Below are 43,391 nucleotides of genomic sequence, written 5' to 3'. Positions count from 1 at the left end.
TCGCCGCCGTAGCGCGCGGCAAAGCCCATTGTGTCGGCGGCGATGCCGGACAGCGATTCGCCGAGCCGGGTCAGGCAGGAATCGCCTTCGAGATGGCCATAGGTGTCGTTGAACAGCTTGAAATGGTCGACGTCGATCATCAGCAGCGCGAGCTCGCTGCCATATTGCTGCGCACGCATCCATTCGAAGTCGAGCCGGCTCTGGAAGCCGCGGCGGTTGGCGAGGCCCGACAGCATGTCGATCGAGGCCATCACCGTGAGGCGATCATTGCTTGCGATCAGCTCGCGTTCGCGCTGAGAGAGCTGCGCCGCCATCGCGTTGAAGGCGCGCGCCAGTGGCACGAATTCGGAAGGCAGGCGGTTGCGCGCAGCGCGCGCCGACAAATCGCCCTCGCCGAGACGCTTGGCCATGTCGGCGAGCATCTCGATCGGCTTGATCACGAGCTTCTCGGCGGCGATCAGCGCGCCGAGCAGCACGAACAGGACGACGAAAGCGAGCTGGAGATAGGCGGTGCGGATGTCGCGGCTGACCGCGGCGGAGACCTTGTCCTCGTCGATGCTGGCGATCAGGCGGGCATTGGTGCCGGCGATGCGGCTGAAGCTGACCGCGCGCCGCGATCCGTCGGCGGCGAGGAATGAGAGGGAACCTTCGTCCTGGTCCGAGCGCAAGGCCATGTCGGCGATCGCCGACATCAGCGGCATGTTGTCGAGGGGACGACCGACCGCGCTGTGCTGGTCGGCGGGTGCGGCCAGCACGGTGCCGGCGCTGTCGACCAGCACCGCCGTGATGCCGGGGCGGCCGCCGAGATTGTTCATCACCTTCGACATCCAGTCGAGATTGACGGTCGCGAGCACGACGGCATCGGCAACGCCGCTGAAGGCGGAGACCGGATAGACCGCCATGACCGTCGGCGACTGCACTGGCCGCGACAGGATGAAGTCGGACAGCACGAAGCGGCCGGTCTCCTGCGCCTGCTGGAAATAGGGGCGGTCGGAGAGGTCGAGGCCGACATACATGTTGTTGGTGGCGCACTGGATCCGGCCGTCCTGGCCGGCGATCAGCAGCGTGCGGATCCAGGGCAGGCTAGTCGGCAGGCTCGCGCGCAACACGTCGCAGCTCCTGCTGACGCCGCCGGCGGATGCGCGGATGAAGGCTTCCGATTTCAGGATGGTCTCGACCGACGAGATCACCTCGCGCTGCGCGTCGGCACTGTGCCGTGCCACGGTGGTGAATTCGGCGGTGGCCTGTGCGATCTGCTTGGCACGGGCGTCCTCGAGCGAGCGGATGCGCTCGAGCATCAAAGGCGCCACCAGAATCACCGCGAGCAATGCAAGCCGTGCCCTGATGCCGAGCACCTGCTTGAGTTTTGCTCGTTTGCGGTTGAAACTGACGTTTGCCATCTTCGTTACCCACCCCGAGGCCAAGGTAAAGCGAAGGGTTCAAAAACCCTTTCTTGAACTCGGTAAAATTGGAATGACCTCCGGTATAACCACGGCCCAATCGACATCATGACAGACGCCAATGCCGCGCCGGTAACCGGCGGTTCACCACATGCGCTCGCCGCCGTCGAAGCGGAAATCGCCCGTGCCTGCAGGGACGCGCGGCGCGATCGCGCTTCGGTAACGTTGATCGCCGTGTCGAAAACGTTTGACGCGGATGCAATTATTCCGGTTATCGGCGCCGGACAGCGCGTATTCGGCGAGAATCGCGTGCAGGAGGCCAAGGGCAAGTGGCCGGCGTTAACCTCTGTCTATCCGGACATTGCGCTGCATCTGATCGGGCCGCTGCAATCCAACAAGGCGAAAGAGGCGGTGGCGCTGTTCGATGCCATCCACTCGGTCGACCGTCCGAGCATTTGCCAGGCGTTAGCCAAAGAAATCGAATCCCAGAACAAGCACCCGCAGCTCTTCGTCCAGATCAATGTCGGCGAGGAGCCGCAGAAGGCCGGCGTCGCACCCGGCGAGGCTGACGCGTTCATCAAGAGCTGCCGCGACAGCTATGGCCTGACCATCTCGGGCCTGATGTGCATCCCGCCGGTAGACGAGCCGCCGGCGGCGCATTTCGCGCTGACCGCCAAGATCGCCGCGCGCAACGGCCTCAAGAACCTGTCGATGGGCATGAGCGCCGATTATGCGACCGCCATCATGCTGGGCGCCACCCATGTGCGGGTGGGAAGCGCGATCTTCGGGCATAGGTAGTTATTTCGGGTCGTCCTGGCTTTCGCCGGGACGACGACGTTGAGAGTTATTCGAACCTCACCGACACGTTCCCCAGCACGCCGAAATCAGCCGCGAAATGATCGCCGGCCTCGATCGGCAGCGGTGGATGGCAAGTGCCTGTGGTCACCACCTGCCCTGCCCGCAAGGTGAGGCCGAGGCCCGAGAGCTCATTGGCAAGCCAGGTCAATGCCAGCAGCGGATCGCCCAGCACGTTCTTGCCGTGACCGAGATAGCGCCCGCCGCGCAGCGTGATCTGCGGCCGCTCCTCGACGAGATCCATCGCGCGCCAATTTGCTGACGTGGCCGTGCCCAGCACGAACAGATGTGCGCAGGCATTGTCGGCGATCAGCTGCGCCTCGCCGGCGCTGGTGAAATCGGCGAAGCGCGAGTCGGGAATCTCGATCGCGGGATGCAAGGTGTCGACCGCGGCGACAACCTCGTCGACCGTGTACGGCGCCGCGCGCGGCGGCAGATCGCGCCCCATGCGGAAGGCGAATTCCGGCTCGCCGACGCGCATCGCGTTGCCCTTCATCGATGCGGTGCCGCCGTCGGCAATCACGGTGTCGCTCATGATCCGGCCGGCGAGCGGTCCTGAGACATTGATGTGCTTCTGCCCTGATACGCTGGTGGCCGCGATCTTCCAGCCGAACAATGTCCCGCGCGACAGTGCTTCGATCCCCGCCTGCACGGCGTAGCCCTCGGCGCGGCTCTGCGGTCGCAGGCGCGGCTCGAGCGCGTCAAGCTTGCTGCCGTCGCGCCAATGTTGGACGAGGACGCGTGAAGCGCCCGCAATCTGATCCTTGTCGAGCATTGATCCTCACCCGATGATGATTCTTGTTCTTGGTCCTATCCGCCGCAGCAGCTGTAGCATCGCAGACTTCGTCATGGAGACGCATCCCGCGGTCGGGCCGAAATTGTCCCGCGCCAGGTGCAGGAACACCGCGCTGCCGCGGCCGGCAATGCGCGGGCGCGTGTTGTGATCGATCTCGATGATGAAGTCATAGAGATGGTCGGCGCGCTTGAGCCGATCGCCGCCGTCATCCTCCCCGCGCCGGGTCCACTGGTTGTAATGGCGATCGTCGGGATCCTCGCACCAGGCGTCGGTATCGCCGATGGTCCGCGCCGGCAGGAATGTCCTGGGACGGCTGTGCCGGTCGCCTCGCCACCACACTTGCCTGGGACGAAAATGGCCCCTCGGGGTGCCCCCGTCGCCCTCGCGCTTGTTTGCCAGAATACCGCCGCGCCCGAGCGCCACCGGAATTGTCAGCGTGCCGGCGGTCAGCCAGCCCCGGCGGGGATTCCCGGCGGCAGCCTTAACGCGGATCGCAGACAGCGGTCCGGAGGCCCGATTCGCCAGGTAACTGACTGACACAGCTTTATTTTTCATGTGAATCCGCGATGTCGAATTCATTACAGGACATTCATCAACCGGCCCTGCTATTCTGGGTTAGAGTAATTCCGGCTTGTGAATCGGTAACAGCCCACTACTTCAACACGAACAACAATAAGAACAGCGACCCCTTAAACTTCCCATCACGGCTGGGTGCGGCATGCATGCGCGCCCGTCCGACCCAAAAGGATGATCCCCCATGGCCAATGCCCGCAAGATCCTGATCGTGGATGACGATACCGATCTGCGCGATACGTTGGTGGAGCAATTATCGCTACACGAAGAATTCGAAGCCTCCGCCGTCGATACCGGCGCCAAGGGCGCCAGCGCCGCCAAGGCCAACGCCCCCGATCTCGTCCTGATGGATGTCGGCCTCCCCGACACCGATGGCCGCGAGGTGGTCCGCTCCTTGCGCAAGGGCGGCTTCAAGGCGCCGATCATCATGCTGACGGGCCACGATACCGATTCCGACACGATTCTGGGCCTGGAATCCGGGGCCAACGACTATGTGGCAAAGCCCTTCCGCTTCGCGGTGCTGCTGGCCCGCATCCGCGCCCAGCTCCGCCAGCACGAGGCCAGCGAGGACGCGGTATTCTCGGTCGGCCCCTACTCCTTCCGTCCCGGCTCCAAGATGCTGACGGCGGCGAATGCCCGCAAGGTCCGCCTCACCGAGAAGGAAACCGCCATCCTGCGCTTCCTCTACCGGGCCGGCCAGATGCCGGTGTCGCGCGAGACCCTGCTCCAGGAGGTCTGGGGCTATAATTCCGGCGTCACCACCCACACGCTGGAAACCCACATCTACCGCCTTCGCCAGAAGATCGAGAAGGACGCCGCCAACCCGGAAATCCTGGTAACGGAAGCCGGTGGCTACAAGCTGGTGCCGTGATACGTTCGGGATGCGCGCGATTCGACGTAAATTGGCGCGTTTCTCGAGCCTCGGACCGGAATGTCGATCGACGATGACGTAGCGCTGCTTGAACGTGTCCCGACATTGCGCCTGTTGGGAGACGCCTCGCTGCGCATGCTGGCGATCGGCTCCGAGCAGCGCGACTTCGTCCGCGGCGACATCCTGTTCAATCTCGGGGATGATGCCGACGCCGGCTTCGTGGTTCAGCGCGGCGCCTTTCGCGTCGACGACGGTGCCGGCGCCGAGATGATCGCCGGCCCCGGCACGCTGATCGGCGAGCTCGCGCTGGTCGTGCCGATGAAGCGGCCGTCGGGCGCGGTTGCGCTGGAGCATTCCTCCGTCATCCGCGTCGCGCGCAGCCTGTTCCAGCGCGTGCTCGAAAGCGATCCCGCGGCCGCGGTTCGCCTGCGCGACGAATTCGCCATCCGCTCCAGCCAGATCGCCAGCGATATCCTGATGGCGGGTTCGAAGCTGAGCACGTAACCGAAATCACACCTCCAGCGTCACCGTGACAGGGACATGGTCCGACGGCCGCTCCCAGCTGCGGGCATCGCGCAAGATCTTGAAATCCTGCACCGCGTCCTTCAGCGCGCGCGACACCCAGATGTGGTCGAGCCGCCGGCCGCGGTCGCCGACGGTCCAGTCGGCGGAGCGGTAGCTCCACCACGTATAGACCTTTTCCGACATCGGGATGCGGTCGCGCGCGACGTCGACCCATTCGCCGGCCTCGAGCGCGGCCTTGAGCTTTTCGGTTTCGACAGGCGTGTGCGAGACGACTTTCAGAAGCTGCTTGTGCGACCACACGTCGTTCTCGTGCGGTGCGACGTTGAGATCGCCGACCAGGATGTGACGGTCCTCACCGCGTGGATGCAGCGGCTCGCAGGCCTTCATCTCGTCGAGGAAGCGCAGCTTGTGGTCGAACTTCTCGTTCAGCGCGGGATCGGGAATGTCGCCGCCGGCAGGCACGTAGAAATTATGCAGCACCAGCGGCTTTGCGATTGCAGCCTTTGCGCCGAACGACACCGAGATGTGGCGCGAATCCACCTTGTCGCAGAAGGTGCGGATGTCGGTGGATTCGAACGGAATCTTCGAGACGATGGCGACGCCGTGATAGCCCTTCTGCCCGTTCAGCGCGACGTGCTCGTAGCCGAGCCGCTTGAAGCGCTTCAGCGGAAAGGCGTCGTCGATGCATTTGGTTTCCTGCAGACACAGCACGTCGGGCCGCGCGCTCTTGAGGAATTTCGCGACCAGGTCGATGCGCAGCCGCACCGAATTGATGTTCCAGGTTGTCAGGGAAAGACGCATGGGAGATGCGTCTTAGCATGGATTGGTGCGGGCGAAATGCTTGTCCACAGCGGCAGTAGAGCACCTATCCCGGCGCCGGGCCGTAATTGGTGAAGTCGATCTTGAACATGTTCGGATCGAGCTTCTTGCCCGCATCGAGATTGTAGACCGCAATCGTGGTGTCGTAGCCCTGCGGGTCGGTGACGGTCCATTGCTTGAGCTGGCCGTCCTTGGCGCCGATCATCAGCAGCAGGCGACTGGTGCCGACCAGCGCCTGCTTCTCCTCGATGGTGACGCTGATGAAGAGATCGTCCGCGGTCACGTTGACGACGTTGGTGTCCTTCATCAGGTCGATGCGGTCCGACAGCAGGAAGCGCAGCGGCGTCTGCGACAGCGGATAGACGTCCTGGGTCGCGAGCTTGCGATCGCGCACCACCACCGACGATCCATCGGCGATGATGTCGATCGGGCTCGGCGGATCGTATTCGAAGCGGACCTTGCCCGGCTTCTGGATGTAGAAATCGCCCTGCGTCTTGCTGCCGTCGGGGCCGACCTGGACGAAATTTCCGGCCAGCGTCGACAGCGAGGACAGATAGGCGCTGACCTTGGCCGCCTGCGCCTTCTGCTTGTCGTCGAAGGTCTGGAAGATGCTGCTCGGCACGTTGCGGCGCGGATCGGGAATGATCGGATTCGGCGGCGTCTGCGTTGCCCCCGTCACCGCAGGTCCCCCGCCTCCGGCTTGCGCACCGTCACGTCCCTTCGGCGCCGGCTTCGGCACGGGCACATTCTGCGCGAACGACGCCGCGGTCACCATCACGGCGGTGACCAGAACCACGCCCGCCACGCGCGCACTGCGCGCAGCAAAGGAGGCTGCGAATCGAATGTCCGGGTGTCTGGTCAACGCGGCGTCCTGTTTGGCTGGGCGTCGTTTTAGCGTGATTTCGGGCAAAAGCAGAGATCGATTTTGCGTGAGAATATCATTTCGAGGCGGCGTGCCTCACATGTGGCTGTTTTCGTCTTCGACCAGAATTTCGCGCTTGCCGGCATGGTTGGCGGGGCCGACGATGCCCTCCAGTTCCATGCGCTCCATCAGCGAGGCGGCGCGGTTATAGCCGATTTGCAGGCGGCGCTGGATGTAGCTGGTCGACGCCTTGCGGTCGCGTTTGACGATGGCGACGGCCTGCTGGAAGAGGTCGCCGCCGCCATCCGCGCCCATGCCGCTGGCGTCGAACACGGCGCCGCCGTCCTCGTCCTCGCCCGGCTCTTCGGCGGTGACGGCTTCCAGATATTCGGGCTGGCCCTGCGTCTTGAGGTGGCGCACCACCTTCTCGACTTCCTCGTCGGAGGCAAAAGGTCCGTGCACGCGGCTGATCCGGCCACCGCCGGCCATGTAGAGCATGTCGCCCTGGCCGAGCAGCTGCTCGGCGCCCATCTCGCCGAGGATGGTGCGGCTGTCGATCTTGGAGGTGACCTGGAAGGCGATGCGGGTCGGGAAGTTCGCCTTGATGGTGCCGGTGATGACGTCCACGGACGGACGCTGTGTCGCCAGGATCACATGCAGGCCGGCGGCGCGCGCCATCTGCGCGAGGCGCTGCACCGCGCCTTCGATGTCCTTGCCGGCGACCATCATCAGGTCGGCCATCTCGTCGACGATGATGACGATGTAGGGCAGCGGATCGAGCGAGAGCTTCTCTTCCTCATAGATCGCCTTGCCGGTCTCCTTGTCGAAGCCGGTGTGGACCGTGCGCGTCGGCTCTTCACCCTTGGCCTTCAATTCGAGCAGGCGCGTGTTGTAGCCGTCGATGTTGCGCACACCGAGCTTGGCCATGTTCTTGTAGCGCTCTTCCATCTCGCGCACGGCCCATTTCAGCGCGACCACCGCCTTCTTCGGATCGGTCACGACGGGGGTGAGCAGATGGGGAATGCCGTCATAGACGGAGAGTTCGAGCATCTTCGGATCGACCATGATCAGCCGGCACTGGTCCGGACGCAGCCTATAGACGAGGCTCAGGATCATGGTGTTGATCGCGACCGACTTGCCGGAGCCGGTGGTACCGGCGATCAGCATGTGCGGCGTGCGCGCGAGGTCGATGATGACGGGATCGCCGCCGATGGTCTTGCCGAGGCAGAGCGGCAGCTTTGCCACCGTGTCGGTGGCCTCCTTCGCCACCAGCAATTCGCGCAAGTAGACTTTTTCGCGATGCGCGTTCGGCAGCTCGATGCCGATCGCATTGCGACCGGGAACGACGGCAACGCGCGCCGACAGCGCGCTCATCGAGCGCGCAATGTCGTCGGCAAGACCGATCACGCGGGAGGATTTGATGCCAGGCGCCGGCTCCAATTCGTACAGCGTGACGACGGGACCGGGATTGGCCTTCACGATCTCGCCGCGCACGCCGAAGTCCTGCAGCACGCCTTCGAGCGAGCGCGAATTGGTTTCCAGCTCGGCCTTGCTGAGCGGCTGGCGATCGCCGGCCTTCGGTGCGGCCAGCATGGAGACGGAGGGAAGATCGAACTTGTCGGAGCCCTTCTTGGCCGCCACCTTCGGGGCAGCCTTCTTGCGCGAGGCGCGCGCCGGCGCCTCCTCCTCTTCTTCCTCCTCGTCTTCTTCTTCCGCTTCCTCGTGCTCGTCCTCCTCGTCGTGGGACTGCGGCGAGATCGAGGGCGCGGCGCGGCCGCCGCCGAGATTGGGCTCCTGCCGGCTGAAGGCGACAGCCTTGGCCTTCGGTCCGCTCGAGACCAGCGAACGATAGGCCGCCCCACACAGCCAGATCAGCCGCGCCTTGGTGCTCATCAGCGCGTGGAACAGCCAGCCCAGCGACACCGAACCGCGATCGCTCTCCTCGTCGTCGTCGAGCGACTTGTCGTCGTCCTCGATCTCCGCGAGCTCTTCGTCGTGCTCGCGCGCGCCAAGGCCGCAGGCGATCAGGAAGGTCGCGGCCAGCGCGACGAACAGGATGGCGCCGAGCACGATGCGATAGATCGCGCCTGGCGGTCCGAAGATCACCGCGGGCGCGCGCACCAGCGCATCGCCGACCACGCCGCCGAGCCCGGTCGGCAGCGGCCAGGCACCGCCATGCGGCCAGCAGCTGACAAAGCCGGCCGCGATCACCGTGCAGAGGATCCAGGCGCCGAGCCGCAACGGCTCGCGGTCGAACGGGCGATGGGTCATCATGCGCCAGCCCCACACCGCGACCGTCAGGATCAGCATGATCGCACCGAGCCCGAGAATCTGCATCGCGAGGTCGGCACCGATGGCGCCGGCATAGCCGAGGATGTTGTGGATCGGGCGCGAGGTTGCGTGGCTGAGGCTCGGGTCCTGCACCGACCAGGTCATCAGCGCCGCCGAGGCGAGCCCCGACAGCGCGACGAGGCCGAGGCCGGTGAGTTCGCGCATGCGCCGCGCCAGACCCTCGCGGATCGAGGGCGGCAGGTGGCCGACCAGGGGAATCACACGTTCGATCGCCGACATGCTCATGGGCCCCGCCTAACCCAGAGTTTCGACCAGCCGGTGCAGCGCCTGCGCCGTGGTCTCGCTATCCTGCACCAGCGCCAGGCGGATATAGCCGGCACCGGGATTGAATCCGTCGGGCTGTTGCCGCGCCAGATAGGAGCCGGGCACCACGCGCACGCCGGCTTCCTTGAACAGTTTCAGGCACACCGACACGTCGTCGCCGATCGCGGACGTGTCGAGCCAGACGCAGAAGCCGGCATCGGGCCGGCGATAGCCGTAACGATTGCCGATGATCTGGTCGGCGAGGTCGAACTTGATCCGGTAGAGCCGGCGGTTCTCTTCGACATGCGCTTCGTCGCCATAAGCGACGGTCGCGACATGCTGCAGCGGCACCGGCACCTGCGGCGCGGCGATGTTGCGCAGTTCGAGGAACAGGCCGATGAATCTCTTGTCGCCGGCGGCGAAGCCGACGCGCAGGCCCGGCAGGTTGGAGCGCTTCGACAGCGATTGGAACGCAGCCACACGGGTGAAATCGGCACCCGCACATTCGAGCGCGCTGCCCGGTGCCTTTCTTGTGTAGATCTCCGAATAGCACTCGTCGCTGAGGATCATGAAATTGTAGCGGTCGGCGAGCTGCTTCAGCCGCTTGAAATAGTCGGGCGAGGCGACCGAGCCCTGCGGATTGGCGGGCGAAGCCAGATAGAACGCCACGGTGCGCGCCAGCGTCGCCTCGTCGATGGCCTCGAGATCGGGCAGGAAGCCGTTTTCGACCGTGGTCGGCAGGTAGACCGGCTCGCAGGCGGCCGCGCCGGCGCCGGCGCCATAGACCGGGTAGAACGGGTTCGGCATCAGGATCGCCGGCTTGCCGGGCTTCGGCCCGACATAGCGCGACGCCGCGATCGCGGCGAGGAACAGCCCTTCCCGGCTGCCATTGAGGACGAGAATCTCGGACTTGGGATCGAGCGCACGCGGCAGCTTGAAGCGCGACGACAGCCAGGCGCTCGCGGCCTGGCGGAACGGCTCGGTGCCCTGGTTCATCGGGTAACGGCCGAAATCGGCGATGTGCTTGGCCAGCACCGGCCCGACGAAATCGGGCACTGGATGCTGCGGCTCGCCGACAGCCAGCGAAATCAACGGCTTGCCGGGTTGATGCGGCGCCAGCAGCTCGTTCAGCCGGACGAAGGGCGAGCGTTGGTTGTCGGAGCTTCCACTGGCCTGCGGCGCACGGGATGAAGCTATCAATGCCATTCTGGGCGCCAGTACTCTTGGAACGGCCGGTCGCGCGCGGGCGCCGGCAGGAAACGGTTCAGTTCACCATAGATAGGGCGAGGTTAAGACGCGATTAACCATCGGCGGGCCGGCCCGTCCAGAGCCGGAATAATGGGGTGGAAAACAACGGGATGCGGACGGTTCTAACCTCTCCCGCTTGCGGGGGGCACGCGGGGAGGGAGCGCACCGTCGCCGCGTCTAATGCCCGGGCAGCTTCTCGAACGTCATCATCCCCGCGGGAATCGCGTGGAACTCCTGCATGTCGCAGGTGTAGATCGCCATTTGCGGCCGGAACTGCGCCGGCTCGTCCAGCGTGCCGACCTTCAGGACCGTGGCTGGCAGGCCTGGAATCTTGGTCGTCAGGTGGGTGCCGCATTCGGCGCAGAACTCGCGCGTCACGGCGCGTTCGAGGTCCTTGCGGGTGAATTGCCTGGGTTGTCCGGTGATGTAGGTGAAGCCGTTCGCCGGCATCGCGATGAAGGTGTTGGGTGCGCCGCCCGAGATGTACTGGCACTCGCGGCAGTGACATTGGCCCTGCATCATCGGGTCGCCCTCGGCCACGTAGCGCACTTCACCGCAATAGCATCCGCCTTCCAAACGCATGACGACCTCCCGGCTTGTTGTTCTTGAAGTCGATATTTCTGCGCCGGCCGGGCGGAATGGCAATGTTTTTCTTCGCAGCGGGGGAATCAAAAAGAAAGGGAAGCAAAAAGAAAGGGAAGCAAAAAGAAAGGGGCTCCAGCTTGCACTGGAGCCCCTCAACGGTCGGGGCATTGCCGGGTATGTGCCCAAACCGTAGGAGTGGACGCGATCTCCGGGAGAAGATCGCGTCCGGGAGGAGGGCTTACATATTGTAGGCGCGCTCGGTGTGCTCGGTGATGTCGAGGCCTTCACGCTCGCTCTCGACATTGGCGCGGAGGCCAACGATCACATCGACGACCTTGTAGAGGATCGCCGAACCGATGCCTGACCACACCAGCGTGGTGCAGACGGCTTCGATCTGCGAGATCATCTGCGCCGCGAAGTCGTAATCGGCGACCTTGGGCGGGATCGCGGTGTAGTCGATGATGCCAGCACCACCGAGAGCCGGATTGACCAGGATGCCGGTGCCGAGAGCGCCGACGATGCCGCCGATGCAGTGCACGCCGAACACGTCGAGCGAGTCGTCGTAGCCGAGCGCGTTCTTCACGACGGTGCAGAAGAACAGGCAGACCACGCCGACCACGAGACCGAGGACGATCGCACCCATCACGCCGGAGAAGCCGGCGGCAGGCGTGACGGCCACGAGGCCCGCGACAGCGCCGGAGATGACGCCGAGCACCGACGGATGACCCTTCACGATCCACTCCGCGAACATCCACGACAGCGCGGCGGCTGCGGTGGCGACGAAGGAGTTGGTCATGGCGAGCGCAGCGCCGCCGTTGGCTTCGAGGTTGGAGCCGGCGTTGAAGCCGAACCAGCCGACCCAGAGCAGCGAGGCGCCGATCATCGACATGGTCAGCGAGTGCGGAGCCATCAGCTCCTTGCCGTAACCGACGCGCTTGCCGATCAGGAGAGCGCCGACGAGACCGGCGATGCCGGCGTTGATGTGCACCACGGTGCCGCCAGCGAAGTCGATCGCGCCCTTCTTGAAGATCCAGCCGGCGTCGGCGTTGATCTCGTCGAGCTTGGCCTGAGCCGCGGTCTTCGCAGCGCCGTCAGCCGCGGCAGCCAGCGCCTTGGCAGCGTCCTGGATCGCGTCCGGGCCCGGCCAGTACCAGACCATGTGCGCGATCGGGAAGTAGATCAGCGTGACCCAGAGCGGGATGAAGAGAGCGATCGCCGAGAACTTCATGCGCTCGGCGAAGGCGCCGACGATGAGGGCGGGCGTGATCGCCGCGAAGGTCATCTGGAAGCACATATAGACGAGCTCCGAGATGTTGGCGTCGACCGAGAAGGTCGCAGCCTTCGAGTCGGTGGTGACACCCATCATGAAGGCCTTGGAGAAGCCGCCGATGAAGTCGGAACCGCCGGTGAAAGCGAGGCTGTAGCCGTACACGGCCCAGATCACGGTGACGACGCAGACGGTGTAGAACACCTGCATCAGGACCGAGAGCATGTTCTTGGAGCGGACGAGGCCGCCGTAGAACAGCGCGAGACCCGGGATCGTCATCAACAGCACGAGGACTGTCGATGTCAGCATCCAGGCGTTATCCCCCTTGTTGACCGTTGGCTCGGCGTAGGCTGCGGTCGCAGCGAACAGGCCGACTGCGAGAGCCGCCAGTCCCGCGCCATAGGGACGCTTAAACGTCATTGCATTTACTCCTGATTGAATTTTTGGTTGAGCGCGAAATCAAAGGGCCGCGGCGTCGGCCTCGCCGGTGCGGATGCGAACCGCATGGTCGAGGTTGATGACGAAGATCTTGCCGTCGCCGATCTGTCCGGTTTTCGCAGCCGACGTGATGGCGTCGATGGTCTTGTCGACTTGCTCGGAGGCGACAGCGACTTCGATCTTGATCTTGGGCAGGAAGCTCACGGCGTATTCGGCGCCGCGATAGATTTCCGTATGGCCTTTCTGACGGCCATATCCCTTGACTTCCGTCACCGTGAGACCGTGAACGCCAATGGCGGTCAGGGCGTCACGGACTTCTTCCAGCTTGAATGGCTTGATAATCGCCATAACAATTTTCATGGGTCCTATCCCCGCTTGGGCCCGGTCCGGACGTGGCCGGGCGTTTCTCGACTGGTTCGCCACGAGGGAGACGTTTCACTACGCGGGCACAGCCGGGCCCCTAGAATCAAATGCCGTGCCAGATCGGGCGCTTTGCCTAACGGACTATGAAAACGGGTGTTTTCGCGTTTGGCGCGTATTGCAGTGCAGTGCGCTATTACGTCGCGCTCAATACATGGTCAGCCCTGATTAAAAAGAAGGCAAGACAGGCTGCCGACACAATGTTGCTCACGCGTCGGGCAGCGGAAAGGTATTTTATTAGGGATGGCTTCGCCATTTCGCACCCTCCTGCTCACGGGATGCGCGAGCACGGCGACCCATCCGACCGTGAAGGTTGCCAAGAGGTATCAGGCTGAGGTCCGCTATCAGCCGTCAGGCGACGTCGCGCTCGGCGAACACCCGATCGACCAGGCCCCACTCGACCCCCTGTTGTGCGGTCATGAAGTGGTCGCGGTCGAGCGTCCGCTCCACCTCCTCCTCGGTGCGCCCGCAATGCTGGGCATAGAGGCGGATGATGCGCCGCTTGGTTTCCTGCATTTCATTGGCATGGATCAGGATGTCGGACGCCTGTCCCTGAAAGCCGCCGAGCGGCTGATGCACGTGGAGGCTCGCATTGGGCAAAGCGGCGCGGTGGCCGGGTTCGCCGGCCATCAGCAGGAACGAGCCCATCGAGCGCGCGGTGCCCATGCACAGCGTATGAACCGGCGCCTTGATGAACTGCATGGTGTCGTACATGGCGAGCCCGCTCGTGACCACGCCGCCATAGGAATTGATGTAGAGATTGATCGGCCGGCTCGGATTCTCCGCTTCCAGAAACAGCAGCTGCGCGCAGACGAGGCCCGACATCGCGTCATTGACCTCGCCGTTGAGGAAGATGATGCGCTCGCGCAGGAGGCGCGAGTAGATGTCGAAGGATCGTTCGCCGCGCGCCGATTGTTCGACGACCATAGGGACGAGCTGAAGCATGTCGCGCATCGGCGACCTCCATGTCTTTAAGGTGATGTCTTTGGGTGATGAAGTCTGGTGGCGTCAGGCCGCCGCGCGCATCACGCAGCAATTGCTGTTGGCCGGCTGCGGCAGCGTCACGCAGGCCTGCTGGATGATGCGAAAGCGCGTGCCGCCTGATACGTTCGGCTCGATCTTGAAGATGACCTCGCTCTCGCGGAACGGCGGTTCTGACTCGCGCATCCGGTAGCGCACCTCTTCGCCGGGAATCGATGTTTCAGGTTCGGTGCCGGCAAGGTCGCAACCCGGCAGCCAGCGCTCGCGCAATTCAGGAATGGTCACGGCGCGCCAGACTTTTGCCGGCGGCGCATCGAATTCAAACTCGAGCACCAAGGCCTCTTCGCGTGTCAAGCATTCATCGGAGGGATCGGGCTTCACGGCGTCGCTCATTGATCCATGTCCTTCAGGAGGTCAGCGAGTGCTTCCATGCGCTTCGGCCAATAGGCACGGTAGCGCGCAAGCCAGGCCCCGATGGCGAGGAGTCCGTCGGGATCGACTTCGTAATTGACAAAGCGGCCCTGCCGCTGCTCGCGCACGAGGCCAGCGGCGCGCAGCACCGACAGATGCTGCGACATCGCCGGCTGGCTGATCTCCAAACCGTCGCGCAAGGCGCTGGCGTTGAGACTGCCGCCGGCGAGTTTTTCAAACACCTTGCGCCGCGTCGGGTCGGCCAGCGCCTTGAAGATGTCGGCTTCGATCATGGCAACACATAAGCATGTACTTATGTGTTGCGCAAGCCCTTTGCTGACACGCCCTTACTGAAGCGCCTCACCGTGCTGCGAGATGTCGAGCCCTTCGAGCTCGTGCTCGCGCGAGACCCGCAGCGGCACGAACAGGCCGACCAGCTTGAGCAGCATGTAGCTCACGCCGGCCGACCAGACGAAGGTGACGGCGACGCCGTAGAGCTGGATCAGCAATTGCTGCGGATGGCCTTCGAGCAGGCCGGCGGTGCCGCCGATCGCGCTGGTTGCGAACACGCCGGCGAGCAGCGTGCCGGTCAGTCCGCCGATGCCATGGACGCCGAACACGTCGAGCGAGTCGTCATAGTCGAAGCGGTGCTTCAGCCAGGTGCAGGCCCAGTAGCAGATTCCGCCCGCGGCGATACCGATGACGATGCCGTGCCACGGCGCGACGAAGCCCGAGGCCGGCGTGATGGTGCCGAGCCCGGCGACCGCGCCCGAGATCATGCCGAGCACGGACGGCTTGCGCCGCGTCGACCATTCGATCGCGCCCCAGGTCAGCGCGCCGGAGCAGGCGGCCAGATGCGTCGCGATGATCGCCATCACCGCGCGCGCGTTGGCCGCGCCCGCCGAGCCGCCGTTGAAGCCGAACCAGCCGACCCACAACAGGCCGGTGCCCATCACCGCAAGCGACAGATCGAACGGCGACAGGTTTTCGGTGCCGTAGCCATGACGCCGTCCCATCACCTTCGCGGCGACGAGGCCGCCGGTGCCGGCCGACAGATGCACGACGAGGCCGCCGGCGAAATCCAGCACGCCCATGCTGTTGAGGAAGCCGCCGCCCCAGATCCAATGCGCCAGCGGAATGTAGACGAAGATGAACCAGGCGACCGAGAACAAGAGATAGGCCGAGAACCGCATCCGGTCGGCGACCGAGCCCGCGACCAGCGCCACGGTGATGATCGCAAACGTCATCTGGTACAGCATGAACAGCGCTTCCGGGATCGTCTTCGCCGCCGGGTTGACGCTGTCCATGGTCATGCCGGCGAGAAACCAGCGGTCGAGCGAGCCGAGCCAGGGGCCGTCGCCGACGAAGCACAGCGAATAGCCGAACGCGACCCAGAGAATGGAGATCAGCGTCACCGCGGCGAGGCTCTGCGCCATGGTTGCAAGCACGTTCTTCTTGCGCACCATGCCGGAATAGAACAGCGCAAGTCCGGGGATCGTCATCATCAGCACCAGCGCGGTGGCGACGATCATCCAGGCGGTGTCGGCGGTGTTGATCTCCGAACCTGCTGCGTATGACGGCGAAGCCAATGCGAACGCAAATCCTGATCCCGCAGCCATAGCGGCTACGCGGCGCGACAATACCGCCATGTCATTTCCCCCGGCATCATGATGGCGTCGCACGCTGTGGCGTCGTTGCCCGGTGCGATCGAAGAGCAAAGAAAAAAGAAGATAGGTTAGAGCGCGTCGCTGTCGGTCTCGCCGGTGCGGATCCGCACCGCGTTGTCGATCGGCGTGACGAAGATCTTGCCGTCGCCGATCTGTCCGGTGCGGGCGGTCGCGGTGATCACGCTCACGGCCTTGTCGGCGACGTCGGAGGCGACCGCGATCTCGATCCGCAGCTTGGGCAGGAAGTTCACGACATATTCCGCGCCGCGATAGATCTCGGTGTGACCTTTCTGGCGGCCATAGCCCTTCACCTCGGTCACGGTCATGCCGTGGACGCCGATCGCCGTCAGGGCCTGGCGGACCTCATCGAGCTTGAAGGGTTTGATGATCGCGACGACGAGTTTCATGGTCAGCCTGTTCCCCGGGATGCGCCGCGCCGTCTGTCCCCGGCGCCGCGTCAATCTGGCATCTTTCCGGGCAAATGGCACAAAAAACTTGCAGATTGAAGCGGAAAAACGCCTAGCCTGGGGTGGTCATGTGAACGGCCGCCTCTGTACAGGGCATCCGTTCATCCATCACAATGCATTTTGGCATGGATACGGTGAACCCGCGTCTGCCGAGCGGTACATAAGTATTTTGGGGGACGCGTCATGGCGAGTTGGTTCTATGCATCCGAGGGCAAGCAGCAGGGGCCCTATGCGGAGGGGCAGTTCCGCGACCTGATCGCGCAAGGGATCGTGCGTGCGGACACCCTGGTGTGGTCCGAGGGCATGGCCGGCTGGCAGAAGGCCGCCGAAATTCCGGGCCTGCTCGGCAGCGCCGCTGGCGCGCCGCCGATCATTCCCGCCGGCGGTCCGCCGATGACGGGCGGCGGTGCGCTGGCCGCAGATTTCAGTCCGTTCGGCCTGCTCGGCCGCAGCATCGTGTTCGTGATCGGCATGCTGCTGGTGATTCCCGCGCCCTGGGTCACGGTCTGGTTCTACCGCTACGTCACGAGCAACATAAGGGTGCCCGGCCGACCGAATTTCGGTTTCGCCGGCCAGCCGATGGACATCTGGTGGGCCTTGATGGGCAACGCGCTGCTGACCTATGCCGGCGCGACCGGCGTGTCCTACGCTCCGCTGGTTGCGACGGTCATCAACGCGTTTTTCGCCTGGGTCGTCCTGCGCTGGATCGTGGCCAACCTCACCTCGAACGGCGAGCGCTTGCCGCTGTCTTTCCAGGGCAGCGCGATCGGCTATGTCGGCTGGTATCTCCTGATGATGATCTCGACCGTCACCATCATCGGCTGGGCCTGGGTGCTGGCGTACTGGATGCGCTGGATCTGCCGCAACACCGAAGGCACGCGGCGCGAGATCGCGTTCAACGCCAGCGGCTGGCAGTTGCTGTGGCGGACAATCGTGTTCTCGCTGGCCTGCAGCTTGATCATCCCGATCCCGTGGATGCTGCGCTGGTACGGCAACTGGTATGTGTCGCAATTCGCGCTGGTGGATCGCGCCACAGTGGCGGGGCGCGCTTTCTGATCAGCTCCGCCGCTCGCGCACGGAGCCTTCCTGCGCGACGGAGGCGACCAGCGTGCCGTCAGGCTTGAAGATCGAGCCGCGGGTCAGGCCGCGGCCGCCTTGCGCGCTCGGCGAATCCTGCGAATAAAGCAGCCATTCGTCGGCGCGGAACGGGCGGTGAAACCACATCGCGTGGTCGAGGCTCGCCGGCATCATCCGCTTGTCGAACAGCGTGCGGCCGTAGCGCGCCATGATCGCATCCAGCAGCGAGAAGTCCGATGCATAGGCCAGCGCGCACATGTGCAGCGCCGGATCATCCGGCAACTTCGCCGCGGTCCTGATCCAGACATGGATGCGGCCGTCCTCGATCTTCTGCCCAAAATAACGGCCGAGCTCGACCGGGCGCAGCTCGATCGGGCGATCGGACTCGTAATAGCGGCGGATGAACTCCGGCATCTCGCGGAACATCGGCTGCTTCGCCACCTCCTCCGCGGTGAGTTTTTCCGGCGGCGGCACGTCAGGCATCTTGTCCTGGTGGTCGAACGCGCTCTCTTCCTCGGCGTGGAACGACACCATGACCGAGAAGATCGCGTTGCCGTGCTGGATCGCGGTGACGCGCCGCGTCGAATAGCTCTTGCCGTCGCGCAAGCGCTCGACCTGGTAGATGATCGGGATCTGCGGATCGCCCGGCAGGATGAAATAGCAGTGCAGCGAATGCGGCAGACGGCCCTCGACGGTGCGGCAGGCCGCCACCATCGCCTGTCCGATCACCTGCCCGCCGAACACCCGCTGCCAGCTCGTCTTCGGGCTGTTGCCGCGGAACAAATTCACCTCGAGCTGTTCGAGGTCGAGGATCGAGATCAGGTCGATCAGGCTTTTGGACATGGTGGTGGTGCTCTCTTGCCGTCATGTCGGCGCGAGCAATCGCCCCGGAATGACACATCAGGCAGTTTTTGCGGGCCGTTCCGCCCTTGTTTCACCGCACTGTTTCGCCCACCTCAAGTCTGCTAGCAAGACCAAGAGTTAGACGGGAAGTTTGGTATGTCAGTACAGGGTCACATCGTCATTGGCGGCGGCGCATTTGCGGGCCTCGCGCTCGCATTGGCCTTGCGCCAGGGGCTCGGCCCCGAGATTCCCGTCATCGTCGCCGATCCCGCGCTCGATACACGGCCGAGCCGCGATCCCCGCGCCACCGCGATCGTCGCGGCCTGCCGCCGCCTGTTCGAGGCGCTCGGCGCCTGGGACGACGTCAGGGCCGAGGCGCAGCCGATCCTCGACATGGTCGTCACCGATTCCAAGCTCGAGGACGCCACGCGTCCGACATTCCTGAATTTCGCCGGCGATGTCGCGCCGGGCGAGCCCTTCGCGCATATGGTCGAGAACCGCCGCCTGATCGACGCGCTGGTCGTCCGCGCCGAAGCCGCCGGCATCGACCTGCGCGCAACGACGGTCGCGTCCTATGACGCCAGCGCCGATGGCATCGACGTCACGCTCGGCGACGGCAGCAAGATTGCCGCGAGTCTCCTGGTCGCTGCTGACGGCGCCAAATCCAGGCTGCGCGAGCGCGCCGGCATCGCCACCCATGGCTGGGACTACGATCAATCCGGCATCGTCGTCACCGTCGGCCATGAGCGCGATCACGAAGGGCGCGCCGAAGAGCACTTCTTGCCGGCGGGGCCATTTGCAATCCTGCCCCTCACCGGCAAGCGATCCTCGCTGGTGTGGACCGAGCGCCGCACGGAAGCCGCGCGCATCATTGCGCTCGGTGACGAGGACTTTCACGCCGAGCTCGAGCAGCGCTTTGGCCTGCATCTCGGCGAGGTGAAGGCGCTCGACAAGCCGCGCGCATTCCCGCTGTCTTACTTCGTGGCGCGCTCCTTCATTGCCGAGCGCCTCGCGCTGGTCGGCGATTCCGCGCACGTGATTCATCCCATCGCGGGCCAGGGCCTCAACATGGGTCTGAAGGATGTCGCCGCTTTGGCCGAGGTGGTGGTCGATGCCGCGCGGCTCGGCATGGATCTCGGCGGCGCCGATGTGCTCGAGCGTTACCAGCGCTGGCGCCGCTTCGACACCATGGCGATGGGCGTTGCCACCAATTCGCTGAACTTCCTGTTCTCCAATGAGTCGACGCTATTGCGCACCGTGCGCGACATCGGCCTCGGCATCGTCGACCGCACCCCGCCGCTGAAAAACCTCTTCATCCGCCAGGCCGCCGGGCTCACGGGCGAGATCCCGCGGTTGCTGAAGGGCGAGACGCTGTAACCACGCGCCCCACTGTCGTCCCGGACAAGCGCGCCCCCGGCAACGCGCAGCGTTGTCCGGTCGCGCGCGCTGATCCGGGACCCATACGCCGCAGCAAAAGTTTTGCGAAGATTCGGAGTGACCAACTCGCCCCACGACCACTCCCTGTGGTTATGGATCCCGGATCTGCGCTTTCGCTTGTCCGGGATGACAGAGAAAATTGTCGCGCGGTCATCGCGCGACAACAGCCATCCTCAATCGATCTTCCGCGCCTCTTCCGGCAGCATGATCGGGATGCCGTCGCGGATCGGATAAGCAAGCCTCGCGCTGCGCGAGATCAGCTCCTGCTTGCCTGCGTCGAATTCCAGCGGGCCCTTGGTCAGCGGGCAGACCAGGATCTCCAGCAGTTTCGGATCGACGCTGTTTTCGGGACGTTCGGTGGGGGCGTTCATGAGGGATCTCCGGCAGTCGGCTGCCCTCTAGCACAGAAAATCCCGCCAGCCCATCGCGGGCTACTCAGACAGCATCCGCATGATCTCGTCGAGCAGGCCCTGCAGCCGCGCCGCCGGTACCGGCGCCGCCGACAACGCGAAGCCCAGAAACGTCCAGTACAGGATCTGCGCGCGCGCCTGCGCGGTGGCCGAGGGGAGTCCGCGCCGCGCCAGCAGCGCCTCGATATAGTCGAGCCGGCGGCGGTCGATGGCACGGACGGCCGCCTGCGCCGCCGGATCGAACGCGGCCCAGTTACGCACCGCCCGTTCCAGGTCGAGCCGGGCGCCGAAGGTCCTGCGCAGCAGCGCCTTCAGCGGCTCGTCGCTGTCCGCCTCGACACCGACAATGATCTCCTCGGCCGCGATCTCGCGCCAGCGCCTCAGCACGGCGGTGTGGAACGCGCCGAGATCGGCGAAATGCCAGTAAAAGCTGCCGCGGGAGACGCCCATGGCTTTCGCCAGGGGTTCGGCCTTCAGCGCGGTAAAACCGCTTTTGGTGAGCGCCTTGATGCCCTGGCTGATCCAGTCATCGGCGGAGAGCTGCTCGGTCATGTCAGGTTCCGAAATCCTGGCCATACACTAGTGTATTGACAGGCGCCTGGCCAGCGTCTATCCCACCATACATATCTGTATGGAGTCCTTGATGCGTGATCTCTTGCTGCAGGGCGCCGGGCTCCTCGCCATCGTCGTCGCCCTCATCCACGGCTATCTCGGCGAGGCCAAGGTGTTTCCCCGCGCCACCATCGAGCCGCCGCGGCTTCGCACCCTGATCCGCCTGGTCTGGCAGGCCTCCACGGTGGCCTGGATCGGTTGCGGCGTGCTGCTGATTGCGGCGCCCTCGATGGATTCGGCACTCGCACGCCACTGGATCGTCGTCACCATGGTCGGCGTATTCGGCTTCTCCGCCGTCGCCAACGCATGGGCGACGCGCGGCCGGCACTTTGGCTGGGTGATGCTCAGCGTCGTCGTGGCGATGGCGGTGGCCGGCTACTGAATGCCGCCCGAAAGCGTGCGGTTGGATCCGTGAGGCTTAAGGCCGCATCACGCCGCCGAACGCGCGTTGCACTCGGAGCGCGCTGATGTTTTGGCGACGGTTAGAATATCTCTAACGCCACCATGATCCGGACCCGATTGACTTCACGTCGTGCTTTGCTTCCTTCGGCCCGCGCGTCGCGCACACGATAGAGAAGGAGATATCTGTGAGAGTCATTCGTGTTCTTGCCATCGCATTGACGGTCGGGATCGGTATGGGGTCGACGGCGATGGCCGACGGTTTCAAGGATTGCACCAAGCTCGACAAGGCGTCGTGGAAGCCGGCGGGCGATGCCGAGGCTAAGGCCAAGGCAGCAGGCTATGAAGTGCGTCGCTCCAAGATCGAAGGCTCGTGTTATGAGGTCTACGGCGTCAAGGACGGCAAGCTCTTCGAGCTGTTCTACAGCCCGGAAGATCTCAGCCTGAAGCACACGATCGCCAAGTAAGGCGCGCGCCAAGATGTGAGGGTGGTCCCGTCTTGAACGACGAAGCGGTGCCGGATGTGCGCGGGGTGTCCGGTCGGACCCCCGCCGACCGCACGGTCGCGGTCTGGGACCTTCCGTTGCGGCTTTGGCACTGGTCGCTCGCGGCGTGCGTGCTGGCCGCATGGTTCACGCCGACCGTCTATGACAGGCTTCACCGTATCGTCGGTTATGCAGTTCTCGCGCTGCTCGTCTTCCGCCTGGCCTGGGGCTTTTGCGGCAGCCGCTATTCGCGCTTTCGCATGATCGGAATCAGGCTTCGCGCTGCGCCGTCCTATCTCTGGAATCTGCGTCGCGGCATCACTGGGCGCTACATCGGCCTCAATCCCGCCGGCACCTTGATGCTGGTGGCGCTGCTGCTGTCGCTCGCCGTCTCGGCGATCACGGGCGCGCTGTCGGTGACGGTCGCCTTCTTCGGCATCTGGTGGATCGAGGACACCCACGCCTACGCGTCCGACGCCGTCATGATCCTGGTCGTGCTGCATGTCGCCGGCGTGGTGGGAATGGCCCTGCTTCAGCGCGAGAACCTGATCCGCGCCATGATCACAGGGCGCAAGCGTATCCGGCGCCATTGATCTGTGTCCTTCGCCGGACGCGCTTCGGCGAGCTCAATCAAAGATGTTGCAAGTCGGCAACGCCGGACGACCTTCGTTCGGCCGGTTCGGACCGTGGAACTGGACCGCGGGGCGACGTCAACCTACTCTCCGGCGGTTCGTCGCGAAGTTGCGTTGGGATGGCGGACTGCCTTCACAAGGCTGTCGAACCAACGGACTAGGTTGCGTGATCGGCGGATCGTCGGTTCGGAGTGTGTCGTGCGTGAGTGTGGGGGTGGCGCGTCGAGGCCGGCGCAGCCGGCTGTCCGGTCGTTGGCGGTCGCGCTGCTTGCGGCCTTGTCGCTGGCGTTCGCGCTGCTGCCGGCTGCCTCCCGCGCCCAGTGGATCGAGGTCGGGCCTTTCACCTCGACCAACACCGCTGCGCCCTCGCCCGGAATCCTGACCAGCAATACGCTCGTCTACGGCATGTCTGCGCAAGGCAATCCCGTCTACGGCGCCGTCAACGTCATCCTGCAAAGTCCGACCGATCCGAACACCTATTGGGCCGCGACCACCTCCGGCGGAATCTGGAAGACAACCAATGGCGGCGTGACCTGGACGCCGACCACCGATCATCAGCCGACGCTCGCGATCGGGGCGATCACCATCGACGCCCTCGACGGCAAGACGATGTATGCGGCGAGCGGCTATTACAGCGCGGGAGGCGTGAACGATGCGCCGCAGACCAGGCTGCTCAAATCGGTCGACGGCGGCGCCACGTGGCAGGCCATGACGCCCACCGGTATCCAGAATTACTATCTCAATTCGTCCGGTAACCAGCTCACCGACAGCGCCCCTGCCTCGATCAAGAACATCATCGCGATGGGCAACGTGGTCCTGGTCGCGGCGGCGGGCTCGCAGGGGCACGATTCGACCACGCAGGCGGGCGGCCTCTACCGCAGCGTCGATTATGGGCAGACCTTCACCCTGGTGCCGGGCTTCAACACCGAAGTGACCAGCCTGATCAGCGCCACGAGCGGCAACAGCACGGTGTTGTTCGCCGCGCGCGACGGCTTCAATTACCGGCCCGACAACGGCATCTTCTACAGCAATGACGCCGGAGCCAATTGGCATCTGCTGCTCGGACCCGGCACGTCAGTCCAGGGCACCAACTCGGCCAATGCGAGCAACCTGGTTTTCTCCGGCGGGTTCGGCGGCAACACCGCCAACATGAAGATCGCCGCTGGGCCGAACGATTCCCTGTTCGTCGCGGTCGCCAAGCAGAACAGCTACCAGCCGATCGTGGTGTTTTACACGCCACAATTCGCGCCCGGCCAGACGCCGACCTGGTACAATCTCGGCGAAGCCTATCTGGCCTCGCCGCCCGACTGTGCGACCGGCTGCGGCCTCGAGGGCAACACCCAGGCCAATCTGCATTTTGCCCTGGTGGCCGACCCCAAGCAGAAGGGCGTCGCCTATATCGCCGGCAGCGGCGATTTTCTCACCGGCGCCAGCGACGAGAGCGCCACCATCGTTCGCGTCGACTACAACGCGTCGACCAACGCCGCGACCTACACGCCGGTGGTCTTCCCAACCCTGAACTCCTCGCCGCATCCGGACACCCGTTCGCTGGTCATCAATTCGCAGGGCGGCTTGCTCGCCACCAATGACGGCGGCGTCTATGTGCTCAACAATCCGGGGAACGCCAACGCAGCCTGGAGCGCACTGGGCGGCGCGGCGTCTAACGGCAGTCCGATCCGCGCCATCGAGGCCTACCAGGCGGTGATGGACCCGAAGACCGGACGGCTCGGCGTGGCGATGCAGGACAATGGCGCCGCGTTCTCGGCCCCCACGACGCTGGGACAGACCAAGACCGGCACGCCCTGGCAGAACGTGGTGGGCGGCGACGGGTTCTCGGTCGCCGTCAACTACAAGCGAAGCGGGGCGTCCATCATGTACGCCACGGGCGACGACCCGCGGCTGGCGCGCGTCTTCGCCGACCAGAATCTGTCGTCGGCGACACCCCCCAACATGCTTGACATCAACATCGCCGGCACGGGTGGCACGGGGTATCAGACCTATGAGGGTGGTGCCACCGGCATTGTCGCGGCGGTCAATGCCGTGGACCCGACCAAGCTGCTGTTCAGGTCGGGCCGGCTCTACACCTGGACCGATCCGGGCACCGCATTGTCCGGCAGCATCGACCTCACCGACATCACCGCCGGCGCCGGTCCCGGCGGCCCCGCGTCCAACAGCAATCTCTTTGCCAGCAACGCGTGGAGCGAGAAGATCGCCTATGGCACGCATGATGCGCCGGATGCCATCCTCGCAGGCGGAAATCTCTTTGGCGGCGGCTACGGCGTATTCCTGCGCACGCAGGCGCAGGCCAATGCCGGCACGCCCGTCGACGTCTCGCACAACCTGCTTGCGTCCTACAGCGACCAGGTCGCGACCAACAGCGCCGGCAATCCGATCGGGGTGATGTTCGATCCGCTCACCGAGCACAAATTCTTCATCACCGACATTCATAACGTCTACGCCAGCAACGACACCGGCGCCACGCTGCGCACCCTCACGCTGCCGGCCAATTTCTCCAATCCCGCCGGCCTTGCCTACGTCGCGGACAGTTACACCGGCGGCGCCATCAACGGCGTGCGTGCGCTGCTCGTGGGTGGCACCACCATCGACGGCTCGCAGGGGTCGGTGATCTCGACCCTCGCGCCATTCGCGACCAACGTGCAGTGGACCAGCCTGGGGAGCAGCCTGCCCAACGCCGTCGCCTATGGACTGAACTATTATTCGGACATCGATACACTGGTGGTCGCGCTCTATGGCCGCGGCGCCTACGTCCTCTACGACGTGACCAGTCATTATTCCCAGGCGAGCGCGCTGTGGTTCGGCAAGGCCAACAACGATTCCGCGCCCGACGTCTCGCTGCTGACAGGCAACAGGCCGCTGGAGAAGTTCGGCACGGGCACGCTGACGCTCAGCGGCAGTGCCAGCTATACCGGCGGCACCATCATCGATGCGGGCATCGTTGCGATCGCGGCCGACGCCAATCTCGGCGCGCCGCAGGGCGGCATCACCTTCAATGGCGGCGTGCTGCAGACCAATGCGAAACTGAGCTCGGCGCGCAACGTCACGCTCGCTGCCGACGGCACCTTCGATGCCGAGGCCGATTCCACCTGGTCCGGGACCGTCTCGGGGCCGGGCGCGTTGAACAAGATCGGCCCGGCGACGCTGACGCTGACGGGGAGCAACAGCTATCTCGGCGGCACGTTCATCTATGGCGGCGTGCTGGCGACCGGCTCCGACGGCGCGCTCGGCAACTCCGCCGGCCAGGTTGGCATCAATGGCGGCACCTGGCGCGCCACGGCCTCCTTCTCGAGTGGTCGCACCGTGGTGTTCGGCTCGAGCGGCGGCAGCGTCGATGTCGCGGTCGGCGCGACGCTGACCGCGAACGGGCTGTGGGCGGCGCAGGGACCGGTGACCAAGACCGGGTCAGGGCTGTTGGCGCTGGAGAGTGCCGGGATCTTCCAGTCGTTCACGGTCGGAGCCGGTGGTCTGGCGGTCGATGGCGCCCTGAACGCCGCGTCGCTTCAGGTTGCGCAGGGTGCCACGCTCGGCGGCGTCGGACAGATCGCCGCGCCGACCACGGTGGCCGGCACGCTCTCGCCAGGAATGCTGTCGCCAGGAACGCTGTCGCAAGGCATGCCCGCGCCTGGTGCCCTCACCTTCACCGGCGCGGTGACGCTGAGCTCGACTGCGACGCTGCGCATCGCCATCGACGGAGCCGCAACGAGTGGCGGCGCCGGCAGCTATTCCCAGCTCATCGTCAACGGTGCCGCGCTCACGCTCGGCGGAACATTGCAGCCCTCTTTTCGCGGCATCACCGGCGGCAACAACAATTTCACCCCGGCGCTCGGGCAGCAATTCCTGATTGCGAGCGCCAGCGGCGGGGTCAGCGGCCAGTTTTCCGGCGTCGATCTCAGCGCCAGCGGCTTGTCCTCAAATCTGCGCATGGACACGCTGATCGGAGCCACCTATGTCGACCTGATCACGACGCCCGCGGCCTACGCGCTGGCGCCGGCAGGCTCGGCCTGGAACGCCAACCAGCAGAGCGCCGGTGCGGCGCTCGATCGGTTGCGGCCGGCCGCCGGCACCATCTCCTCCGACACGGCGCTGCAGAGCGCGTTCAATGCGCTCTACCAGCTGCCACCCTCGCAGCTCGGCCCGGTGCTGTCGGGGCTCTCCGCCGCCAACGAGGCGCGCGGCGTCGGACATGCGCTCGACGCCGTCGACGTATTTCATGAAGCGCTGCAGGACCATCTGCTCGGCGGGGCGGTTGCGCCGGGCTTCAACAATCTCTCCTTCTCGGTCAACGACGTCGGCCGGAGTTTCTCGTCGGCCTATGCCAGCATGGCGGCGCCGGCCGCGACCAGCAGCGCGCCGCGCGATGCCAACACGCCGGCCATCAGCTCCGAGCACTGGTGGAGCTCGGTGTTCTATCAGTCCAACATGACCAGCACCTCGGCCGGCATCACCGGCGGCTCGGCGAGCATCTCGGGCTTCATTGCCGGTCTCGAAGGCGAGGTGAAGCCCGGCCAGCTGTTCGGCGCGCTCGCCTCCTACTCCCACACCGATGCCAGCGGCAACGGCTCGGGCAGCGGCGACAATGTCGTGATCGCCGCCTATGGCAAGCGCACCGTCGGCCGTCTGCAGGCCGCGCTCTATGGCGGCCTCGCCGTCAGCAACATCGCCCTGCATCATGAGTTCGAGACCGGCAGCATCACCAACCAGAACGGCAGCGCCACCAGCCTGCTCGGCGGCACCTCGATCGCCTACAGCTTCGACTACCGGGGGTTCCAGATCGCGCCCACGGCGACCGCCGCGTTCACGCATATGCTGTTCGACGGCACGAGCGTGAACTCGCCTTTGGGTTTCGCGCTGCGGGTGCCGCGACAATGGACCGATCGTTTCCGCTTCACCCTCGGTCCGGCCGTCGCGCGTACCATGACGACCGAACGCGGCATCAAGCTGACCGCCACGCTGGCCGGCGGCTTCCTGTATCAGACCGCGCCGGTGACCTCGCTCGATGCGCAAATCTTCACCGCGGGCGCCCTGGCGCAGACCGCGCCCGCCGGCGGTGCCGGCGTCTATGCCGATGCCGGCCTCTATGCCTCGCTGACCAACTGGATGTCAGGCTTTGTCCGCTGGCGCGGCGAAGCGCGCACGCACGCGCACATAAACCAGGTCTCGGGCGGGCTGAGCGTGGCGTTTTGAGCGACCTGAAGCGGTGATTCCCGGGATCTCGAAATCCAGGACCGGCTCATTTCATCTGCGCCGGCAAATCAGGTTGCCGCCTCACTGCAACGGCGGATCGCCGCTGGTGCGCTTCTTGGCGAGGTCCATCTCGGTCACCGCGATCAGGATCTCGGCGCGGGTTTTCAGGTCGGGCGCCTCCAGCATCGCCTGCTTCTCGGCCGGGCCATAGGGCGACATCATCGCCAGTGCGTTGACCAGCGCCTCGTTGGGCGCGCTCTCGACGCCCTCCCAGTCGACCTTGAGATTGTTGGCCTTCAAAAAATCCGCCAGCGCGACCAGCAGCGCCTCGCGGTTGACCGCCTCCTCGCCGAGGCGCGCCTTGAAATCATCGGTGAAGGCGAAGAAATCGACCTTGCACTGCCGGTAGGCGGTCAGCACCTCGAGCTCCTCGAGCACTTTGAAGCGCGCGACGCCGGTGAGCTCGAGAATGTAGCGGCCGTCGCCGGATTCGGCGAGCTGGGTGATGCGGCCGACGCAGCCGACCCGGAACAGCGCCGGCTTGTCCGAATTCTTCGGCGAGTGGGCCACGTCGGGCTGGATCATGCCGATCAGGCGATGGCCATCGCGAAGGCTGTCGTCGACCATCGCCAGGTAGCGCGGCTCGAAGATGTTGAGCGGCATCTGGCCGCGCGGCAGCAGCAGCGCGCCCGGCAGCGGAAACACCGGAATGATCTCCGGAAGGTCGGCGGGCCCGCGATATTCGATATTGATCGGCATCTGGTCCCCATTTCGGCCCCGAGTCAGATTGAAACGCGCTACCTGACGCCGCGGATCACCTCGACCCTGCCTTCAAGAAAACAGGATCGTCGACAAGCGCTTGCGGCCCTCGACGGTTGCATCATCCGTGCCGCCCCAGGCCTCGAAGAACTGCACCAGCTGCTTGCGGGCGCCGTCGTCGTTCCATTTGCGGTCGCGCTTGACGATCGCGAGCAGCTGCTCGGTGGCCGCCGCGCGGTCGCCCTTCGCGTTCAGCGCGGTGGCGAGGTCGAACCGGGCCTGATGATCGAGCGGGTTTGCGGCGACTTTCTGTTCGAGTTCGGCGATCGGGCCAAGCTGTTCGGCCTGCTCAGCGAGGTCGATCGTGGCCTGCACGGCCTTCACGGCGGGATCGTTGCGCTTGGATTCCGGCACCATGGCCAGGGTCTGCTTGGCCTGCTCCATCGCACCCGAAATCGCGTAGCATTTGGCGAGGCCGGCCAGCGCGGCGATGTTGGTCGCATCGTATTGAAGCACTTCGGCGTAGATCTGCGCGGCGGCGGCCGTATCGCCCTCGGCGAGCACGGCCTCGGCCTCCTGCAGGATCTCGGCGATGTTGGGCTCGCCCGGCGCCGTCACGCCCTTGGTCAGCTTCTCGATGAAGGCGTTGAGCTGGCTCTCCGGCACCGCGCCCATGAAGCCGTCGGCCGGCTGGCCGTTGACGAAGGCGATCACGGCCGGGATCGACTGGATGCCCATCTGGCCCGGAATCGCCGGATGCTGGTCGATGTTCATCTTGACCAGCTTGACCTTGCCCTTGGCCGCCCTGACCGCCTTTTCCAGGATCGGGGTGAGCTGCTTGCACGGGCCGCACCACTCCGCCCAGAAGTCGATCAGCACCGGCTGGCGCTTCGATTCCTCGATGACGTCCTTCACGAAGGTCTGAGTGGTGGTGTCCTTGATCAGATCGGCCGCTGCCGGGCCTGCCGCGCCGTTACCCTGGTCGATGATCGTCACGGGATCCCCTCGTCTGATGTCTGGAATGGCGGGTCTTTAGCACGCCGCCATGTCCTATGCTTCGCTTCAGGCCCTAAAATTGGGCCGAATGGGCCGAATTTCAATCCATTGCCGCCGATTCGGTGGCCTCGGGTCGATTTTGGGTCGATTTGGCCGTTCCAGGGCTCATATTGGGGCTCGGAAAGCGAGATGATGCTGCCGGTAGCTGTTGCATTCGCCTCCCGCTTTTGGCATACGACAGCCGTTGCCGGCGCGTCACGCGACCGACACAGGATGCGGGTGTAGCTCAGTGGTAGAGCACGACCTTGCCAAGGTCGGGGTCGAGGGTTCGAGCCCCTTCGCCCGCTCCAATTTTTCCCTAGAAGCATCCAGCTTAGCCAAACTGAGCCGTGGTTTTCCACGCCGCTGGCGGCTGGATGGGGACTGACACGACAGTTCGTGTCAACGGCTGTGCCTGCCTTTGTTAGTTTGAGCTGTCTCATTTGGCGTTTGCGGTCCGCCCCTTTTGCAGTCTCTCACAGGACGTTCAACGCTGGCCTCGTTCAACACCTCCTGCACAATTCTTTCCTGACCGGCCTTGATGCGGCCTTGGATCATCTCAAGGCGCGGTTCCCAGTGGGTCCCGATCTACCGCTCTGGATTTCAAGAGGATCTCGTTCACGACGTTTTCAAGCGGCTCATCGGCATCGACGATGATGCCGTCTTTCGGAATGCCTTCTTTTGTTTGGTGCAACCGTCTGATGAGTTCTTTTTCCTCCGGTTTTCCGCCCCAGTCTGTCGGGTCGAGCGCCATACGCGCATCGAGCCGCCGATACAATGTTTCGAGGTCCTTGACCTCGAGAACAAAAACGCCATCGAACAAATCGATAAAGCCAGGGAAATTTCTGGAGCCGCCACAAAAGAAAGAGATGGCATGGCTGTGATCCGCAATTGCGGATTTGACCTTGTCGATATTCCAAAGCCACCGCACGTACTGCCATGCGGTCTTGTCCATCTCGTTTAGGTGCGCAGGCACGACGGCCAACGGCTTGCCCGTTTCTGGGTCTCCTTGATAAGCCAACTCCCGATCGCCGTGGACCACGTGGTAACCGCGCCGCTGCAATTCCTCAGCCACCGTGGTTTTGCCAGTGCCGGACATGCCCTCGATCAAATAGTTTCTAATGCCCATTTCCCTCTCGTGGATCGGCCTATGCCGGCCAAGTGTGATGGCGGATGAATGTGCCGACCAGTTCATCGTGATACCAAGCATCTCGGCCCTCGACAGGCGTCTCAGCGAAAAATACCGTAAATCGGCTCGGGGCGTTCCGCCTTGATCGGTACATCTGGTTCCACATGACAATTCTGGTCACCGGCAGCGCCGGCCATCTCGGCGAAGCCATTCTGCGCACCCTCCGGCGCCGCGGCGCGCCTGCGCGCGGGATCGACCTGAAGCCGTCGCCTTTCACCGATGCCGTCGGCTCGATCGTCGATCCCACCTTCGTCGGTGCGCAGATGGATGGCGTCACCGCCGTGATTCACACCGCGACGCTGCACAAGCCGCATGTCGCGACTCACAGCAAGCAGGACTTCGTCGATACCAACGTCACCGGGACGCTCAATCTGCTCGAAGCGGCTGATGCGGCCGGCGTGAAGAGCTTTGTCTTCACCAGCACCACCAGCGCGTTCGGCTCGCAGCTTCGTCCCCAGGCGGGGCAGGCGGCGGTGTGGGTCACCGAGGAGCTGGCGTCGGTGCCGAAGAACATTTACGGCACGACCAAGCTGATGGCTGAGACTTTGTGCGAGCTGTTCTTTCGCGAGAAGGGCCTGCCGGTCGTGGTGCTGCGGACCTCGCGCTTCTTTCCGGAGGATGACGACGATCCTGCGATGCGATCAGCCTATGCGCTGGACAATGCGCAGGCCAACGAGCTGCTCTATCGACGGCTGGATATCGCGGATGCAGTCAGCGCGCATCTGCTCGCCATCGCGCGCGCGGGCGAGGTCGGCTTCGGCCGTTACATCGTCTCGGCGACGAGTCCGTTCGCGCAACACCATCTCGCGGCATTGGCTCGTGACGCCGCCGCAATCGTGCGAGAGCTCTATCCGGATTGCGCCGAGCTCTATGCCGCGCGGGGCTGGCGGCTCTTCCCTGACATCGACCGCGTCTATGTCAACGAGCGCGCGCGGCGCGAGCTCGGATGGCGTCCCGAATTCGATTTCGCCCATGTGCTGCGCAGCCTGCGTGAGGGCCGCGATTTTCGCAGCGCCCTGGCGCGTGAGGTCGGCTCGAAGGGCTATCACGACACGCTGTTTGACGACGGGCCGTACCCCGTCGCCCGCTAATCGCCGCTTTTGTCAAATCGCACGATGAATCAGACGCGTGGCCGGCCTCACCGCGCGGTCTGCGGCCGCGGCCGTTCTACTGTGCATGGGGTTGTTTTCGCGTTTCCGGATAGGTCGCCCGATTTGCTGCCTGCAAATCAGGCGCGCATGATTGCGATTCCGCGTTGCAGCGAGAACGTTGTCGTGACGGCCCAAGCCGATGTGTGACGATCAGTCTCAATTTTTATTGAGTGCTATCGCAGCGCACGCGACGCGCTTTTCACGGTTCGCAGATGTGCTAACCTTTTTGCGTCTGCCACCTCGACAGACCACAAACTTCGCCTCTCGACTATCAGAACAAAATAACGTGCAGCCCTGACGGCTGCCTTAGGGGAGTGACGCGATGAAATTCCATCAATCCGCATTTCAATCCGTCCTGGCGCTTGCAGCGGTTGCCCTACTCGCGGGGACAAGCATCGCGGGCGCGCAGCAGCAGGACAAGAGCCGTGCGCTGAAGAAGTACGAATCCGGCACCAAGGAATTCTGGACCCATCCGCCGGACGATTGGTTCCTCGGCGACGAGACCGAGGCGCAGAAGGGCCTCGCGCCGCCCTCCGGTCCGCCGACCGGCGCCTCCGATGCCGAGCTCGCCAACATCGTCAAGAAGGTGAAGCTGCCGGCGGGCTTCAAGATGGAGGTCTACGCCTCCGGCGTATTGGCCGCGCGGCAGATGGCCTGGGGTGACAAGGGCACGCTGTTCGTCGGCTCGTTCGGCCTCGGCAACGTCTACGCCATCAAGGACAACAACGGAAAGAAAGAGGTCAAGACCATCCTCAAGGGGCTGAACATGCCCACGGGTCTCGCCGTCAAGGACGGCGCGCTCTACGTCATCGCGGTCGACAAGCTGATCCGCTATGACGATATCGAGAACAAGCTCGACAATCCCGGCGAGGGCAAGGTCGTCTATGACGACATGCCGTCCTACGCCGCGCATGGCTGGAAGTACATCGCCGTCGACAAGGAAGGCTGGTTCTACATCCCGTTCGGACCGCCCTTCAACGTCGGCGTTCCCCCGACCAGCGTCTCGCAGATCCGGCGCGTCGATCCCAAGACCGGCAATGCCGAAATCTACGCGCTCGGCGTTCGCAACTCGGTCGGCGGCGACGTCGATCCGCGCACCGGCAAATACTGGTTCACGGAGAACGCACGCGACTGGATCAGTGACGATCTTCCGTCAGACAAGCTGAACATGATCTCCAAGCTCGGCGAGCATTTCGGCTATCCCTATTGCCATCAGGGCGACCTTCCCGATCCGAAGTTCGCCATGGGGCACAAATGCTCCGAGTTCACGCCGCCCGTGCTGAATCTCGGCGCCCATGTCGCTCCGCTCGGCATGAAGTTCTATACCGGCGACCAGTTCCCCGCCGAATACAAGAACAACATCCTGATCGCCGAGCACGGCTCCTGGAATCGTCACAAATACCAGGGCGGCCGCATCATGCGCGTGATCGTCGGACCCGACGGCAAGAATGCCAAGCAGGAGGTGTTCGCCTCGGGCTGGATCGAGGGCGACCAGGGTTATCTCGGCCGCCCCGATGACATCATCCTCGCCAAGGACGGCTCGATCCTCGTCGCCGACGATTGGGCCGGCGCGATCTATCGCATCAGCTACAGCAAGAAGTAGCGCACGACGACACGAGGCTGCGGTGGCTCCGCAAGGCGCCGCAGTCTCTTTCTTTTGAGCCTCACGCGTGCCGGACTGCGTGCAGCTCCGGAACCCATAACCCCGACGCGTGGTTATGGAGTCCGGGCCCGTGCTTCGCTCGCCCCGGAACGACGCAGTCGATAGATCGGAATTCCCATCATGCCTCGGCATTTCCTCTCGCACGCCATCAGCGCGGCTGCGCTTCTCGCGCTCGGCGTTTTCTCCGCAAGTGCGGCCGACAACGCGGCGGTCCAGGAGAAGGCTGCCGTCTGTTCCGGCTGCCACGGCGAGAACGGCATCTCGCAGACCGAGAACATCCCCTCGCTGGCCGGCCAGCCCGATCAGTTCCTGCAATGGCAGCTCGTGTTCTTCCGCGCCGGCTCGCGCAAGAATGAGCAGATGCAGCCGATCGCGGAGACGATCACCAACGAGGATGTTCGCAGCCTCGGCGCCTATTTCGCGGCGATGACGCCGCCGAAGCCGGCAGAGGACGGGGATCCGGACCTGTCGAAAAAGGGCGCGCAGGTCGCCGTCGGCCGCCGCTGCGCCTCATGTCACACGGACAGCTTCGCCGGCACCAAGGCCGTCGCGCGGCTCGCAGGTCAGCGCGAGGAATATCTGGTCAAGGCGCTGCACGACTACAAAGCGGGCCAGCGCGTCGGCGGCGGCGTCGCCGCAATGGCCGACGTCGCCTATCACATGAGCGACGAGGAAATCACGGCGGTGGCGCATTATCTGGCGTATTTCAAGTAGCGCCGGGCTATCGCGACAATCTCAACTGTCGTCCCGGACAAGCGAAGCGCAGATCCGGGACCCATACCCACAGAGAGCAATTTGGCGAAGACTTGGAGTGGGAGCATCGCATCAAACTGCTCCCTGTGATTATGGATCCCGGGCTCGCGCTATGCGCGCCCCGCGATGACGAGTGTGGAGCTACCCCGCCCGCTGCTTCTCATACGCCTTCAGATGGGTGTAGGCGATGCGCAGCTTCGGCACCGGGACCTTGGCCGCATCGGCGCGCGCGATGAGGTCGCCGATCACGTGGTCGGCTTCCACCGGCAGGCCGGCCTTGATGTCGCGGAACATCGAGGCCGTCATCGGTGAGCCTTCGGTGGTGAGGTTGCCCTTCACCCGTTCGAAGAACGGACCGCCAGGCGGATAGCCCGAGGCGGTGGCGATCGCGCTGGTCTCATCCAGCATGCCGAGCAGGAAGTCGCGGCCGCCGGGCGCGGCGAGAATGTTGCCGACCGAGGTGCGCATCAGGCTGGTAGAGGCCGCGAGCGAAGACAGGAACACCCACTTCTCCCACATGTCCTGCATGATGTTCTGGCTGGCGGTGGCGCCGTTGATGCCGCTCTTGAAGGCCTCGTCGATCGCCTTGACGCGGTCCGACAGTCTTCCGTCGCGCTCGCCGTAATTGATCGACTGCATCGGCTGCAGCTGCACCACCTCGCGCTTCTCGTTGAGAGTGGCGGCAATGGCGCAGAGGCCGCCGAGCACGCGCTCCTTGCCGAATTTCGCATCGAGGATGTCGAGATGCCTCATGCCGTTGAGCATCGGGATGATCGCAGTATTGGGTCCGACCGCCGCGGCGAACGAGGTGATGGCGTCGTCGAGATCGAACGCCTTGCAGCTCAGCAGCACGACATCGAACTTGTCCTTGATCGCGTCGGCCTGAACGGTCGGCGGGGTCTTCAAGGTCACATCGCCATTCGGGCTCTTGATGACGAGACCGGCGCTGGCGAGCTCGCCGGCGCGCCTGGGGCGGACCAGGAAGGTGACATCGCGGCCGGCCTGCAACAGCCTGCCACCGAAATAGCCGCCGATGGCGCCGGCGCCGACCACGAGAATACGCATGGGAGAGCTCCGCTTTTGTTATTGGCGAATGGCGAATAGGGAGTAGCGAATAGTGAGCGAGATTTCCACTCGCTATTCGCTACTCGCCATTCGCACGCTTCACTTTCCTGACACCATCTCCTCGACCTCGCGCAGCTGCTCCTTGCCGAAGAACATCTCGTTGCCGACGAAGAAGGTCGGCGAGCCGAACGCGCCGCGGGCGACGGCTTCCTCGGTGTTCTTGATCAGCTTGCCCTTCACCTCGGGCTCCCCGGCGCGGGCGAACAGTTTCTGGGCATCGAGGCCCGAAGACGCCAGCGCCTTCGCGGCAACTTCCGGATCATCCATCTTCTTCGGCTCGCGCCACATATGGTGGAAGGCAGCATCGACATATTTTTCGAAGACGCCTTCGAGCTGCGCCGCGATCGCGGTGCGCATCAGGTTCAGCGTGTTGACGGGAAAGTGGGGATTAAAGACATAGGGCTGAACCTTGAAGCGCTTGATGAAGCGCTCGGTCTCGACCTGCTGGAATTCGCGCTTGTTCCTGACGCCGGCGAGCGTCTCGGCCGGCGACTTGTTATTGGTCGCCTTGAAGATGCCGCCGAGCAGGATCGGCACATATTCGAATTTGACGCCGATCCGCTGCTCGATCGCCGGAATCGCCAGATGGCTGAGATAGGCGTTCGGGCTGCCGAAATCGAACAGAAATTGCGGGGCTGTGCGGGTCAAATTCGTTCTCCCTGACCTGGCTTTTTGAGGTGGATTTTCTCCATTGTGGCGCAGGGCGCGCCACAGGTCCACCGTTTAATGATGATCATAATATCTTGACGATCAGACCAGGCGCCGGATCGCCTGCTTGCGCCACACCAGGAGGTAATAGCCCATCTGCAGAATGAACATGGCGCAGAACACGATCGGATAGGCGGCCCACACACCCGCAAGGCCGATCGTGCGGCTCAGGATCACCGCGGCCGGCAGCTCGACGGCGACGATGGCGAAGATCGACAGCAGCATCGGTGTCAGCGCCACGCCGGCGGCCCGCATCGCACCGGAAAACGTCGTCGCAAGACCGAACGGCACCGAGCTCCAGAGGGCGACGAAGAGCAGCCCCTTCGCCAGATCGAGCACGGCGCCATCAGTGATGAAGAGGCCGAGCACGGCGCGCGGCACCAGATAGATCAACGCCACCAGCCCGCCTGTCAGCACGAGATTGAACGCGAGGCCGGTTCGCACGATGCCGTCGAGCCGCGCCCGGTCGCCGCCACCGACGGCTTGCGCGCCGAGGATCGAGACCGCAATCGAAATCGACATCGCCGTGAACTGCGTGTAGCCCATCACCTGGTTGACGGCGCCGTAGGCGGCGGTGGCGTCAGATCCATAGCCGTTGACGAGGCCGAGCAGCACCAGCTCGGCGATCGCCATCACGACCATGCCAACTGCGCTCGGCAGTCCGATGCCGAGGATTTGCCCGAGCACCGCGCGATCGATCCACAGGTGACGCAACAGTGCCGTGTCCGGCGCAAGCGCGTGTTTCTTCCGCAGCAAGTAGACGGCCAGCACCGCCAGCGTCACTGCGTTGGCGACGGCGGCGGCCCAAGCCGGGCTGGTGATGCCGACCGCGCCGCGGATCAGCATCGGTGTCAGGATCAGGCCGATCGCCGTCGACAGCGCCAGCGCCAGTAGCGGCGTCACCGCGTCGCCGACGCCGCGGATCATCGCCGTCATCAGCAGGAAGGTGAAACCGAGCGGCATCGTCAGCAGCATGACGCGCGCATAGGCGCTGGCAGGAGCGAGAATGTCGGGAGGCGTCGCCAGCGCCATCATCAATTGGCGGCCGAAGAGGCCCCCGATCAATCCGACGGACATCGAGAGCAGCAGGCCGACCGCGAGCGTCGTGCCGACGACGATCTTGATCCTGTCGTGCGCGCCCGCGCCGAAGGCTTGGCCAATCAGCACGGTGGCGCCGGTGCTCAGTCCCATGACGAAGGCGAACAGGAAGAACATCACCGGGAAGAACACCGAGACCGCCGCGAGGGCGTCCACGCCGATCATCTGGCCGAGATAGACATTGCTGACGGTGCCGAACAGCGACTGCAGCGCGTTGCTCAGCATCAAGGGCGCGAGAAAGCGGAGGAAATTTTGCCAGAGCGGCGTGGCGGCGGACATGGATGGTCCTTTCATCGGGCGTGCGAAGCTGTTGCCGCGCGATGCGCGGCTCGGCCGTCGTTGGAGTCGAGACGTCGCGGCTAGGCGCGGTCGCTGTAGGCGAGCTTGACGATGTGGTCGCGAATATCGGTGGGCCAGTCGGCGATCAGTCCGGTGAAGCGTCGCCGGTCATCTGCGAACAGTGCCCGCGACGCCTCCTCGAACTGCGGCAAATTGCCGGCCATGGTCGACATGAAGTGATAGGCCGCATCGCGCGCCTGCCGCTCGCGGTCCTTGTCGCCGCTGACACGCCTTGCCTCGTCGACGAGTTTTCGCAAGGCGACCGATGCGCCGCCCGGCTGCGCATTGAGCCACTCCCAATGCCGCGGCAGCAGCGTCACCTCGCGCGCGACCACGCCGAGCTTCGGCCGCCCGCGCCCGCGCGGCTCGGCCGGTGCTGCGGTCTCCTCGGCCGGCGGCGGCATGAACTTGGCCAGTCGCGCCAGCACCTCGCGATCCCCGCCGCGCAGGTCGAAGTCGATCGGTCGGCCCGTGGCGTCCTCGAAGATGATGATGGGCTGCTCCGGCCGCGGCGCCACCCGCTTGACCACCAGTGCGACCTCTCCAGCCGGTCCGGACGCAAGGCGCTGATGGCCCTGAAAGGCGGTGAAAGTCTTCTGCATTGAAATCATTGCCATATTGAATCGAGTCGCGCCGCTTAATATCCGGGTAAATTGCCAAGGTCAATATACCCGGATGAAAATATCCATCCGGACGGCTCGACATTGTGTTCCCGGGCTGGCACGTACGCGGCCGACCGACCGCGCCTAGCCACCACGCCTAGCCTTTGGGGACCTACCGATGTTGACCGTCCATCATCTCAACAATTCGCGTTCGCAGCGGGTGCTGTGGCTGCTCGAGGAGTTGGGCGTGCCTTATGAGATCGTGCGCTACCAGCGCCAGCCCGACATGCGCGCGCCGAAAGATCTGCGTGCGATCCATCCGCTCGGCAAGTCGCCCGTCATCACCGACAACGGCAACACCATCGCCGAGTCCGGTGCGATCATCGAATATCTCGTCGCGACTTACGGCAACGGCCGGCTGATCCCGCCGCCCGATACACCGGAGCGGCTGCGCTATACGTATTGGCTACATTATGCCGAGGGGTCGGCGATGTCGCCGCTGCTGCTCAAACTGTTGTTCACCTTGATGCCGAAGCGTGCGCCGGCGCTGCTTCGCCCGCTGGTGCGCAAGGTCTCGAACCAGGCGCTCACCGCGCTGGTCAATCCGCAGCTCAAGCAGCACATGGATTATTGGGAAGGCGAGCTCGGCAAAAGCGAGTGGTTCGCCGGCAACGCGTTCACCGCGGCCGACATCCAGATGAGCTTTCCGCTCGAAGCAGCCCAGGCGCGCGGCGGGCTCGAGCAGGGCCATCCCAAGGCGATGGCATTCCTCGAGCGCATCCACGCGCGGCCGGCCTATGCGCGCGCCCTGGAAAAGGGCGGGCCGTATCAGGTGGGGCGGTAAGCTTCTCTTCTATCATTCCGGGCGGTGTCCACTATTCCGCATGCAGCACGCGCCCACGGGTCTCCGGGAGGGCGAATGCGGCGATGAAGAACAGCGCGTAAGCCACCACCGCGAAAATCGCGATGGCATTGGCGAGCGACGTCGATGCCGACAGTGAGCCGACGAGGAATGGAAACAGCGCGCCGATGCCGCGGCCGAAATTGTAGCAGAAGCCCTGGCCTGAGCCGCGCAGCCGGGTCGGAAAGAGCTCTGTCAGGAATGCGCCGACCCCTGAGAAGTAGCCCGAGGCGAAGAAGCCGAGCGGGAAGCCCAGCACCCACAGGATCTCATTGGTGAGCGGCAGCTGCGTGTAGAGCAGCACCACGGCGATTGCGCCGATCGAGAAGATCAGGAACAGGTTGCGCCGCCCGATCCGGTCGGCGAGCCAGGCGCCGGTGAGATAGCCGATGAAGGAGCCGATGATCAGCGTCGAGAGATAGCCAGTCGAGCCGACGATCGACAGATGCCGCTCTTTCGTCAGGAACTGCGGCACCCAGAAGGTGATGGCGTAATAGCCACCCTGGCAGCCCGTCGCCATCAACGATGCAAGCACCGTCGTCTTCACGATCGGAAAGGTGAAGATCTCCCACAGCTTCGGATGACTGCCGGTTTCCGCGTGCTTGGCGCGCGCGGCGGCCGCGATCTCCGGCTCGGTGACGGAGCGGCGGATGTAGAACACCAGCAGCGCCGGCAGCGCGCCGATCACGAACATCCAGCGCCACGCCGTCTCCGCCGGCATCATTGAGAACAGGATCGCCTGCGACAGCACCGCAAGGCCCCAACCGACGGCCCAGCCCGATTGCACCGAGCCGACCGCGCGTCCGCGATATTGCGGCCGGATTGCTTCGCCCATCAGCACGGCGCCTGCTGCCCATTCGCCGCCGAAGCCGAGGCCGAGCACGGCGCGCGCGATCAAGAGCTGCTCGAAATTCTGCACGACGGCGCAGACCAGCGAGAAGAACGAGAACCAGATGATGGTGATCTGGAGCGTCCTGACCCGGCCGATATGGTCGGAGAGATAGCCGCCCAGCCAGCCGCCGATGGCGGAAGCCAGCAGCGTCACGGTGCCGGCGAGACCGGCTGACGCCGCATCGACCTTCCACAGCGCGATGATGGTGCCGATCACCAGCGGGTAGATCATGAAGTCCATGCCGTCGAGTGCCCAGCCCGCCGCGCAAGCCCAGAAAGTCCGGCGCTCGGCAACGTTCATGTCGCGATAGAAGGCGAGAAGGCTGGTGTCCTCGATCTCGGCGCGTTCGATGCGCGGAATCGGATCGGCTGTCGTCATGTGCGTTTCCCCGGCAATGTCTTATGTCCGGCCGTGGTAGCACGCGCGGCGGGCAACGCAAGCCGGCGCGCGTGCCCTTGCCATGCAGTGGCCGGGTTACTGTCCAGCGGCCTCTGCTCCGCGCGTGCGCGGATCGGGCGCGCCGAGGAGACCGTTCGGCGTCACGAGAATCGAATTGGCCGACGTCTGCCCCATCGGAGTGACGATGAGATGGTCCCTCGCTTTCAGCTCGAACAGTACGTCGTCGGGAAAGCCACGCTCGACGCGCACCTCGTCCGGCAGCCATTGATGATGCAGCCGCGGCGCGGCCACGGCGGCGGCCACGTCCATCCTGTAGTCGAGCACGTTGACGATCACCTGGAGCACGGTCGAGATGATGCGGCTGCCGCCGGGCGAGCCCGTCACCAGCACCGGCTTGCCGCTCCTGAGCACGATGGTCGGCGACATCGAGGACAGCGGTCGCTTGCCGGGCCCCGGCAGGTTCGGCTCATAGCCGACGAGGCCATAGGCGTTGGAGGCGCCGACGGCGGCGGTGAAATCGTCGAGCTCGTTGTTGAGCAGCACGCCGGTGCCGTCGGCGACGAGGCCGACGCCGTAGCTGAAGTTCAGCGTATAGGTGTTGCTGACCGCGTTGCCGCTGCTGTCGACGACGGAATAATGCGTGGTGTTGCTGCCTTCGCGCGGCGCGGGCGGGGCGGAAACGATCTCCTTCGACGGTGTGGCGCGATCGGCGGAGATGCCCGCGCCCAGCCTGGCCGCGTAGTCCTTCGCGGTAAGCGTCTCGATCGGTGCGTTGACGAAGGCGGGATCACCGAGATAGCGCGCACGATCCGCGTAGGCGCGCTTCATGGCTTCGACCAAAAGATGCAGCGATGCCGGCGAGCCCTGCTTCAGATCGGCGAGCTGAAAGCCCTCAAGGATGTTGAGCGTCTCGACCAGCACCACGCCGCCGGACGAGGGCAGCGGCATTGAGACGATATCGTAGCCGCGATAGGTGCCGCGCACCGGCGTGCGGATGACGGCCTGATAGGCCTTCAGATCGGCCGGGGTCATGATGCCGCCGGCGTCGGTCACGGCCTTGGCAATCTTCTCCGCCACCGGGCCCTCATAGAAGCCGCGCGGTCCTTGCGCTGCGACGCTCGCCAGCGTGTCAGCGAGATCGCTCTGCACCAGCCTGTCGCCTTCGCCAAGCGGCTTGCCATCCGCCTTTGCAAAGACCTTTGCCGAGGACGGCCAGCGTGCGAGCCGCGCGTACCAGCCCGGCAGCGTGTCGGCGATATCGTCGCTGACGATAAATCCGTCTCGGGCGAGTGCCATCGCAGGTTCGAGCAATTGCGCCAGGGTGAATTTGCCCGAACCGAATTTCTCCAGCGCCAGCGCCAGGCCTGCGACCGTGCCGGGCACGCCGATGCCAAGTCCGGAATCGCGCGATTTGGCGGGATCAGGCTTGCCGTCGGACCCGAGAAAAATCTGCGCATTGGTCGCCGCCGGCGCGGTCTCGCGATAGTCGATCGCGATGTCTTCATTGCGCTCGGCGGAATGGATCACCATGAAGCCGCCGCCGCCGATATTGCCGGCGCGCGGATAGGTGACCGCCATCGCAAACCCGGTCGCGACGGCTGCGTCGACGGCGTTGCCGCCACGCCGCAAGATGTCGGCACCGACCTGCGCGGATATCTTCTCCTGCGCCACCACCATGCCATGCTCGGCAGGGATCGCGTGGACCGTATCGAGCGCGGGCGGAACATAGGCCTGCCGCGCATCCTGCGCGGTTGCGGATGCAAGACCAAACGCCAGGGTGGCGATGAGTACGACGAATGTCCGACGTGTCGACGCCATCAACAAATTTCCGCCAAGCCTTCAGGCCAATTCACACGCGTCACTGCAATGCTATACGGTTTGCGCTAAGAGAGACAAAACTGTTTGTGATGAGGACTGCGTGATGACGACGATCGCCCCGGATGCGCGCCTGGCCAGCGCTCCGCGGACCTATCCGCCGCGCGCCGCCGTCGTCAGCTGGATCTTCTTCGATTGGGCGGCACAGCCCTATTTCACGCTGATCACGACGTTCGTGTTCGCGCCCTATTTCGCCACAAGCGTTGCGCCTGATCCTGCCACCGGCCAATCGCTCTGGGGCTTTGCGATGGCAGCAGCAGGCATGGCGATCGCGCTTCTGTCGCCCGTGCTCGGCGCCATCGCGGACGCCGCAGGCCGCCGCAAGCCGTGGATCGCTGCGTTCGGCGGGGTCCTGGTGGTGGCTTCATGCGCGCTGTGGATCGGCAAGCCCGGCGATCTCTCCATCATTCCGCCGCTCCTGATCGCGGTTGCGCTTGCCAGCGTCGGCGCGGAATTCGCCACCGTTTTCAACAATGCGATGATGCCGACGCTGGTGCCGCCGGAGCGCGTTGGCCGGCTCTCCGGCACCGGCTGGGCTACGGGTTACATCGGCGGCATCGTCAGCCTGATCATCGTGCTCGGCTTCCTCGCCGCCAACCCCGAGACCGGCCGTACGCTGCTCGGCTTCACGCCGTTGTTCGGGCTCGATCCGGCCACGCACGAAGGTGACCGTGCCGCGGGACCGTTGACCGGATTGTGGTTCATCGTCTTCGTGACGCCGATGTTCCTGTTCACGCCGGATTATCCGGCGAAGCGTCCGGTGCGCGAGGCACTGCATGAAGGTCTGGCAGGCCTGAAGCGATCGCTGAAGGATCTGCCGCAGCAGAAATCGCTCGCAGCCTTTCTGCTGGCCAACATGATCTACACCGACGGCCTGGTCTCGCTGTTCGCGTTCGGCGGCATCTACGCCGCCGGCACGTTCGGCTGGCACACCATCCAGATCGGTACGTTCGGCATCATTCTCGCCATCGCGGGCACTTTTGGCGCCTGGCTCGGCGGCAAGCTTGACGATTCCCTCGGACCGA

The 43,391-nt window shown here is 64.6% G+C and carries 41 protein-coding genes and 1 tRNA gene; 15 read left to right on the top strand and 27 right to left on the bottom strand.

Annotated features, from left to right (window positions below; all coding sequences use genetic code 11):
- Nucleotides 1-1,400 (bottom strand): sensor domain-containing diguanylate cyclase (locus G8O24_RS35645; RefSeq protein ID WP_188107200.1); only part of this gene is annotated, 1,400 nt, incomplete at its 3' end.
- Nucleotides 1,401-1,508: 108 nt separating this feature from the next.
- Between G8O24_RS35645 and G8O24_RS35640 the strand changes: the two genes are divergently transcribed.
- Complete coding sequence (locus tag G8O24_RS35640) at nucleotides 1,509-2,198, top strand: YggS family pyridoxal phosphate-dependent enzyme (RefSeq protein WP_188107199.1); 690 nt, start codon at nucleotides 1,509-1,511, stop codon at nucleotides 2,196-2,198.
- Nucleotides 2,199-2,244: 46 nt separating this feature from the next.
- On the opposite strand, the gene G8O24_RS35635 is transcribed toward G8O24_RS35640, so the two are convergent.
- Nucleotides 2,245-3,030, bottom strand: a complete 786-nt coding sequence (locus G8O24_RS35635) for a 2-keto-4-pentenoate hydratase (protein WP_188107198.1) — start codon at nucleotides 3,028-3,030, stop codon at nucleotides 2,245-2,247.
- A 6-nt stretch (nucleotides 3,031-3,036) separates the two neighbouring features.
- Nucleotides 3,037-3,606 (bottom strand): L,D-transpeptidase family protein, encoded by a 570-nt coding sequence (locus G8O24_RS35630; RefSeq protein WP_188107197.1) that lies wholly within the window; start codon nucleotides 3,604-3,606, stop codon nucleotides 3,037-3,039.
- A 202-nt stretch (nucleotides 3,607-3,808) separates the two neighbouring features.
- Here G8O24_RS35630 and G8O24_RS35625 point away from each other — a divergent pair, with 202 nt between their 5' ends.
- Together G8O24_RS35625 and G8O24_RS35620 are read left to right on the top strand one after the other, a co-directional pair.
- Nucleotides 3,809-4,495: a response regulator transcription factor gene (locus G8O24_RS35625; RefSeq protein WP_007598630.1), complete on the top strand. Its 687-nt coding sequence runs from the start codon at nucleotides 3,809-3,811 to the stop codon at nucleotides 4,493-4,495.
- Nucleotides 4,496-4,555: 60 nt separating this feature from the next.
- Nucleotides 4,556-4,999 (top strand): cyclic nucleotide-binding domain-containing protein, encoded by a 444-nt coding sequence (locus tag G8O24_RS35620; RefSeq protein WP_188107196.1) that lies wholly within the window; start codon nucleotides 4,556-4,558, stop codon nucleotides 4,997-4,999.
- Nucleotides 5,000-5,005: 6 nt separating this feature from the next.
- On the opposite strand, the gene xth is transcribed toward G8O24_RS35620, so the two are convergent.
- From xth to G8O24_RS35560, 12 genes are all read right to left on the bottom strand, one after another.
- Nucleotides 5,006-5,821: an exodeoxyribonuclease III gene (gene xth, locus G8O24_RS35615; protein ID WP_188107195.1), complete on the bottom strand. Its 816-nt coding sequence runs from the start codon at nucleotides 5,819-5,821 to the stop codon at nucleotides 5,006-5,008.
- Between the two features lie 64 nt (nucleotides 5,822-5,885).
- Nucleotides 5,886-6,644, bottom strand: a complete 759-nt coding sequence (locus tag G8O24_RS35610) for an outer membrane lipoprotein carrier protein LolA (RefSeq protein ID WP_188107202.1) — start codon at nucleotides 6,642-6,644, stop codon at nucleotides 5,886-5,888.
- A gap of 153 nt (nucleotides 6,645-6,797) precedes the next feature.
- Nucleotides 6,798-9,278 (bottom strand): DNA translocase FtsK, encoded by a 2,481-nt coding sequence (locus G8O24_RS35605; protein WP_188107194.1) that lies wholly within the window; start codon nucleotides 9,276-9,278, stop codon nucleotides 6,798-6,800.
- 9 nt (nucleotides 9,279-9,287) lie between these two features.
- Nucleotides 9,288-10,502, bottom strand: a complete 1,215-nt coding sequence (locus G8O24_RS35600; RefSeq protein ID WP_188107193.1) for an aminotransferase class I/II-fold pyridoxal phosphate-dependent enzyme — start codon at nucleotides 10,500-10,502, stop codon at nucleotides 9,288-9,290.
- 219 nt (nucleotides 10,503-10,721) lie between these two features.
- Entirely contained in the window at nucleotides 10,722-11,126 is a 405-nt protein-coding gene (locus G8O24_RS35595; RefSeq protein ID WP_188107192.1) for a GFA family protein, read from the bottom strand.
- A gap of 241 nt (nucleotides 11,127-11,367) precedes the next feature.
- Nucleotides 11,368-12,816: an ammonium transporter gene (locus G8O24_RS35590; protein WP_188107191.1), complete on the bottom strand. Its 1,449-nt coding sequence runs from the start codon at nucleotides 12,814-12,816 to the stop codon at nucleotides 11,368-11,370.
- Between the two features lie 39 nt (nucleotides 12,817-12,855).
- A complete protein-coding gene (locus G8O24_RS35585; protein ID WP_027535364.1) occupies nucleotides 12,856-13,194 on the bottom strand; it encodes a P-II family nitrogen regulator in 339 nt (112 codons plus the stop codon).
- Nucleotides 13,195-13,605: 411 nt separating this feature from the next.
- Nucleotides 13,606-14,208 (bottom strand): ATP-dependent Clp protease proteolytic subunit, encoded by a 603-nt coding sequence (locus G8O24_RS35580; RefSeq protein ID WP_188107190.1) that lies wholly within the window; start codon nucleotides 14,206-14,208, stop codon nucleotides 13,606-13,608.
- 54 nt (nucleotides 14,209-14,262) lie between these two features.
- Complete coding sequence (locus G8O24_RS35575; protein ID WP_188107189.1) at nucleotides 14,263-14,628, bottom strand: SRPBCC family protein; 366 nt, start codon at nucleotides 14,626-14,628, stop codon at nucleotides 14,263-14,265.
- Nucleotides 14,625-14,939 (bottom strand): ArsR/SmtB family transcription factor, encoded by a 315-nt coding sequence (locus tag G8O24_RS35570; RefSeq protein WP_188107188.1) that lies wholly within the window; start codon nucleotides 14,937-14,939, stop codon nucleotides 14,625-14,627. The genes G8O24_RS35575 and G8O24_RS35570 overlap by 4 nt, the downstream gene beginning before the upstream one ends.
- Nucleotides 14,940-14,993: 54 nt before the next feature.
- Nucleotides 14,994-16,295 carry an ammonium transporter gene (locus G8O24_RS35565; RefSeq protein WP_188107187.1) on the bottom strand — a complete coding sequence of 434 codons (1,302 nt, stop codon included), beginning with the start codon at nucleotides 16,293-16,295 and terminating at the stop codon, nucleotides 14,994-14,996.
- Between the two features lie 86 nt (nucleotides 16,296-16,381).
- Nucleotides 16,382-16,720 carry a P-II family nitrogen regulator gene (locus G8O24_RS35560; protein ID WP_094894041.1) on the bottom strand — a complete coding sequence of 113 codons (339 nt, stop codon included), beginning with the start codon at nucleotides 16,718-16,720 and terminating at the stop codon, nucleotides 16,382-16,384.
- A 243-nt stretch (nucleotides 16,721-16,963) separates the two neighbouring features.
- Between G8O24_RS35560 and G8O24_RS35555 the strand changes: the two genes are divergently transcribed.
- Nucleotides 16,964-17,836: a GYF domain-containing protein gene (locus tag G8O24_RS35555; protein WP_188107186.1), complete on the top strand. Its 873-nt coding sequence runs from the start codon at nucleotides 16,964-16,966 to the stop codon at nucleotides 17,834-17,836.
- Here the strand turns inward: G8O24_RS35555 and tesB are convergent, their stop codons facing one another.
- Nucleotides 17,837-18,700 carry an acyl-CoA thioesterase II gene (gene tesB / locus G8O24_RS35550; protein WP_188107185.1) on the bottom strand — a complete coding sequence of 288 codons (864 nt, stop codon included), beginning with the start codon at nucleotides 18,698-18,700 and terminating at the stop codon, nucleotides 17,837-17,839.
- A gap of 156 nt (nucleotides 18,701-18,856) precedes the next feature.
- Between tesB and G8O24_RS35545 the strand changes: the two genes are divergently transcribed.
- Nucleotides 18,857-20,077 carry a ubiquinone biosynthesis hydroxylase gene (locus G8O24_RS35545; protein WP_188107184.1) on the top strand — a complete coding sequence of 407 codons (1,221 nt, stop codon included), beginning with the start codon at nucleotides 18,857-18,859 and terminating at the stop codon, nucleotides 20,075-20,077.
- A gap of 233 nt (nucleotides 20,078-20,310) precedes the next feature.
- Here the strand turns inward: G8O24_RS35545 and G8O24_RS35540 are convergent, their stop codons facing one another.
- Nucleotides 20,311-20,508 carry a Trm112 family protein gene (locus tag G8O24_RS35540; RefSeq protein ID WP_188107183.1) on the bottom strand — a complete coding sequence of 66 codons (198 nt, stop codon included), beginning with the start codon at nucleotides 20,506-20,508 and terminating at the stop codon, nucleotides 20,311-20,313.
- 60 nt (nucleotides 20,509-20,568) lie between these two features.
- Nucleotides 20,569-21,099 (bottom strand): TetR/AcrR family transcriptional regulator, encoded by a 531-nt coding sequence (locus tag G8O24_RS35535; protein ID WP_188107182.1) that lies wholly within the window; start codon nucleotides 21,097-21,099, stop codon nucleotides 20,569-20,571.
- A gap of 91 nt (nucleotides 21,100-21,190) precedes the next feature.
- Between G8O24_RS35535 and G8O24_RS35530 the strand changes: the two genes are divergently transcribed.
- From G8O24_RS35530 to G8O24_RS35515, 4 genes are all read left to right on the top strand, one after another.
- On the top strand, nucleotides 21,191-21,541 hold the full coding sequence (locus tag G8O24_RS35530) for a hypothetical protein (protein WP_188107181.1): 351 nt from the start codon (nucleotides 21,191-21,193) through the stop codon (nucleotides 21,539-21,541).
- A gap of 205 nt (nucleotides 21,542-21,746) precedes the next feature.
- A complete protein-coding gene (locus G8O24_RS35525; RefSeq protein WP_188107180.1) occupies nucleotides 21,747-22,025 on the top strand; it encodes a PepSY domain-containing protein in 279 nt (92 codons plus the stop codon).
- Between the two features lie 32 nt (nucleotides 22,026-22,057).
- A complete protein-coding gene (locus G8O24_RS35520) occupies nucleotides 22,058-22,636 on the top strand; it encodes a cytochrome b/b6 domain-containing protein (RefSeq protein WP_188107179.1) in 579 nt (192 codons plus the stop codon).
- A 291-nt stretch (nucleotides 22,637-22,927) separates the two neighbouring features.
- Nucleotides 22,928-27,877, top strand: coding sequence for an autotransporter-associated beta strand repeat-containing protein (locus G8O24_RS35515; protein WP_188107178.1), 4,950 nt, complete (start codon nucleotides 22,928-22,930; stop codon nucleotides 27,875-27,877).
- Nucleotides 27,878-27,958: 81 nt separating this feature from the next.
- Here the strand turns inward: G8O24_RS35515 and G8O24_RS35510 are convergent, their stop codons facing one another.
- A complete protein-coding gene (locus tag G8O24_RS35510) occupies nucleotides 27,959-28,636 on the bottom strand; it encodes an LON peptidase substrate-binding domain-containing protein (protein WP_188107177.1) in 678 nt (225 codons plus the stop codon).
- A 72-nt stretch (nucleotides 28,637-28,708) separates the two neighbouring features.
- Nucleotides 28,709-29,632, bottom strand: coding sequence for a thioredoxin (gene trxA / locus G8O24_RS35505; protein ID WP_188107176.1), 924 nt, complete (start codon nucleotides 29,630-29,632; stop codon nucleotides 28,709-28,711).
- Nucleotides 29,633-29,907: 275 nt separating this feature from the next.
- Between trxA and G8O24_RS35500 the strand changes: the two genes are divergently transcribed.
- Nucleotides 29,908-29,982: transfer RNA gene (locus tag G8O24_RS35500), tRNA-Gly, on the top strand.
- A gap of 248 nt (nucleotides 29,983-30,230) precedes the next feature.
- Here G8O24_RS35500 and G8O24_RS35495 read toward each other — a convergent pair.
- A complete protein-coding gene (locus G8O24_RS35495; RefSeq protein WP_188107201.1) occupies nucleotides 30,231-30,800 on the bottom strand; it encodes an AAA family ATPase in 570 nt (189 codons plus the stop codon).
- A gap of 164 nt (nucleotides 30,801-30,964) precedes the next feature.
- Here G8O24_RS35495 and G8O24_RS35490 point away from each other — a divergent pair, with 164 nt between their 5' ends.
- The 3 genes from G8O24_RS35490 (at nucleotide 30,965) to G8O24_RS35480 (ending at nucleotide 34,388) form a co-directional block, all read left to right on the top strand.
- The gene (locus G8O24_RS35490; protein WP_188107175.1) at nucleotides 30,965-31,951 is read left to right on the top strand and encodes an NAD-dependent epimerase/dehydratase family protein; all 987 of its coding nucleotides are present in this window, start codon (nucleotides 30,965-30,967) and stop codon (nucleotides 31,949-31,951) included.
- Nucleotides 31,952-32,333: 382 nt separating this feature from the next.
- Entirely contained in the window at nucleotides 32,334-33,614 is a 1,281-nt protein-coding gene (locus G8O24_RS35485; protein WP_188107174.1) for a PQQ-dependent sugar dehydrogenase, read from the top strand.
- Between the two features lie 180 nt (nucleotides 33,615-33,794).
- Complete coding sequence (locus G8O24_RS35480) at nucleotides 33,795-34,388, top strand: c-type cytochrome (RefSeq protein ID WP_188107173.1); 594 nt, start codon at nucleotides 33,795-33,797, stop codon at nucleotides 34,386-34,388.
- Between the two features lie 180 nt (nucleotides 34,389-34,568).
- On the opposite strand, the gene panE is transcribed toward G8O24_RS35480, so the two are convergent.
- From panE to G8O24_RS35460, 4 genes are all read right to left on the bottom strand, one after another.
- On the bottom strand, nucleotides 34,569-35,492 hold the full coding sequence (gene panE, locus G8O24_RS35475; RefSeq protein ID WP_188107172.1) for a 2-dehydropantoate 2-reductase: 924 nt from the start codon (nucleotides 35,490-35,492) through the stop codon (nucleotides 34,569-34,571).
- A gap of 99 nt (nucleotides 35,493-35,591) precedes the next feature.
- On the bottom strand, nucleotides 35,592-36,200 hold the full coding sequence (locus G8O24_RS35470) for a 2-hydroxychromene-2-carboxylate isomerase (RefSeq protein WP_188107171.1): 609 nt from the start codon (nucleotides 36,198-36,200) through the stop codon (nucleotides 35,592-35,594).
- 102 nt (nucleotides 36,201-36,302) lie between these two features.
- Nucleotides 36,303-37,637 (bottom strand): MATE family efflux transporter, encoded by a 1,335-nt coding sequence (locus G8O24_RS35465; RefSeq protein ID WP_188107170.1) that lies wholly within the window; start codon nucleotides 37,635-37,637, stop codon nucleotides 36,303-36,305.
- Nucleotides 37,638-37,717: 80 nt separating this feature from the next.
- On the bottom strand, nucleotides 37,718-38,299 hold the full coding sequence (locus tag G8O24_RS35460) for a DUF2239 family protein (RefSeq protein ID WP_376708111.1): 582 nt from the start codon (nucleotides 38,297-38,299) through the stop codon (nucleotides 37,718-37,720).
- A gap of 178 nt (nucleotides 38,300-38,477) precedes the next feature.
- Between G8O24_RS35460 and G8O24_RS35455 the strand changes: the two genes are divergently transcribed.
- Nucleotides 38,478-39,143 (top strand): glutathione S-transferase family protein, encoded by a 666-nt coding sequence (locus tag G8O24_RS35455; protein ID WP_188107168.1) that lies wholly within the window; start codon nucleotides 38,478-38,480, stop codon nucleotides 39,141-39,143.
- 31 nt (nucleotides 39,144-39,174) lie between these two features.
- Here the strand turns inward: G8O24_RS35455 and G8O24_RS35450 are convergent, their stop codons facing one another.
- Both G8O24_RS35450 and ggt read right to left on the bottom strand, forming a co-directional pair.
- The gene (locus G8O24_RS35450) at nucleotides 39,175-40,470 is read right to left on the bottom strand and encodes an MFS transporter (protein ID WP_188107167.1); all 1,296 of its coding nucleotides are present in this window, start codon (nucleotides 40,468-40,470) and stop codon (nucleotides 39,175-39,177) included.
- 96 nt (nucleotides 40,471-40,566) lie between these two features.
- Complete coding sequence (gene ggt, locus G8O24_RS35445) at nucleotides 40,567-42,309, bottom strand: gamma-glutamyltransferase (RefSeq protein WP_188107166.1); 1,743 nt, start codon at nucleotides 42,307-42,309, stop codon at nucleotides 40,567-40,569.
- 103 nt (nucleotides 42,310-42,412) lie between these two features.
- On the opposite strand from ggt, the gene G8O24_RS35440 reads away from it, so the two are divergent.
- Nucleotides 42,413-43,391 (top strand): MFS transporter (locus G8O24_RS35440; protein ID WP_188107165.1); only part of this gene is annotated, 979 nt, incomplete at its 3' end.

This window comes from Bradyrhizobium campsiandrae (assembly GCF_014529705.1).
Classification (GTDB): domain Bacteria; phylum Pseudomonadota; class Alphaproteobacteria; order Rhizobiales; family Xanthobacteraceae; genus Bradyrhizobium; species Bradyrhizobium campsiandrae.
This window is presented reverse-complemented; position numbering and strand designations above follow the sequence as displayed.

What these genes read in the sequence shown, in the direction of transcription:
- panE (WP_188107172.1), bottom strand. Translation starts at nt 35,492, where the DNA reads ATGCGTATTCTCGTGGTCGGCGCCGGCGCCATCGGCGGCTATTTCGGT.
- G8O24_RS35620 (WP_188107196.1), top strand. Translation starts at nt 4,556, where the DNA reads ATGTCGATCGACGATGACGTAGCGCTGCTTGAACGTGTCCCGACATTG.
- G8O24_RS35640 (WP_188107199.1), top strand. Translation starts at nt 1,509, where the DNA reads ATGACAGACGCCAATGCCGCGCCGGTAACCGGCGGTTCACCACATGCG.
- ggt (WP_188107166.1), bottom strand. Translation starts at nt 42,309, where the DNA reads ATGGCGTCGACACGTCGGACATTCGTCGTACTCATCGCCACCCTGGCG.
- G8O24_RS35600 (WP_188107193.1), bottom strand. Translation starts at nt 10,502, where the DNA reads ATGGCATTGATAGCTTCATCCCGTGCGCCGCAGGCCAGTGGAAGCTCC.
- G8O24_RS35485 (WP_188107174.1), top strand. Translation starts at nt 32,334, where the DNA reads ATGAAATTCCATCAATCCGCATTTCAATCCGTCCTGGCGCTTGCAGCG.
- G8O24_RS35595 (WP_188107192.1), bottom strand. Translation starts at nt 11,126, where the DNA reads ATGCGTTTGGAAGGCGGATGCTATTGCGGTGAAGTGCGCTACGTGGCC.
- G8O24_RS35460 (WP_376708111.1), bottom strand. Translation starts at nt 38,299, where the DNA reads ATGCAGAAGACTTTCACCGCCTTTCAGGGCCATCAGCGCCTTGCGTCC.
- G8O24_RS35545 (WP_188107184.1), top strand. Translation starts at nt 18,857, where the DNA reads ATGTCAGTACAGGGTCACATCGTCATTGGCGGCGGCGCATTTGCGGGC.
- G8O24_RS35585 (WP_027535364.1), bottom strand. Translation starts at nt 13,194, where the DNA reads ATGAAAATTGTTATGGCGATTATCAAGCCATTCAAGCTGGAAGAAGTC.
- G8O24_RS35495 (WP_188107201.1), bottom strand. Translation starts at nt 30,800, where the DNA reads ATGGGCATTAGAAACTATTTGATCGAGGGCATGTCCGGCACTGGCAAA.
- G8O24_RS35605 (WP_188107194.1), bottom strand. Translation starts at nt 9,278, where the DNA reads ATGAGCATGTCGGCGATCGAACGTGTGATTCCCCTGGTCGGCCACCTG.
- G8O24_RS35465 (WP_188107170.1), bottom strand. Translation starts at nt 37,637, where the DNA reads ATGTCCGCCGCCACGCCGCTCTGGCAAAATTTCCTCCGCTTTCTCGCG.
- G8O24_RS35535 (WP_188107182.1), bottom strand. Translation starts at nt 21,099, where the DNA reads ATGACCGAGCAGCTCTCCGCCGATGACTGGATCAGCCAGGGCATCAAG.
- G8O24_RS35630 (WP_188107197.1), bottom strand. Translation starts at nt 3,606, where the DNA reads ATGAAAAATAAAGCTGTGTCAGTCAGTTACCTGGCGAATCGGGCCTCC.
- G8O24_RS35565 (WP_188107187.1), bottom strand. Translation starts at nt 16,295, where the DNA reads ATGGCGGTATTGTCGCGCCGCGTAGCCGCTATGGCTGCGGGATCAGGA.
- G8O24_RS35530 (WP_188107181.1), top strand. Translation starts at nt 21,191, where the DNA reads ATGCGTGATCTCTTGCTGCAGGGCGCCGGGCTCCTCGCCATCGTCGTC.
- G8O24_RS35625 (WP_007598630.1), top strand. Translation starts at nt 3,809, where the DNA reads ATGGCCAATGCCCGCAAGATCCTGATCGTGGATGACGATACCGATCTG.
- G8O24_RS35580 (WP_188107190.1), bottom strand. Translation starts at nt 14,208, where the DNA reads ATGCGCGACATGCTTCAGCTCGTCCCTATGGTCGTCGAACAATCGGCG.
- tesB (WP_188107185.1), bottom strand. Translation starts at nt 18,700, where the DNA reads ATGTCCAAAAGCCTGATCGACCTGATCTCGATCCTCGACCTCGAACAG.
- G8O24_RS35455 (WP_188107168.1), top strand. Translation starts at nt 38,478, where the DNA reads ATGTTGACCGTCCATCATCTCAACAATTCGCGTTCGCAGCGGGTGCTG.
- G8O24_RS35480 (WP_188107173.1), top strand. Translation starts at nt 33,795, where the DNA reads ATGCCTCGGCATTTCCTCTCGCACGCCATCAGCGCGGCTGCGCTTCTC.
- G8O24_RS35510 (WP_188107177.1), bottom strand. Translation starts at nt 28,636, where the DNA reads ATGCCGATCAATATCGAATATCGCGGGCCCGCCGACCTTCCGGAGATC.
- G8O24_RS35560 (WP_094894041.1), bottom strand. Translation starts at nt 16,720, where the DNA reads ATGAAACTCGTCGTCGCGATCATCAAACCCTTCAAGCTCGATGAGGTC.
- xth (WP_188107195.1), bottom strand. Translation starts at nt 5,821, where the DNA reads ATGCGTCTTTCCCTGACAACCTGGAACATCAATTCGGTGCGGCTGCGC.
- G8O24_RS35590 (WP_188107191.1), bottom strand. Translation starts at nt 12,816, where the DNA reads ATGACGTTTAAGCGTCCCTATGGCGCGGGACTGGCGGCTCTCGCAGTC.
- G8O24_RS35555 (WP_188107186.1), top strand. Translation starts at nt 16,964, where the DNA reads ATGGCGAGTTGGTTCTATGCATCCGAGGGCAAGCAGCAGGGGCCCTAT.
- G8O24_RS35635 (WP_188107198.1), bottom strand. Translation starts at nt 3,030, where the DNA reads ATGCTCGACAAGGATCAGATTGCGGGCGCTTCACGCGTCCTCGTCCAA.
- G8O24_RS35575 (WP_188107189.1), bottom strand. Translation starts at nt 14,628, where the DNA reads ATGAGCGACGCCGTGAAGCCCGATCCCTCCGATGAATGCTTGACACGC.
- G8O24_RS35490 (WP_188107175.1), top strand. Translation starts at nt 30,965, where the DNA reads ATGACAATTCTGGTCACCGGCAGCGCCGGCCATCTCGGCGAAGCCATT.
- G8O24_RS35540 (WP_188107183.1), bottom strand. Translation starts at nt 20,508, where the DNA reads ATGAACGCCCCCACCGAACGTCCCGAAAACAGCGTCGATCCGAAACTG.
- G8O24_RS35570 (WP_188107188.1), bottom strand. Translation starts at nt 14,939, where the DNA reads ATGATCGAAGCCGACATCTTCAAGGCGCTGGCCGACCCGACGCGGCGC.
- G8O24_RS35450 (WP_188107167.1), bottom strand. Translation starts at nt 40,470, where the DNA reads ATGACGACAGCCGATCCGATTCCGCGCATCGAACGCGCCGAGATCGAG.